This window comes from Paenibacillus terrigena DSM 21567, from assembly GCF_000374845.1.
Classification (GTDB): domain Bacteria; phylum Bacillota; class Bacilli; order Paenibacillales; family Paenibacillaceae; genus Paenibacillus_K; species Paenibacillus_K terrigena.
On the sequence record NZ_KB895413.1, the window covers coordinates 576716 to 634386 of the forward strand.

Annotated in this window: 65 protein-coding genes, 1 pseudogene and 1 riboswitch (2 of these 67 running past the window's edge); of the genes and pseudogenes, 50 read left to right on the forward strand and 16 right to left on the reverse strand. The window is 40.6% G+C overall.

Annotation, left to right across the window (positions count from 1 at the left end; translation table 11 throughout):
- Positions 1-983, reverse strand: partial view of an MDR family MFS transporter gene (locus C558_RS0106875; RefSeq protein ID WP_018755514.1) — the 5' portion only. The gene continues 289 nt to the left of window position 1, outside the view; the window shows 983 of its 1272 coding nt (coding positions 1-983); its start codon is at positions 981-983; the stop codon falls past the left edge of the window.
- A gap of 99 nt (positions 984-1082) precedes the next feature.
- Here C558_RS0106875 and C558_RS0106880 point away from each other — a divergent pair, with 99 nt between their 5' ends.
- The gene (locus tag C558_RS0106880; protein ID WP_083927106.1) at positions 1083-2945 is read left to right on the forward strand and encodes an ABC transporter substrate-binding protein; all 1863 of its coding nucleotides are present in this window, start codon (positions 1083-1085) and stop codon (positions 2943-2945) included.
- Between the two features lie 293 nt (positions 2946-3238).
- Positions 3239-3460: a hypothetical protein gene (locus C558_RS0106885; RefSeq protein WP_018755516.1), complete on the forward strand. Its 222-nt coding sequence runs from the start codon at positions 3239-3241 to the stop codon at positions 3458-3460.
- A gap of 136 nt (positions 3461-3596) precedes the next feature.
- Here the strand turns inward: C558_RS0106885 and C558_RS34210 are convergent, their stop codons facing one another.
- A complete protein-coding gene (locus C558_RS34210) occupies positions 3597-3773 on the reverse strand; it encodes a hypothetical protein (protein WP_018755517.1) in 177 nt (58 codons plus the stop codon).
- A 401-nt stretch (positions 3774-4174) separates the two neighbouring features.
- Between C558_RS34210 and C558_RS0106895 the strand changes: the two genes are divergently transcribed.
- The 12 genes from C558_RS0106895 to C558_RS33040 all read left to right on the forward strand — a co-directional run bounded on the left by C558_RS0106895 (position 4175) and on the right by C558_RS33040 (position 18562).
- Entirely contained in the window at positions 4175-5152 is a 978-nt protein-coding gene (locus tag C558_RS0106895; RefSeq protein ID WP_018755518.1) for a phosphotransferase enzyme family protein, read from the forward strand.
- A 159-nt stretch (positions 5153-5311) separates the two neighbouring features.
- A complete protein-coding gene (locus C558_RS0106900) occupies positions 5312-6061 on the forward strand; it encodes an AraC family transcriptional regulator (protein ID WP_018755519.1) in 750 nt (249 codons plus the stop codon).
- A 36-nt stretch (positions 6062-6097) separates the two neighbouring features.
- Positions 6098-7072, forward strand: coding sequence for a phosphotransferase enzyme family protein (locus C558_RS0106905; protein WP_018755520.1), 975 nt, complete (start codon positions 6098-6100; stop codon positions 7070-7072).
- Positions 7073-7380: 308 nt separating this feature from the next.
- On the forward strand, positions 7381-8253 hold the full coding sequence (locus C558_RS0106910; protein WP_018755521.1) for an S-layer homology domain-containing protein: 873 nt from the start codon (positions 7381-7383) through the stop codon (positions 8251-8253).
- A 271-nt stretch (positions 8254-8524) separates the two neighbouring features.
- Positions 8525-10021, forward strand: a complete 1497-nt coding sequence (locus C558_RS30565) for a serine hydrolase domain-containing protein (RefSeq protein WP_018755522.1) — start codon at positions 8525-8527, stop codon at positions 10019-10021.
- A gap of 108 nt (positions 10022-10129) precedes the next feature.
- The gene (locus C558_RS0106920; RefSeq protein WP_018755523.1) at positions 10130-11047 is read left to right on the forward strand and encodes an AraC family transcriptional regulator; all 918 of its coding nucleotides are present in this window, start codon (positions 10130-10132) and stop codon (positions 11045-11047) included.
- 270 nt (positions 11048-11317) lie between these two features.
- Positions 11318-12202, forward strand: coding sequence for an AraC family transcriptional regulator (locus tag C558_RS0106925; RefSeq protein ID WP_018755524.1), 885 nt, complete (start codon positions 11318-11320; stop codon positions 12200-12202).
- 482 nt (positions 12203-12684) lie between these two features.
- Positions 12685-13626 carry an ABC transporter permease gene (locus C558_RS0106930; RefSeq protein WP_018755525.1) on the forward strand — a complete coding sequence of 314 codons (942 nt, stop codon included), beginning with the start codon at positions 12685-12687 and terminating at the stop codon, positions 13624-13626.
- A 4-nt stretch (positions 13627-13630) separates the two neighbouring features.
- Positions 13631-14524, forward strand: coding sequence for a carbohydrate ABC transporter permease (locus C558_RS0106935; RefSeq protein WP_018755526.1), 894 nt, complete (start codon positions 13631-13633; stop codon positions 14522-14524).
- 33 nt (positions 14525-14557) lie between these two features.
- A complete protein-coding gene (locus tag C558_RS0106940; protein WP_018755527.1) occupies positions 14558-16129 on the forward strand; it encodes an extracellular solute-binding protein in 1572 nt (523 codons plus the stop codon).
- A gap of 288 nt (positions 16130-16417) precedes the next feature.
- Positions 16418-17470 carry a LacI family DNA-binding transcriptional regulator gene (locus tag C558_RS0106945; protein ID WP_018755528.1) on the forward strand — a complete coding sequence of 351 codons (1053 nt, stop codon included), beginning with the start codon at positions 16418-16420 and terminating at the stop codon, positions 17468-17470.
- 487 nt (positions 17471-17957) lie between these two features.
- Positions 17958-18090: riboswitch (cyclic di-AMP (ydaO/yuaA leader) on the forward strand.
- A 4-nt stretch (positions 18091-18094) separates the two neighbouring features.
- Complete coding sequence (locus C558_RS33040; protein WP_083927107.1) at positions 18095-18562, forward strand: C40 family peptidase; 468 nt, start codon at positions 18095-18097, stop codon at positions 18560-18562.
- Positions 18563-18924: 362 nt separating this feature from the next.
- On the opposite strand, the pseudogene C558_RS30570 reads toward C558_RS33040, so the two are convergent.
- Positions 18925-19990: pseudogene (locus tag C558_RS30570) on the reverse strand (M42 family metallopeptidase).
- A gap of 445 nt (positions 19991-20435) precedes the next feature.
- On the opposite strand from C558_RS30570, the gene C558_RS0106955 reads away from it, so the two are divergent.
- The 5 genes from C558_RS0106955 to C558_RS0106975 all read left to right on the forward strand — a co-directional run bounded on the left by C558_RS0106955 (position 20436) and on the right by C558_RS0106975 (position 23681).
- Complete coding sequence (locus C558_RS0106955; protein ID WP_018755529.1) at positions 20436-20918, forward strand: DUF2975 domain-containing protein; 483 nt, start codon at positions 20436-20438, stop codon at positions 20916-20918.
- Between the two features lie 10 nt (positions 20919-20928).
- Positions 20929-21153: a helix-turn-helix domain-containing protein gene (locus tag C558_RS0106960; protein WP_018755530.1), complete on the forward strand. Its 225-nt coding sequence runs from the start codon at positions 20929-20931 to the stop codon at positions 21151-21153.
- 67 nt (positions 21154-21220) lie between these two features.
- Positions 21221-22462, forward strand: coding sequence for a DUF4153 domain-containing protein (locus C558_RS0106965; protein ID WP_018755531.1), 1242 nt, complete (start codon positions 21221-21223; stop codon positions 22460-22462).
- Positions 22463-22969: 507 nt separating this feature from the next.
- The gene (locus tag C558_RS0106970; RefSeq protein WP_018755532.1) at positions 22970-23452 is read left to right on the forward strand and encodes a DUF2975 domain-containing protein; all 483 of its coding nucleotides are present in this window, start codon (positions 22970-22972) and stop codon (positions 23450-23452) included.
- A gap of 10 nt (positions 23453-23462) precedes the next feature.
- Positions 23463-23681 (forward strand): helix-turn-helix domain-containing protein, encoded by a 219-nt coding sequence (locus C558_RS0106975; RefSeq protein ID WP_018755533.1) that lies wholly within the window; start codon positions 23463-23465, stop codon positions 23679-23681.
- A gap of 860 nt (positions 23682-24541) precedes the next feature.
- On the opposite strand, the gene C558_RS0106980 is transcribed toward C558_RS0106975, so the two are convergent.
- Positions 24542-25147 carry a V-type ATP synthase subunit I domain-containing protein gene (locus C558_RS0106980; RefSeq protein WP_018755534.1) on the reverse strand — a complete coding sequence of 202 codons (606 nt, stop codon included), beginning with the start codon at positions 25145-25147 and terminating at the stop codon, positions 24542-24544.
- 227 nt (positions 25148-25374) lie between these two features.
- On the opposite strand from C558_RS0106980, the gene C558_RS0106985 reads away from it, so the two are divergent.
- Entirely contained in the window at positions 25375-26043 is a 669-nt protein-coding gene (locus tag C558_RS0106985) for an RCC1 domain-containing protein (protein WP_018755535.1), read from the forward strand.
- Between the two features lie 304 nt (positions 26044-26347).
- Here the strand turns inward: C558_RS0106985 and C558_RS0106990 are convergent, their stop codons facing one another.
- Positions 26348-26563, reverse strand: coding sequence for a hypothetical protein (locus C558_RS0106990; protein WP_018755536.1), 216 nt, complete (start codon positions 26561-26563; stop codon positions 26348-26350).
- Between the two features lie 278 nt (positions 26564-26841).
- Here C558_RS0106990 and C558_RS0106995 point away from each other — a divergent pair, with 278 nt between their 5' ends.
- From C558_RS0106995 to C558_RS0107030, 8 genes are all read left to right on the forward strand, one after another.
- On the forward strand, positions 26842-27363 hold the full coding sequence (locus tag C558_RS0106995) for a P-loop nucleotide/nucleoside kinase family protein (RefSeq protein WP_018755537.1): 522 nt from the start codon (positions 26842-26844) through the stop codon (positions 27361-27363).
- An 81-nt stretch (positions 27364-27444) separates the two neighbouring features.
- The gene (locus C558_RS34940) at positions 27445-27573 is read left to right on the forward strand and encodes a hypothetical protein (RefSeq protein ID WP_018755538.1); all 129 of its coding nucleotides are present in this window, start codon (positions 27445-27447) and stop codon (positions 27571-27573) included.
- A gap of 230 nt (positions 27574-27803) precedes the next feature.
- Positions 27804-28298, forward strand: a complete 495-nt coding sequence (locus tag C558_RS0107005; protein WP_018755539.1) for a hypothetical protein — start codon at positions 27804-27806, stop codon at positions 28296-28298.
- 29 nt (positions 28299-28327) lie between these two features.
- On the forward strand, positions 28328-28687 hold the full coding sequence (locus C558_RS32425; RefSeq protein ID WP_018755540.1) for an HAD family hydrolase: 360 nt from the start codon (positions 28328-28330) through the stop codon (positions 28685-28687).
- Between the two features lie 105 nt (positions 28688-28792).
- Positions 28793-30436: a S8 family serine peptidase gene (locus tag C558_RS0107015; protein ID WP_018755541.1), complete on the forward strand. Its 1644-nt coding sequence runs from the start codon at positions 28793-28795 to the stop codon at positions 30434-30436.
- A 220-nt stretch (positions 30437-30656) separates the two neighbouring features.
- Complete coding sequence (locus C558_RS0107020; protein ID WP_018755542.1) at positions 30657-31364, forward strand: hypothetical protein; 708 nt, start codon at positions 30657-30659, stop codon at positions 31362-31364.
- An 11-nt stretch (positions 31365-31375) separates the two neighbouring features.
- Complete coding sequence (locus tag C558_RS35090) at positions 31376-32074, forward strand: CD3324 family protein (RefSeq protein WP_018755543.1); 699 nt, start codon at positions 31376-31378, stop codon at positions 32072-32074.
- A gap of 193 nt (positions 32075-32267) precedes the next feature.
- A complete protein-coding gene (locus tag C558_RS0107030; protein WP_018755544.1) occupies positions 32268-33050 on the forward strand; it encodes an alpha/beta hydrolase in 783 nt (260 codons plus the stop codon).
- A 10-nt stretch (positions 33051-33060) separates the two neighbouring features.
- Here the strand turns inward: C558_RS0107030 and C558_RS34435 are convergent, their stop codons facing one another.
- Together C558_RS34435 and C558_RS0107040 are read right to left on the reverse strand one after the other, a co-directional pair.
- Entirely contained in the window at positions 33061-33417 is a 357-nt protein-coding gene (locus C558_RS34435; RefSeq protein ID WP_211220740.1) for a hypothetical protein, read from the reverse strand.
- 20 nt (positions 33418-33437) lie between these two features.
- Positions 33438-33938 carry a L,D-transpeptidase gene (locus C558_RS0107040; protein WP_018755546.1) on the reverse strand — a complete coding sequence of 167 codons (501 nt, stop codon included), beginning with the start codon at positions 33936-33938 and terminating at the stop codon, positions 33438-33440.
- Positions 33939-34573: 635 nt separating this feature from the next.
- On the opposite strand from C558_RS0107040, the gene C558_RS0107050 reads away from it, so the two are divergent.
- The 5 genes from C558_RS0107050 (at position 34574) to C558_RS0107070 (ending at position 37743) form a co-directional block, all read left to right on the forward strand.
- The gene (locus C558_RS0107050; protein ID WP_026263774.1) at positions 34574-35044 is read left to right on the forward strand and encodes a GNAT family N-acetyltransferase; all 471 of its coding nucleotides are present in this window, start codon (positions 34574-34576) and stop codon (positions 35042-35044) included.
- 165 nt (positions 35045-35209) lie between these two features.
- Complete coding sequence (locus tag C558_RS0107055; protein WP_018755549.1) at positions 35210-35692, forward strand: phosphotransferase enzyme family protein; 483 nt, start codon at positions 35210-35212, stop codon at positions 35690-35692.
- Entirely contained in the window at positions 35689-36084 is a 396-nt protein-coding gene (locus C558_RS35180; RefSeq protein WP_018755550.1) for a phosphotransferase, read from the forward strand. Before C558_RS0107055 ends, C558_RS35180 begins: the two co-directional genes overlap by 4 nt.
- Before the next feature lie 78 nt (positions 36085-36162).
- Positions 36163-36792 carry a Type 1 glutamine amidotransferase-like domain-containing protein gene (locus C558_RS0107065; RefSeq protein WP_018755551.1) on the forward strand — a complete coding sequence of 210 codons (630 nt, stop codon included), beginning with the start codon at positions 36163-36165 and terminating at the stop codon, positions 36790-36792.
- Between the two features lie 192 nt (positions 36793-36984).
- A complete protein-coding gene (locus tag C558_RS0107070) occupies positions 36985-37743 on the forward strand; it encodes a helix-turn-helix domain-containing protein (RefSeq protein ID WP_018755552.1) in 759 nt (252 codons plus the stop codon).
- A gap of 290 nt (positions 37744-38033) precedes the next feature.
- On the opposite strand, the gene C558_RS0107075 is transcribed toward C558_RS0107070, so the two are convergent.
- Positions 38034-38216 carry a hypothetical protein gene (locus tag C558_RS0107075; RefSeq protein WP_018755553.1) on the reverse strand — a complete coding sequence of 61 codons (183 nt, stop codon included), beginning with the start codon at positions 38214-38216 and terminating at the stop codon, positions 38034-38036.
- Positions 38217-38335: 119 nt separating this feature from the next.
- Positions 38336-39067 carry a phytanoyl-CoA dioxygenase family protein gene (locus C558_RS0107080; protein WP_018755554.1) on the reverse strand — a complete coding sequence of 244 codons (732 nt, stop codon included), beginning with the start codon at positions 39065-39067 and terminating at the stop codon, positions 38336-38338.
- Between the two features lie 187 nt (positions 39068-39254).
- On the opposite strand from C558_RS0107080, the gene C558_RS0107085 reads away from it, so the two are divergent.
- The 4 genes from C558_RS0107085 to C558_RS34440 all read left to right on the forward strand — a co-directional run bounded on the left by C558_RS0107085 (position 39255) and on the right by C558_RS34440 (position 42529).
- Positions 39255-40082 (forward strand): helix-turn-helix domain-containing protein, encoded by an 828-nt coding sequence (locus tag C558_RS0107085; protein WP_040674580.1) that lies wholly within the window; start codon positions 39255-39257, stop codon positions 40080-40082.
- A 298-nt stretch (positions 40083-40380) separates the two neighbouring features.
- Complete coding sequence (locus C558_RS0107090) at positions 40381-40902, forward strand: GNAT family N-acetyltransferase (RefSeq protein ID WP_018755556.1); 522 nt, start codon at positions 40381-40383, stop codon at positions 40900-40902.
- A 230-nt stretch (positions 40903-41132) separates the two neighbouring features.
- The gene (locus tag C558_RS32430; protein ID WP_245583740.1) at positions 41133-41861 is read left to right on the forward strand and encodes a DUF5071 domain-containing protein; all 729 of its coding nucleotides are present in this window, start codon (positions 41133-41135) and stop codon (positions 41859-41861) included.
- 488 nt (positions 41862-42349) lie between these two features.
- Positions 42350-42529 (forward strand): hypothetical protein, encoded by a 180-nt coding sequence (locus tag C558_RS34440; RefSeq protein WP_156826010.1) that lies wholly within the window; start codon positions 42350-42352, stop codon positions 42527-42529.
- Between the two features lie 33 nt (positions 42530-42562).
- Here C558_RS34440 and C558_RS34445 read toward each other — a convergent pair whose 3' ends face one another.
- Positions 42563-42769, reverse strand: coding sequence for a hypothetical protein (locus tag C558_RS34445; RefSeq protein WP_156826011.1), 207 nt, complete (start codon positions 42767-42769; stop codon positions 42563-42565).
- A gap of 10 nt (positions 42770-42779) precedes the next feature.
- Between C558_RS34445 and C558_RS0107105 the strand changes: the two genes are divergently transcribed.
- The 5 genes from C558_RS0107105 to C558_RS32435 all read left to right on the forward strand — a co-directional run bounded on the left by C558_RS0107105 (position 42780) and on the right by C558_RS32435 (position 46203).
- Positions 42780-43196 (forward strand): hypothetical protein, encoded by a 417-nt coding sequence (locus C558_RS0107105; protein WP_156826012.1) that lies wholly within the window; start codon positions 42780-42782, stop codon positions 43194-43196.
- Positions 43197-43436: 240 nt separating this feature from the next.
- Positions 43437-43973 carry a GNAT family N-acetyltransferase gene (locus C558_RS0107110; RefSeq protein WP_018755560.1) on the forward strand — a complete coding sequence of 179 codons (537 nt, stop codon included), beginning with the start codon at positions 43437-43439 and terminating at the stop codon, positions 43971-43973.
- Positions 43974-44022: 49 nt separating this feature from the next.
- Complete coding sequence (locus C558_RS0107115; protein WP_018755561.1) at positions 44023-44568, forward strand: hypothetical protein; 546 nt, start codon at positions 44023-44025, stop codon at positions 44566-44568.
- Between the two features lie 365 nt (positions 44569-44933).
- Positions 44934-45437, forward strand: a complete 504-nt coding sequence (locus tag C558_RS0107120; RefSeq protein ID WP_018755562.1) for a DinB family protein — start codon at positions 44934-44936, stop codon at positions 45435-45437.
- 25 nt (positions 45438-45462) lie between these two features.
- The gene (locus tag C558_RS32435; protein ID WP_018755563.1) at positions 45463-46203 is read left to right on the forward strand and encodes a class I SAM-dependent methyltransferase; all 741 of its coding nucleotides are present in this window, start codon (positions 45463-45465) and stop codon (positions 46201-46203) included.
- Positions 46204-46330: 127 nt separating this feature from the next.
- On the opposite strand, the gene C558_RS0107130 is transcribed toward C558_RS32435, so the two are convergent.
- The 3 genes from C558_RS0107130 to C558_RS0107140 form a co-directional block, all read right to left on the reverse strand.
- Positions 46331-46846 (reverse strand): SRPBCC domain-containing protein, encoded by a 516-nt coding sequence (locus C558_RS0107130; RefSeq protein WP_018755564.1) that lies wholly within the window; start codon positions 46844-46846, stop codon positions 46331-46333.
- Positions 46847-47058: 212 nt separating this feature from the next.
- A complete protein-coding gene (locus C558_RS0107135; protein WP_018755565.1) occupies positions 47059-47337 on the reverse strand; it encodes a YxcD family protein in 279 nt (92 codons plus the stop codon).
- A 3-nt stretch (positions 47338-47340) separates the two neighbouring features.
- Entirely contained in the window at positions 47341-47769 is a 429-nt protein-coding gene (locus C558_RS0107140; protein ID WP_018755566.1) for a hypothetical protein, read from the reverse strand.
- 134 nt (positions 47770-47903) lie between these two features.
- Here C558_RS0107140 and C558_RS0107145 point away from each other — a divergent pair, with 134 nt between their 5' ends.
- From C558_RS0107145 to C558_RS0107160, 4 genes are all read left to right on the forward strand, one after another.
- On the forward strand, positions 47904-48431 hold the full coding sequence (locus tag C558_RS0107145; RefSeq protein WP_245583741.1) for a DUF309 domain-containing protein: 528 nt from the start codon (positions 47904-47906) through the stop codon (positions 48429-48431).
- Positions 48432-48639: 208 nt separating this feature from the next.
- Complete coding sequence (locus tag C558_RS0107150; protein WP_026263777.1) at positions 48640-48969, forward strand: PadR family transcriptional regulator; 330 nt, start codon at positions 48640-48642, stop codon at positions 48967-48969.
- Positions 48970-48979: 10 nt separating this feature from the next.
- Positions 48980-49522, forward strand: a complete 543-nt coding sequence (locus tag C558_RS0107155; protein ID WP_169445316.1) for a DUF1700 domain-containing protein — start codon at positions 48980-48982, stop codon at positions 49520-49522.
- Complete coding sequence (locus C558_RS0107160) at positions 49519-50430, forward strand: DUF4097 family beta strand repeat-containing protein (protein WP_018755570.1); 912 nt, start codon at positions 49519-49521, stop codon at positions 50428-50430. Before C558_RS0107155 ends, C558_RS0107160 begins: the two co-directional genes overlap by 4 nt.
- Positions 50431-50491: 61 nt before the next feature.
- Here C558_RS0107160 and C558_RS0107165 read toward each other — a convergent pair whose 3' ends face one another.
- The gene (locus C558_RS0107165; RefSeq protein WP_018755571.1) at positions 50492-51046 is read right to left on the reverse strand and encodes a beta-class carbonic anhydrase; all 555 of its coding nucleotides are present in this window, start codon (positions 51044-51046) and stop codon (positions 50492-50494) included.
- Between the two features lie 45 nt (positions 51047-51091).
- On the reverse strand, positions 51092-51415 hold the full coding sequence (locus C558_RS0107170; RefSeq protein ID WP_018755572.1) for an iron-sulfur cluster biosynthesis family protein: 324 nt from the start codon (positions 51413-51415) through the stop codon (positions 51092-51094).
- Between the two features lie 135 nt (positions 51416-51550).
- On the opposite strand from C558_RS0107170, the gene C558_RS0107175 reads away from it, so the two are divergent.
- On the forward strand, positions 51551-53068 hold the full coding sequence (locus C558_RS0107175) for a carboxypeptidase M32 (protein WP_018755573.1): 1518 nt from the start codon (positions 51551-51553) through the stop codon (positions 53066-53068).
- Between the two features lie 117 nt (positions 53069-53185).
- Here the strand turns inward: C558_RS0107175 and C558_RS0107180 are convergent, their stop codons facing one another.
- Positions 53186-53707 carry a PadR family transcriptional regulator gene (locus C558_RS0107180; protein ID WP_018755574.1) on the reverse strand — a complete coding sequence of 174 codons (522 nt, stop codon included), beginning with the start codon at positions 53705-53707 and terminating at the stop codon, positions 53186-53188.
- Positions 53708-53877: 170 nt separating this feature from the next.
- Here C558_RS0107180 and C558_RS0107185 point away from each other — a divergent pair, with 170 nt between their 5' ends.
- From C558_RS0107185 to C558_RS0107195, 3 genes are all read left to right on the forward strand, one after another.
- A complete protein-coding gene (locus C558_RS0107185; protein WP_018755575.1) occupies positions 53878-55446 on the forward strand; it encodes an MFS transporter in 1569 nt (522 codons plus the stop codon).
- A 268-nt stretch (positions 55447-55714) separates the two neighbouring features.
- The gene (locus C558_RS0107190) at positions 55715-57487 is read left to right on the forward strand and encodes a cache domain-containing sensor histidine kinase (RefSeq protein WP_018755576.1); all 1773 of its coding nucleotides are present in this window, start codon (positions 55715-55717) and stop codon (positions 57485-57487) included.
- Positions 57488-57511: 24 nt separating this feature from the next.
- Positions 57512-57671, forward strand: partial view of a response regulator gene (locus tag C558_RS0107195; RefSeq protein WP_018755577.1) — the 5' end (the start) only. The gene runs 1457 nt beyond the window's last position; 160 of the gene's 1617 nt are visible here — the first part of the coding sequence; the start codon lies at positions 57512-57514; the stop codon falls past the right edge of the window.

Sequence of the window (57671 nt, forward strand, 5' to 3'; positions counted from 1 at the left end):
GGCCACAACACGGAGGAGAACCCGTATAAAAGTGATGTCATGGTATAACAGAGACAAGTGATTAACATGATGGTTATGAGCGACACATGCTCCGTTTTTTTGATAAGCCAGACTTGCAGTCCAACAGATAGGCAAGCTTTTACGGTAGCCAGAATAGCGATCACAGACAAGTGATTGGTAAAGATAGCTTGCACATGTATACGAAAAGTTGTTTCTGTCTGTGCATAAAAGAAACTGATTGGTAATGTGCACAACATAAGAAGGATTACATGCTGATGAAGGAATACGAACTGTTTTGTTTGTCTGAATACAGATCGTGACTTATCTATAGAACGATCGGTCTGAGAATCTTGAACAACGACCGTTGCCAAAGGTTCATTCAGGTGATTTAGCGGTGCAGTCTCATGGGTGGTCTTCCAAAATACAAGCACGTAGATGAGGAGCGAACATGCTTGCAAACCGAATACGAGAGCGGGCTCCAAGACAAATACCAGCAAACCGAGTACGGGACCAAGTCCTTGCCCGATATACCCCAAGGTGTTTAATACACCATATACTTCCGCACGCTTCTCATCCGGGACGATATCGGCAATCTGAGCCCGTTCTGCCGGAATGTAGAGGGACTGACCAATTCCATTCAGGATATATAAAAATGCGAATAACCAAACTGAATCTGCAAGCATAAATCCGGTCATCGCTCCTATTTGTAAGAACAAGGCAAATAAGATGATGGGCTTTCTCCCGTAACGATCCGTAATACTGCCGCCTGCGATCGTAACTGCAATCTCTGCTAAAGGTTGCAATCCGACGATAATCAAAGGCAACAGAACGGAACCGTCCAACTTCTCGTATAAGTACAAGAGTAGAAAGGGCGCCAGCATCGAACCAGTTAGACTTGTTAGCAACTCTCCAAACATTCTGACTTGCAGCGTGGTATGATAGTTTTGCACGATATAGTTCCAGGTGTGTTTCAGCTTATTCATGAGTAGTCCCCCTTTTGTTTTTACATTGTAAAGCAGCTGAATAAACGTAAAAAGGGAAGAGATTTCTCATGGTTTTTACAGCTTTTTTAGAAAGGAACCATGATGATGCAATTACTCGAAGATTATTATCGGATACGTACCACCTATCAGCATATTCCTCTTCATCAAGGAATGACGATTTCTATTGATCAATTAACTGAGCTGCTCTGTTGTACCGATCGCAATACCAAGCTGATTATCCGCAAGTTAGTGGACCAGGGGCTGATTAGATGGGTTCCCGGCATAGGAAGAGGGAATCGCTCTCAGCTATTTTTTCTCGTCGAATTGGGAGATATCTATCAAAAGATTGCAAAAGAGCTTGTCTACCAAGGTAAAATTAAAGATGCATTAGCGCTTCATCATACCTATAAAAAAACGCTTCCTCTTGCCCATGAACAGTTCCAAAATTGGTTTGACACACAGTTTGGCTATCAGCAAGATTTGTGCAACAATAAACCGCATGATACGTTACGTTTACGTTATGACGATGTTTTTAATATTGTGGACCCCATACACATGTATCTGCGTTCAGATTGCCATGTTGTTATGCAAATTACGGATACATTGCTGCACTATGAACCACGCACGATGAGTACGAGAGCTCATCTGGCTCATCATGTCGAGTCTAGTGAGGATGGACGGATCTGGTCCTTCTATTTATGCAGAGGTGTGCAATTTCATGATGGAAAAGAACTTGATGCACAGGACGTCCTATATACTTTTGAGCGAGTACAGCAAGAAAATTCCCCTTATACATGGATGACAGAGATAATAGAAACAATGGACGTACTGGATGCGTACACCTTACGTATTCAGCTTGCGTACCCCTGCTACTGGTTTGATCGATTTGTTTGTAGTCCACATTTGTCCATTATGCAAGAACATGCTGCTAGACGATCCCAGATGAATGGCAGAAATCATTTAATTGGGACAGGCCCATTCCGTTTAGTCCGAAATGATGAATCGATGGTTGTGCTGGAGGCTTTTTCATCCTATTTTCGTGAGCGAGCATTGCTTGATAGAGTCGAGATTTGGATCGTACCAACTTACGAAGACACGATAGATAGCCAGGAGAGCACCTACGATCTGCAAAGTGTCCCATCCGTAGATCAAGATGCGTTATGTCAGGTAGGAATAGAAGGGGACAGGCGAACTGCACGTATGGAGTGTAATATTACTTTTCTCAGCTTTCAGCAGATGCGTGAAGGTGTTCTATCCTCTCCGTATTTCAGACAAGCTCTTTCTCTGATTCTTGATGCCAAGCATTTGATTTTAGAGGTAGGGGGAGAACGTGCAGAGACCACGGATCGTTTCTTCTCACATGAACTCCTTGGGATGGATGGGAGCGAAGTGGGTCGTGTAATGGGCGGAAATATTGAGGAGATGGCAGAGCTAGCACAATCCGTAAGACATTTGCTTTTACAAAGCAATTATCAAGGCGAAACGCTTCGTCTTTACACGTTTAAGGAAGAAGATCATCGACAGGATGGTGAGTGGATAAAAGCCAGGTGTGCTAAGTATGGTATTAAGCTAGAAGTATTCCACTTTTCCACTGAAGAATTACTAACGCCAGAACGGATTAGGGAAGCAGATCTGATCCATGATAGTGCTACGATCGGGGAAGATGTGGAGCTGTCCGTGTTACACCTTCTTTTGTCAGGGAATAGCTTTCTCCATCAGCATTTTAATGAAGAACAACGTGAATTCATCCAACAGACTGCACAGAAGTTATACGCGACTAAAGATAGAAGAGAACGATATGAAATTTGGGAAGATGCAGAAGGCCATTTATTGACTAAGTACGGGTACCTGCCCTTATATCGTAATTTAATTACGATGCGCTCACAGCCTGCGTTAACAGGTGTAACAATCAATGCGCAAGGGTGGGTAGATTATTATAAGCTTTGGATGAAAAAAATGTAGTTGAATAGCGAAACGGCAATTAGAACGGGAAGTATAGGTTCTGACTGCCGTTTTTCCATCACCTTAATTATAAGACATTTCTTGAGATCGGCTGCCTATTCTTAACTAACTGGCAGGATAGCGCAACAAATGGAATGTTATAACGTCTAAATAATACTCCAAAGTTGGGGATTTAGATTATAAGAGGGACTAATTTGAATAAAGCATTACTGATTGTCGTATAAGCTTTGTTCATAATTTCAGGTTGTTCAAACAATTCAAAATCAGATGATGATAAAAGTTACAATTATACTGTGACGATAGAAGATAATATATTTGGTTTTACTGGAGTAGAAGTACCTAAAGAGCAAATAGGCGAAAAAATTGAAATTGAACCTATAGCATGTAGTGTCTCAGAATATAAAGCTCCACCTGGAGACGTGATTTATAAAATCAAGGGATCTAAAATCAAAGAGACCGTAGCGGTTGTAAGCTATGATGAGAAAGTTTATTACCGATGGGCAAGAATAAGTTAAGCTAACGGGACATGATAGTCCAAGTAAAAAACAGAAGGCTATTGGCATATAAGTGGGGAAGTGTGTATTCTCAGTAGATTGTTATAACCAGGCTGCCGCTAGGTCGGCAGCCTGCAGTTCACTAAACCCCTCGTTCTTAACTTTCGATAATCTTATCTAACGAGGTTTGTGCATCACGGTTTGCCACTTTAGCAATTTCACGATCCGTTTTACTTCCTCCTTGGATGGTATCCGTTGCATTTGCCTGCTGGTTCAATTGCTCTTCAACTTGTCCTATCCCATGCGCCCCTTGATGATTCCGGCTTGTAGTCATAATTATCACCTCCGTTAACATTTTTGAAAATTCCCAAACTTATTTTTTTGTCAGCTTTACTTCGAATTATTTTGTATTCTAGATCTTCCTTGATCGTTCGGGTCGTTTGATCGTGATGGGCTATGCTTTGGTTTGTTTTTTTTGGGGTTGGTTTTAGTGCTCATTTTATAGTTCACCTCCTCTGTAATCCATAAAGAGTATTTCTCCAAACCGTTATCTTTATTAGAATATTAGGTGCTAAACTAACGGGATAGCGTATGCGGGCCATCCGCCGGCACAGCTTACCTTTATATTTCAATTAGTGGAGAAACAATGATTATAAGAGATTTCTACCCAAATAATCTGGGGATATTATGGTACGATAATCGTATTCAGTTGTACCTAGGGGAGAGAAGATAGCCGTGAAGAATGTGCAGGATATTTCAAAAGAAGCACTTAATTGCTATTCGATTCCTTATCATTCCATAGCTCATATTGGACAAAATGCAACTACCGTTTACAAGGTGACTGATAGAAATAATAATTGCTACAGTCTACGAATCCACCTATCCAGAAATGATGCAATGGAGAGTATTTGGTCTGAGAGAGAAGTCATCCATTCCGAAATGATTTGGCTGGAATCATTAACAAGAGATACGGATTTGGTGCTGCCATCACCTATAAAAAATAACAACGGTGACTATGTTTCTGTAATAGCCGGCATAAACTGTACGTTGGTAAAATGGGTAGAGGGAGAGCAAAAACAAATTGTGCCATCCGTTAAGGAGGCAGGGTACGTAGGTGAAATGATTGGGAAATTACATAAACAATCATCATCTTGGATGGTCCCGTCATCATTTACCCGACCCATTTTTGATCATTCGAGAATTGTACAATCAGTAGAAAAACTCAAACATCTTGCTAATAGGGATGAACTCGATATAAATGATGTGGAAATTGTGCAATCAGCTGGAGTACGTGCAATTTCTATGATGAACGGCATTGAAAGAACATCCGGCAATTGGGGAGTCATTCACGCAGATTTGATTCCAAGCAATTTTCTTTTTCATGAACAAGAAGTAAGAGCCATTGATTTTGGCGCTTGCGGGCTTGGCTATTTTTTATTCGATTTAGGTTGGACATTTTCATATATTCACCCTGCCTTCAGAAGTCATTTGCTTGAAGCTTATACCAAACACTTCGAATTGCCTCATAATTATGTTGAACAACTGGAAGGCTTCTTTGTAGTAGCCCAACTCGAAACCATGCATTTTTGGATTGGACTGCCTGAGTCTAAAGAATGGTTACCAGGTCATATTAGTAAATTAGCGAGTCGTGAATTTAAGTCCTATTTGAATAAAGAGGAATTTCTGTTTAGCGGTACTCCTTACTGGGAGTAGTTTGTTTAAGTAACGGGCAGTAGAGCGAGGTGAAAGGAGTCGTATTATCACTTGCTCAAACCTGTGTTTAGATATTGGCAAACATGATATTTCTGTGCAAGAATTGCAAGGCTCCATTTCGCACCATTACTTATAATTATACTTGAAAGTAGGATCTGAATGGATTGGCTAGCCCGCATGAATAACGCAATGGAATATATCGAAACACACCTGTCTGAAGCAATCGATTACGACCAAGTGGCTAGATTAGCCTGCTGCTCAACTTACCATTTTCAGCGGATGTTCTCGTTCATCACAAATGTTACGCTGGCGGAGTATATTCGGCGCAGGCGGCTAACCCTTGCCGCATTTGAGCTGCAAAACACTGGTGTCAAGGTCATCGATATTGCATTGAAGTATGGTTACGAATCACCCGAGGCATTTTCCAGAGCGTTCAAAAAAATGCACGGGGTGGTGCCGATGTCCGCGCGCGACAAAGGCGTTTCACTCAAGGCCTATCCTCGGCTATCCTTTCATATTTCTATTCGAGGAGATGTGGAGATGAATTACAAAATTCAGGAAAAACAAGGTTTTGAAATGTTCGGCGTTTCAACTTTGGTCAATGCCGATGGCGTGAATCCGTATATTGAAATACATCAATTTTGGGAGAGGTGCATTTCCGACGGAACAGTAAAGCGAATTCTTTACGCGATTTTCACAACCGGAATCAATCCCGATGGACAGAATGATATTCATGGATTGTGGAAGCGTATCTGGGGTGAGTGGTTTCCGAGTTCTAATTACGAATTTGCAAATGGCCCTGAGCTTGAAATGACCTATGATCGAGGCAACGGCATGTACGAAATGGAAGTTTGGATCCCTGTCGTTAAAAAAGTGAGTCGTAGGCATAGTACCATATCATTACCTTAGTGTTAGGGGCGATTTCCTTTGGAAGGTGTGAACAGAATGGATAATGTAATCATCGCTCAACATGCGCTGACGCAGTACGATATTAACGTTGTATCCGTATCACCAGTAGCTCAAAGCGGCGCTGCGGTTTTCAAAATTGAAGATAATTGTGGATTGTTATACAGCCTACGTGTTCACAAATCTAAAATCAGTACGCTTGAAAAGATATGGACGCGCTCAGATGCGCTGGATTCTGAGTTGGTATGGCTGGATGCACTTAATCGCGATACTAGTCTCACCCTCCCTGTGCCAAAACGCAATAAGCAAGGGTCATATGTTACACAAGTGGACGATATAAATTGCACGATGCTCAGTTGGGTGGAAGGCGAGCAAAAACAATACTTTACCAGCGAACAAGAATTGAAATCCACCGCTGAAATGACGGCAGCTTTGCACCATCATGCCAGTAAGTGGCAGCCCCCTTCATCTTTTATCCGTCCAACGGTTAATCGTGCACGCATACAGAATGCTCTGGACTTGCTCAAGCAGCCCGTGCGGGAAGGGTTATTAGATGCACACGATGTTCAGATCCTTGAAGCCGCTGGGGAAAAAGCGATGGTCCTGCTCGACACTCTCCCTAAGAATAAGTTGACTTGGGGCGTATTGCACGGTGATATCGTTCCTCCCAATATCGTGTTTGTAGATGGGGTTGCAAATCCCATTGACTTTGGCGCGTGTGGATTTGGTCCTTTTCTCACTGACTTGGCCATCACATTTACCTTTATTCATCCCAATGCCAGACAGCAATACATTGATTGGTATGGAAAGCACTTTCCGCTACCAAATGATTATGTGGCGCAAATAGAAGCATTATTTATTTCGCTAGTGCTAATCGGGATGAGGAACGCTCTTGGTATACCTGAATCGAACAATTGGCTGCCGACGCATGTGAAAAAGTGTGCATCTCGTGAATTTGGCAGGTATGCAAATGGGGAAGGGTTTTTATTTACAGGCACACCATGTTGGGAATGATAAGCAATTATATTTATTAGGAAAAAGATCATTTGATTTTGCTAACTGAAAACAATAGTTGAAATAACGTGAGTTCAAGAGAGGGCCATCCCCACAAAGGATGGCCTTAAAACTTGCCATTACAGCCAGCGCGGAGAACCGTATCAGTACGGGTCATTGAACTAACTGGGAACGATAGTTCAACGATGATCAACTAAGACAAAGCATATGCTCCCTGTTCGCGTTAACTTATTATTTATTCATATTTGTAACATTTTCCAGAGCATAAACGTCTAGGGGAGAATAAATGATATACGGAGGGAAACAAGATGAGAAATGTAATGATAAAACCACTGATGCTGCTTATGTTAATCGCCATCTTCAGCATGGGCATTAGCGGTTCCGCTTTTGCTCATAAAGGGAACAATGAGAGTAAACAAGACAGGAAGGACAGCTTGAACGCGGCAACAGCAGTGACCATGATCGTAAAAGGCTTGGATTTAAACATCGACAATATTAAATTTATCAAGCAACCGGAGGCGAGCGACTATTTTACGAAGGTTAAAAACGACTCCTCATACGCGGAATACTTCATCATCGCTCAAATAAACGGGCTAGCAATTCCGAAAGACATTAATCCTTCCGCTAAAGTCACCCGGGAGCAATTCGCCAAATGGCTTTTTGGGGCATTAAGCCATAAGGGAGATTATGCATGGATCGAAATTTTCCAAAGCGTTTCGGATGCCGACCAAGTGACAAACGGGTACATGGACAGTATTCAGAAGTTGCTCATTGCCAAGATCGTATCCCTAGACAGCAAGCAACGCTTCTATCCTAAGAGCTATATCACTCGCGCAGAAGCTGCCGATATGATCAGTAAAACGTTAAAATTCATTCAAAACACAAAATCGGAAACACCTGATCCTTCTTTTGGCCAAGTAAAAATCACTTCGGACAAAGAAACAGATTCTGTCACCCGAGTTACGTTATCCACTCTGGCTCCTCATTCTGGATATGGACTCGAGATTACGGGCATCCAATTCTCGAAAGGCATAGCTACGATTCAATATAGAATCGTGCAGCCTGATCCTGACAAAATGTACACCCAAGTCATTACGGAGTTGAAAGCCGTGACTTATATCCCTTCGGACCTCAAAGCTGTACTAGGGGCAGTACAACCCACACTCACATTCCAAGGCTAGTCTTTGTCGGTTAAGGTGGTTCGCAATCAAAACACGATAGTTGAATAAAACATAATGAGCAGGCTGTGGCAGCCTGCTCATTTTATTAAGTGAACGGGAAGTAAAACACATACTTACAGAACTTTAAAATCTGCACTTCAAACGTAGGTAAAGTACTTTTTAAAATGTATTATCTATATATTTCTTTAACAACCTTGATTATGATTACATTCGAAGTCCAAGTATTTACTTGGTAGGAAGCGCTATCAATTAATCCGAATTGAGGAGAAAAATGAAAACATCTATCCATACTGAAGTAAGTGAAAAGTTAAATACTTACATGAATACATTAGAGGATCAAGGATATTTCAATGGAGCGGTACTGGTTGCTCAGGAAAACCAGATATTATTGAGTAAAGGTTTCGGTATGGCCAATTTTGAGCATGATATACGAAATACTTCAACAACGAAGTTTCGTCTCGGTGCAATAACCAAGAGTTTTACAGCAATAGCTATCATCCAGTTACAGGATCAAGGATTACTTAGCGTCAATGATCCAATCGATTTGTACATACCGAACTATCCAAATGGAAATGTCATAACCATAGATCATTTACTTACCAACGCATCAGGGATTCAAGATTATCCAAATTTTCCTTTTTATTGGGAAAAGACAATGAGACTTTATTCGACTATAGAGCAAACAATTGAATCGTTTAAAGATAAACCGCTGCAATTTGCGCCAGGGGAAGGCTACAATTACACAAGCTCGCCCTTCATTTTGTTAAGTTACATCATCGAGAAGATCTCAGGGATGTCGTATCAAAAATATATAACAGATAATATCATAATCCCTTTGAATATAAGAAATACGGGGGTTGAAGATGGCAGAACACTTCTGAAACATTGCGCTTCGGGTTACTCAATATGTAAGGGAATTATCCCAACCGAGTATGTAGAAATGTCATTGCATGCAGGGGCCGGAGGGATGTATTCCACAGTCGAGGATCTTTATCTCTGGGACCAGGCTTTATCTAGGAACGGAATTCTCAGTCAGCAGCAATGGGAGCAATTATTCGGGAGTAATACCTCGCCATTTGGCAGCTACGGTTGGGTAGTCACAGAACAATTCATCAACAACAAGCCAAGAAAACGGGCATGGCACAGTGGGACCATGAATGGTTTTTATGGGGAATTTAATCGCTATTTAGACGAGGATATCACTATTATTGTATTGAGCAATGTGAACCTTACACCTGTTGATGTCATCTGCGAGTGTTTAGCGAAAATAGTGATGGGTGAAGAAGTCCTTCCACCAAATCCCGTATCTCGGATAAGTATAGCCTCCGATGAATTAAGAAAATTTGCTGGAATTTATAACATTGGTGAAGAGGAGACAACTATTAAAAACTTCGCAAGGGCGACTGAGTTAAGGGAAGCCTTGGATAAACTATCAAGTATCGATAAGCCTAAATTCGCCGTCGGATTGTTTTATGAAATATTTGACCAGCACGGCATCGACCCTTCAAAAACCGTTGTAGTAACCTATGAAGATGATACCATTTACTTGTTCATGCAAAAAAATAAAGGTGCATGGTTTAAGTACGAAATCGTTCCGATCTCAAAACAAGATAACTTCCTAGTATGTACTACGTTGCACGTAAAAGAACAGATAGAATTCCGAATCGAACCAAACGGACGACTAAGGTTAATTCATATAGATCCGCATGGTCATCGTACTGATGCGATTAACATATTTCCGATGGGGCAGGATAATTCAAATAATTAAAGAATTATTACAAAGTAGAACTTTTCAATCATCTGATATTTTGCTGCATGAAAAGTCAGGCGACTTGATCTACCCCATGATATGCTCCTTTTGAAAGGAGGGATCGCCGTGGATTGGCTTCAACGTATGAACCATGCTATTGAATATATTGAGGACAACTTAGAAAATAATATTGATTATGAACAGATTGCTAGAATTGCTTTATGTTCTGTTTATCAATTTCAACGTATGTTTTCATTTGTACTTGAAATACCTTTATCAGAATATATCAGGCGCAGAAGGCTTACGCTTGCCGCCTTTGATTTACAAAACAAAAAGAATAAAGTGATTGATATAGCCTTGAAATATGGATATGAAACGCCAGAATCATTTTCACGAGCATTTCAAAATATGCATGGTATGACTCCTACATCAGCGCGCAATGCCGGAAGTCAGCTAAAAGCCTATCCTCGCATCTCCTTTCAAATTATATTAAAAGGAGTTGTAGGGATGAATTATCGAATTGAGAAACGGGATGCTTTTCAAGTTTTTGGACTAGAGGATATATACAATATAGACGATATTGCGAACCAACAAGGCGTATCGATCCCGGAGGTATGGCAAAACATATGTAAGAATGGCGAGTTTGATAGATTACGCCAGTCGGTTATTGGGGATTGGTGGTGCGAAGGCAATTTCAGCAAGGAACTTGGAGCAGTTTTTGCATACGATTCTTACAAATTCACAAGTAATACCACTTTCCCTTATCTTATCGGGTGTTATAAATCGGAGAATAGTAAGGTCGATGGATATACCGTTGTTAATGTTCCAGCATCGACTTGGGCGGTATTTTCAACATTAGATGATGGGAATGGCAGCGGCAACTATGATTTGCGCTCATTAAAAAATCGGATATTTTCTGAATGGCTACAAACATCAAAGTTTAATGTTTTAGATGGCGGCAATTTCGAAATGTATTGTACAAACGAAGACGGTTTTGAGTATTGTGAGTTATGGTATCGTATTGAGGAAAAGCAAATGGGATAAGCACAAAGCTCGCTCTGCTAATGAAGCACGATAGTTCAATGCTTAAAGGCTGCCATATGGCAGCCTATTCTTATCTAACGGGCAGTTTAGTAAATTAGATAGAAGGTAATATTTAGATTGCATCGAATTATTAAGTGTTTAAAAAATCTTGGAGAGTAACAATAGCTGAAGATGCACTTTGCTTAATTATCACCCTGCAAAAATTGAACTAGAAAAGTCGGATGTCAAATATGGGACCCTGCTAATCTATAGCAGAAAGGAGGCCATTGAATGAATATGCTGGAAAATTTGAACGGAGCATTAGAATACATTGAACAAAATCTTGAGAATGGAATAGATGAACATGAGGTGGCTAAACGCGCATATTGTTCTGTATATCATTTCAAGAGGATGTTTTCATATTTGGCGGGTATTCCTCTCCAAGAATACATTCGTCGTAGACGCCTTACACTTGCAGCTTTTGATTTGCGAAATAGTAGGCTCAGGGTGATCGACATCGCAGTAAAATACGGATACAGTTCACCCGATGCGTTTACACGTGCATTTCTAAGCTTACATGGAACAACCCCAACCGAAGCAAGAACTAACAACCGTTCACTAAAAGCATATCCTCCAATGACCTTTCGATTATCTATAGGAGGTAGTGAGCCAATGAAGTATAGGATTGAGTATAAGGATTCGTTTCAACTGGTTGGGATCACGAATCGTGTTACAGCAGTAGATGTTGGGGAGCATCCAGGTGTAGAACAGGTTTGGAAATCAACAGACAATGAAACGTATGCCGAACTAAAATCCCTTAACAATCAAGAGCCTTACGGAATTCTTCATGTGAGTTTTGGAGAAGGTGTACGTGAGAAGCGAGATTATGATTATTACTTGGCCGTAGCAACTACGAACCCTTGCCCCGAAACCTTCTCACAATTCATTGTGCCAGCTAAGACATGGGTCGTATTTGAAATGAAAGTTCCTTGGGAAAAAGAAAAATGGCATCGCATCTATGGGGAATGGTTTCCTTCCTCAGGATATGAGCAAGTTGAAGGACCTATGATACAGGTTGGTCCTGAAATCCAAATTGGCGTTGAAAAACAGGTGTTTACTGAAGAATTGGATGTCGAATTATGGATTCCCGTTACTAAGGTTCAGCAGAATAGATAATTGTACAGACTGCCGATATTGAACGGCAGTCTTGCTGTGTTTTTAGAAAAATTCATTGAAGTAACAGGCAGTTTAATGAAAAGATATTGAGTTAATTTAAAAGCTATTAAGCTAGCAGGACACTATACCGCGCAATAACCATTTAGTCGTTTTGACCATGCTGTTCAACGTTGGATTTATCCCGACTTGTCTGGTAGTCAAAAAATATTTGCTGAATACGATCTGGTCCTTTAGCGCTATCGACTCGTTTATCTTGGTCATTACAAATTTGGATCCAAAAACCCGTTGACAAATGGTATTTTGTCCAATTATGATTGCTGTGTCAAGGGGTAATTTTGGCAAAAAAATGAATTCTGACTGATACGCCAAATGAAACCAAGATGTGTTTTTCAAGTAAGGATGAAAAGGAGAGGATCGAACATAAAGTAACTGACAGAGATGGGCATATAGCGATAATAAGTGTAAAACAATGAGGTGAGCGTTTGTCGACGACTACGGAAAAGATAACTAAAATGTCGTTTATTTCAAAATTTAAACATGACTGGAAATGTAACCGCTTTCTCATGCTGATGTCGCTTCCAGGGTTAATCATGATCGCCTTGTTTGCTTATTACCCCATGGTCGGTATTGTAACTGCCTTTCAAAATTTCAGTTTGTTTTTAGGAATTAGTGGCTCGGAATGGATCGGCTTTGATAACTTTATTCGATTTTTTAAAGATCCTAACTTTTTTAGAATTATTAAAAACACGTTTGTTCTTGGTTCTGTTAACTTGCTGTGGGCTTTTCCCGCCCCCATTATTCTGGCGTTGTTGATTAACGAAGTGATACATCCCAAAATGAAGAGGTTTATTCAAACTGCTACGTATTTACCTTACTTTATTTCGGTTGTTGTCATTGTGGGCATTATGAAATCCATTTTTAGTGGTAATGGTATTGTAAATGAATTGTTAGCAAATTTCGGTGTTAACCCGATCCAATTTTTTAACGAATCCGGTTACTTTAGAAGCTTGTATGTTGGCTCAGGTATTTGGCAGGAAATTGGTTATTCCAGCATACTCTACTTGGCGGCCATTACAGGAATTGACGCAGAAATGTATGAAGCGGCTAAGATGGATGGCTGTTCTAAGTTTAAACAGATTTTTCACATCACCCTGCCCAGCCTCCGCCCAACCATCATTACTTTGCTAATTTTATCCATTGGCGGTATTATCAGCGTTGGATTCGATAAAATTCTGTTAATGTATAGCCCTGCCACATATGATGTTGCCGATGTTATCTCTACGTATGTTTACCGTAAAGGTATAATCGACCAAGATTATGGATTTTCAAGTGCGATTGGGTTGTTTAACAGTTTGGTTGCCATTGTTTTTGTATTCGGAGCAAACTATTTCTCCAGAAAACTTCTAAAGGAAAGTTTATGGTGATGTCATGAAAAAAAATCCTTACAAAATCAAAGAACCAATGGGAGATCGGGTCTTTCTTTCCGTTGTGTACGTCATTTTGGCTATTGTTGTACTAGCTATGCTCTATCCCTTTGTATACGTTGTGTCTGTATCTATTAGCGATCCCGCAGAAGTCATTGCGGGGAAAGTTGCCTTTTTTCCAAAAGGTTTTGACCTAGGTGCATTCAAGACCATGATAAACCATCCTATTTTTTTTACGGCATATAAAAACACAATTGTGTATACTGCGCTTGGAACGTTTTTCACCTTATTTTTCACAGCTATAACAGCATATCCACTTTCCAAAGAAAAGTTTCAAATGCGTTCATTTCTCTCCAAGGTGTACCTGATAACCATGTTTTTTGGTGGCGGTATGATTCCAACCTATTTGGCTTATAAGTCCCTGCATATATTAGACACCATTTGGGTTATGGTTCTTCCGGGAGCGTTGTCCGCATGGAACATTATTCTCATGAGATCCTTCTTTAGGAATATACCGGAAAGCCTAAGTGAATCTGCTTACATTGATGGGGCGACTGATCCTCAAATATTAGTAAAAATCATTTTGCCACTCTCCAAGCCAATCCTGGCAACCATCGGCTTATTTACAGCTGTTGGCATTTGGAATGGATATTTCAATGCGTTGCTTTACTTAAATGACACCGAAAAGTATCCTTTGCAGATGATTTTAAGAAGTATTCTGGTAGCTGCAACCTTCAATCCAAGCGAAAAAGACGCTTATGCTCAATTAAATCACTCGGCAACGGAATCTTTAAAAATGGCATCCATTGTCATCACTACCCTTCCTATTATGTGTATTTATCCTTTTATACAAAAGTACTTTGTCAAGGGTCTTATGGTTGGCTCAATAAAAGGATAATTGATGAAATTTACCAATAAGGAGAGATTTATCATGAAAAGATTTTTGGTCTTATTTGTAGCTATCATGATGTTAGTTGCAGGGTGCAGCAAGCCAAGTGAATCTACCAAAAACACAGAGCCGCCACAGACATCAGACCCCAATGCCGCCGAACAAAAAATTAGCGAAAAACCAATTGAAGTTACTTGGTTTTTAATGGCCAATACCCCATACACTGGTGACGAAGAAATTTTTAAGACAATTCAAAAGTACACAAATATTAAAATCAAACCCATTAGCGTAGCCCGTGCAGACTATACACAAAAATTGAATACCATGTTAGCATCTGGATCACTACCGGATTTGATTACGTTATCAAGAGATAATGCAGACCGTTATGGTCCACAAGGAGCATTCTTAGATTTAACGCCTTATATGGAATCAGGTAAGCTTGATAATTACAAAGCAATGTTGGATAAATATCCACCTGCCATGGATCTGACTCGTTCGCCTAACGGCAAATTTTATGGCGCCCCAAGAATGTATGATGTGCCATATCGTGCCGATGAAGTTATGTTGGGAAGAACTGATATTTTCGCAAAAAACAATCTATCCACGAAGTTCGAAACGTTTGACGATTTATACAATACCTTAGTTCAACTGAAGAAACTTTACCCAGATTCTTACCCCTATTTTGTAAGATGGGGGACGTCTCACCTAATTGGCAACCAAGCTTACTATAGAGGAACGAGTAACACTTTCTATCTAGACGATGCTCAGCAAAAATATTTATTCGGTCCAGAAAGCCAAGCCTACAAGGAAACGTTGGTATACTTGAATAAATTGTATTCCGAAGGCTTATTAAATCCAAACTTTGCTACGATTACAGATGAAGAATGGAATGAACTCTTAGCTACTGGCAAAGGTCTTGTGACCTTTGACTACCCACAAGTTGGCGACGAGATTGTTCAACAAATGGGAAGCAAAATTCCACAGGGCTTTGAATTTACGGCTATGCTTCAACCTGCGTACAACAATAAAAGAGTTGGTACCGGTGTTTTAAGCGGCTATTTCCAAAGCTACAAAGTAATTTCAACCCAATCTAAATACAAAGATGAATTGGTTAATTTTCTGAATTGGTTGTACAGCCCGCAAGGTATCGATGCCATGCAATTTGGTATCGAAGGCGAATCTTATCAAAAGAATTCCGATGGTACTGTGAAATTTTTAAAGGATTTTCAAACTCCTGCTACACCAAATGGTGCCATCAAGAATACGGGGCTAAACGACCAAAGTCTTTTCGCTGTTGTAAATCAATCTGCTATTAATACGTTTGAGTTAAATGGTGCTGCCATGAAAAAATCGGTAGCATTTTTGGAAGAAAACCACGCCTTTGGCAAGGCAGTCTTTGATGCAAAATTTAGCGATACGAATGCGAAAAAAGAATATACCGACCTCAAAACGGCTATTGATACCTATGTAGAGGAAGCTTCGGTAAACGTGATTATCGGTAAACAAAGCATTGATAAATGGGATTCGGAAGTTATTCCACAGGTTAAAAAACTTGGATCTGACCGAGCTCTGGAACTAATCAATAAAGCCTATGACGAGACTTTTAAGAAATAATGGATAAAACTTGAGTTGAACGAAGGAGCGTGATGTTATCACGCTCCTTAATTTGAATAGGGAGAAATTATGTATAGTAAACGGACTATTCAGGACTATCCGGAACCACCTCATATTAAACCTGGAGATTCCTACGTTATCCGAATTAGTTGGCATCCTATCACGGGATTTTGATACAGAGGTGGTTTCCATCCAAGAATCCATGGATGAAGCTGCCATTCGCCTGCAAGGGTATGGAACTGCGTCCATAGAGGAGCAATGATTATGAATAATTAAGGAGGTGTCGAATTGCCGACATTAAAGGATATCGCCGAGCGGGTCGGGGTATCGATTTCCACTGTATCGCGTGCGATCAGCAATGATGTGACTCGCCCAGTAAGCAAAGAGACGAAGCGCAAGGTGTTAGAAGTAGCGAGTGAGATTCGCTACGATATAAAGGAAGAGCAGACACCGCAGGCGAAGAACTTACAACATCATCCGTCAGAGAAATCGATAGGATGCATTATGCCGCAGTCATTCTTTGATTTTCATCCGTATTTTACGTCCGTTATGTCCGGCTTCCGCAAGAAGATGCACGAGCTCGGGCACACTCCTGCGTTCTTCATGTCGATGGAGGAGGTCGGGAGCCCCGAATACCTGCGCTCTTTGATCCGGGAAACGGGAGTGAAAGGCATACTTGCAATCGCCTGGTACAATAAGGAGCAGTTCGAGGTCTTGCAGGAAGAAGGCGTGCGTGTGGTCGGCGTCAGCCTGAACTACGACAGCTTGTCCGTACCCGTTGTCGACTGCGACCGCATATCGGCCGCCCGTGCTGCCGTCAGGCATCTGATTGCGCAGGGACATACGAAAATCGGATACATTGGGGGACCAACGTTCTCTAAAGAATTGGAAGGGGATGAGCGATTTTTAGGCTACAAGTATGGCATGCTCGAAGCGGGATTCGGGTTGAATCGGAGCTGGATAATAAATACCAATTGGAAAGTTGATATGAGCTACAGTTTAATGTCGGACATGCTCGTACGGTTGAAGGAGGATGAGAGGCCGACGGCAATGTTTTGCGCAAGCGACGTACTGGCGATTCCAGCACTTCGCGCCACCTCAGAGAAAGGCTATCGCATTCCTCAGGACATCGCGTTCGTCGGCATGGATGATATCGAATTCGCGCAGTATACGTCGCCTCCCCTCACGAGCGTACAAGTGCCGAAAACGCAAATCGGCGAAGTAGCTGCCAAAACGCTGGTTGATTACCTTGAAGGTCACTATTCGCTGCCGCTCAAAGTGCTACTGCCGTTCGAGCTCGTGCTGCGGGAATCGTCGTCCTTCATAAAGATGGAATGCTGAACGACATTCTTATCAATGTGATAGAAACGGCTTATAGTATGAAAAAACTTACCTCTAAACGCAGTTCAACCCAGTTGGGTGGACTGCTTTAGAGTTTTTTTGTGTAAACAGGGTATATTCCAAAATACTGCTCCAGCCAAGTGGACGTATAAAGAAGAGGTGGTATGACATGCAGGCATTTGTTAGTAATGTGGATATATTTTGCAAGCTATCTTGAGGATAATAGTCTCAGGTTAATTATTACATTTTTGTATCTTTTATTGGTGTATATCGGTATGCGTCTAGACAGGAAAGATAAAGAGGATAGACCCCACGAGTAGGAGTTGATTTGCTTTTGAGAGGCTATTTTCTTGATGAAAAGCTCATGAATAGTGCATTGTATAATATGGTAGTGCAGAAAATATATAGATAAAAATTAAAAATATTGAATTTGTGAAAAGGTTGACATCGATTACTCGGTATATTAAAGTATAAATAGTTACAAAATATTAACCAATTGCCGAATTTCGTTTTTGAAAACGGGGGAACCATCCCGGGTGAATTATTCTTGTAAGCAAGAGAATATAGGGAACCTTTAACCGAACCCTCAGCTAACTCCGTAGGCATCGAAGGGAGAACAAGGCTCTGAAGAAACTCATCTTATCTTTATTAGGAGCTGCAGTCGTATTCACTGCCGCTGCACCAAGTACATTTGCAAGTGAGGTTAAGCTAGAAAGTGAAGTGAACCACGTACTGGGGACACCATATTTATGGGGCGGTACCACTGTTGCAGGGTTTGATTGTACCGGATTTATCTTGTATGTATTAAAAAAGTTTGATGTGACTGACCTACCGCGCACATCCCAGTCACAGGCTAAAGTAGGGACACCGATAGCTAAAAAGAACCTACGAACGGGAGATTTAGTGTTTTTTAATACCTTAGGTACGGGTATCTCCCATGCAGGAATTTACATAGGTGACAATCAATTCGCTCACTCCTCTAGCAGTAAGGGAGTAAAAATAAGCAAGTTGACGGAAACGTACTACCAAGATCGTTATGTTACAGCTCGGCGTGTAGTAGATGAAAAGAGTTATCATGAAATGGTGAATTAGTGTATGCATGAAAAAGGATAAGCCCGATCTATACCCCATAGAGTAGACACCTAAAAAAGGTCTACTCTATGGGGTACTTTTCTATATACTTAAGGAAATAAAAATTCGGCAGTAGCGGCTTTGGATGAAATCGAGAGGGAATGGAGTAATAAATATGCCTATGCGGTTCACTCCTGGAGAGCAAACTGGATCGAATATAGACACAAGGGAACGATTGATCTGCCCCCGCCTACTGACAAATACACCAGAAATAAAAGTGGTCAGCCAAGAAACTGGCTGACCTCATAATATGAATGAGTACGATAGTTCAATTCTTCGATCGCACGTGGCACTAAATAGGCAAAACGGCGCGTAGTCGCTCCTTACCCTTGGCCGAATGTAAGTTCCTTCACTTTGTTTTTATCCAATCGTTTGATTACTTCGGTGATCAGCTTCACGGCATTTTCGAAATCCTCGCGGTGGAGAATCGCCGCATGTGTGTGAATATCGCGTTGCAATCGAAATCGCAAGCGACGGTACGCCGCCGGCTGTCACGTGAATGGCGCCCGCGTCGGTGCCGCCTCCTGCGACATAGTCGAATTGATAAGGAATGCCGAGCTCATCCGCTGTGTCGGTAACGAAGTTGCGCAGACGGCGATGCGAGATCATCGATCCGTCAAAAATGAGAATTTGCGGACCTTTGCCCATTTTGGCCAAGGCGTCCTTCTCGCTCACACCGGGCGTATCGCCGGCGATCCCTACGTCAACCGAGAAACCGATATCGGGTTGAATGACATTTGCGGCCGTTTTCGCTCCTCGTAAGCCGACTTCCTCTTGAACGGTGCCGACGCCGTAAACGGTATTCGGATGCTTGACGTCATTCAATTGCTTCAGCACATCGATCGCTATGGCACAGCCGATGCGGTTATCCCATGCTTTGGCCATCAGCATTTTTTCATTCTTCATCACGGTAAATTCGCAAACCGGTACGACGGAGTCGCCCGGGCGAACGCCGAACTCCGTAGCTTGCTCTTTGCTTTCCGCGCCGATATCGATGAACATCTCTTTTTTGTCAACTGGATTATTGCGGGCTTCCGGCGATAAAATATGCGGCGGTTTCGAGCCGATCACACCGGGAATGTTCCCCTTGCGAGTCATGACGGTCACCCGCTGTGCTTGCATCACTTGCTCCCACCAGCCGCCGAGCGCTTGAAAGTATAGGAAGCCTTTGTCGTCGATCCGCGTCACCATGAAACCGATTTCATCCAAATGTCCGGCTACCATAATTTTAGGGCCGTCCGAGGCCGTGCCCGTTTTTTTGGCGATTAAGCTGCCGAGATGATCAACCGTAACTTCGTCAGCGTAAGGGGCAATGTGCTCCCGCATAACGTCGCGCACTTCGTCTTCGTGACCGGGTACGCCGTTGGCGTCGGTTAGGGCTTTTAACATTTGCAAGGTAGAGTCCAAGGATATTCCTCCTCCATTATGATTGACTATCAATCTATTATATATGACTAAACAGATCAAGTCATTAACTGGAAAGTGATCGCCTTATTCGCTGCACACAGGCCCAATTTTGCTGTCTTGCCTCGGTACGGTTTCGAAGAGTTCGCCTTTATGGGGTACAGAAAAAGCAGATGACTACGTGAGATTGAAAATGGGGAGGAGTATGGGGACTGACCAATACAATATAATTCTTCAAAATTTTATATAAGAATTGAGATGGAAAGGGAGCATTCTTTTAAGCCTTGGTGGAGGAATGCTTTTTTTTTGATTAGAAAAGAGCATTCCCTTATAACAACAATAATATGTCATATTTCATTAAAGATTTATTGTAAAACGATAAATTGTGTGTTAAAGTCTAATTAATTTTAATAATAAGTGAGGGACTTTTATGGAACGAGGAACAACACTCTTTTTAAAGATAGCTGTTATTCTTATTGGAATACCAGTTCTAGCTTTGTGCATATTTTTGGTGCCAGAGATAGCGAATTTTGCGGCAGAATTGTATCCAGATCATTCTTATTTGAAATATCTCGTATTCATCGATTTGTATGCAACGGCGATACCTTTTTACTTTGCTCTGTATCAAGCATTTTTACTATTAGGCTATATTGACAAGAACAAAGCTTTCTCGGAATTATCCGTACGAGTTCTAAAGAATATCAAATACTGTGCAATCTCAATCAGTATCTTGTATGTGTTAGGCATGCCACTCTTCTATCTTATCGTGGAGAAAGACGATGCCCCAGGTATCATAGTTATCGGAATGGTCATGATTTTTTCCTCCATTGTGATTGCCGTTTTTGCTGCTGTTCTCCAAAAGCTTTTAAAAGAGGCTATTGATATAAAATCAGAAAATGATTTGACGGTCTGAGGTGAGGAATATGGCGATTATAATCAATATTGATGTGATGTTGGCTAAAAGAAGAATGAGCGTAACAGAACTTTCGGAGAGGGTTGGAATAACAATGGCTAACCTCTCTATATTGAAAAATGGAAAAGCAAAAGCAATTAGGCTTTCCACTTTAGAGGCAATTTGCAAAGCATTAGAGTGCCAACCTGGAGACATTTTAGAATACAAAAGTGACGAAGACAGTCAAGGATCATAACGTTTGGATAAGAAACATCGCGAAGGAAAGCAGGAACGAATTTTACATTTATTAGGGGAGGTATATCATGGACAACCTGATTATTAAAAATATTGCTAACCCCCATGAGCTGGAGAGAATATTTAGAAAAGAACCCGAAGTTTTTAAAAATTCATTCTCACATGCCTGGGAACAAAACCCTGATTCGCAGGTTCTTGCCGTTTGGAATGAAAGATTGCATTTCAAGGAGACCGCAAATACAGAAAAAGCTTCTTTGCTTCAAAAGAATTTCTTATCCATGGGCATTTTAGCAATTCTTGCTGGGATAAGTACCAGGATCATTTTTCATTTTGTCGAACAGCAAGCGATAGCCCCTATCAACCTTATTTTTGGTATACTTCCTTTTATTGCAGCCTATTTTGTATATAATCGTACCCCCAAAAAAAATGTTCTTTACACCCTTGCATCGTTATTCCTAATCTCCGGATTTTACATTAATATGCTGCCACTAGAGCATAAAGACAGTATTATCTTGGCTTATCTACACCTTCCCATTTTCTTATGGGTAGTATTAGGGCTTGCATTTACAGGAAATGAATATCGAAATGGCAGCACTAGATTAGCCTATCTTAAATTTAATGGGGAATGTGGCATATTCTACGCCAGCATGGCAATCAGCGGAATGCTGCTAACAGCATTAACCATGCAGTTATTTAGATTTGTCGGCATGGATATATCTCAATTTTATTTTAAAAATGTCGTTTTATTTGGTGCTGCTGCTCTCGCTATTGTTACTGCATACCTGGTATCAAGGAACCTTAAACTTTCAAAAAATATTGCACCCTATATAGCCAAAATTTTTAGTCCTCTTGTACTAATCACATTGTTGGTCTATCTTGTAACGGTGATTTGGGTCGGAAAAAATCCATTCTTGGATCGCAATTTCCTCATATCCTTTAACGGAATACTCATTAGTGTATTGGCCGTCACCATATTCTCCATTACCGAAAGCGGCATAGACGAGAAAAGAAGCATTTCTGATTATATAAATTTTACCCTTATTTTTCTTGCTCTTATCGTTGACAGTGTAGCTTTATCAGCAATAGTGTTCAGGCTTTCTTCATATGGGATTACGCCCAACAGACTTGTGGTTTTAGGTGTAAACATACTTATCTGGGCCAATCTAATTTGGATTATGCTCTCCTATATGCGTTTTCTACGAAACAAAACCGGGCCTTCAACCATCCAAGATGCCGTTACTAAGTATTTGCCGGTCTATGGACTTTGGGCAGCTTTTGTTACATTTACTTTTCCTTTAATTTTCGATTAGAAAAGCTGATGCATGGATGGTTAACGGAGACGATAGTGCAATTACGGCTGCTACGAGGAATATGTCGTGCAAGAGGCTAATTGGTTTACAAGGTCGACAAATGCGAGGTTGTTATGATACTTATAGCGATTGCTTATGGGTCACTTCGGAAGTTGTTCCCTAGTTCATTGTTAAGCTAAAGGGGAAGGATAGCTCAATAAAGACATTTGAAGGCAGTAGGCTACTTGTGATTTGCTGCCTTTTCTCAACTATCATGAAAGAACGGGTCAACTTTCATGCTCTGTGGTGCATTGTAGAGGATGCATGAGGGATGGGCAGTTTTGTTGAACAAGTAAATTTAACATTTTAATGTAAGAGCATTTCTTTGTAATGAGAAATGCTTTTTATTTTTTTGCTTAAAATAAAAAGGATATTCCATAAATAATATAATAAAAAACGATACAAATTTATTGTAAAACAATAAATTATATGTTAAATTCATTTTATTAAATTAGCGAGGTGCTCTTTATGAAACGGGGAACAACACTCTTTTTGAAGATGGCTGATATTCTTATTGGAATCCCAGTTCTTGCATTGTGCATATTTTTGGTGCCTAAGATCGGGAATTTTGCTGGAGAATTGTATCCAGATATTGCTTATATGAAATCTCTCGTTTTAATCGATATGTACGCGGCAGCGATACCTTTTTACTTTGCTCTGTATCAAGCTTTTAAACTTTTAAGCTATATTGATAAGAACCAAGCGTTCTCGGAATTATCCGTAAAGGCTTTAAAGAATATAAAATACTGTGCCATCACAATCAGTACCTTGTACCTGCTAGGTATGCCACTCTACTATCTCATGGCAAAGAGAGTTGACCCTCCAAGTTTCATACCAATCGGATTGACCATTATTTTCGCCTCTATGGTGATCGCCGTTTTTGCTGCTGTTCTCCAAAAACTTTTACAAGAAGCTATTAATATAAAATCAGAAAATGATTTAACGATCTGAGGTGAATATCATGGCGATTATCATCAATGTTGATGTGATGTTAGCAAGAAGGAAAATGAGCGTAACAGAACTTTCGGAGAGGGTTGGAATTACTATGGCGAATCTTTCCATTCTGAAAAACGGGAAAGCAAAAGCGGTTCGTTTTTCAACATTAGAAGCGATATGTAGGACTTTGGATTGTCAGCCGGGTGATATTTTGGAGTACAAAAGCGACGAAGACACTCAATAAAAACAGACAACAAATTTATTAGCTTTGTTCATAATTTCAGGTTGTTCAAACAATCCAAAATCAGATTATGATAAAAGTTGCATTTATACTGTTACGATAGAAGATAATATATATGGTTTTACTGGAGTACAAGTACCTAAGCAGAAGGCTATTGGCATATAAGTGGGGAAGTGTGTATTCTCAGCAGATTGTTATAACCAGGCTGCCGCTAGGTCGGCAGCCTGCAGTTCACTAAACCCCTCGTTCTTAACTATCGATAATCTTATCTAACGAGGTTTGTGCATCTCGGTTTGCCACTTTAGCAATTTCACGATCCGTTTTACTTCCTCCTTGGATGGTATCCGTTGCATTTGCCTGCTAGTTCAATTGCTCTTCAACTTGTCCTATCCCATGCGCCCCTTGATGATTCCGGCTTGTAGGCATAATTATCACCTCCGTTAACATTTTTGAAAATTCCCAAACTTATTTTTTTGCAGCTTTACTTCGAATTATTTTGTATTCTAGATCTTCCTTGATCGTTCGGGTCGTTTGATCGTGATGGGCTATGCTTTGGTTTGTTTTTTTTGGGGTTGGTTTTAGTGCTCATTTTATAGTTCGCCTCCTCTGTAATCCATAAAGAGTAACTTTCCAAACCGTTATCTTTATTAGAATATTAGGTGCTAAACTAACGTGTAATTTACGCTTTAAAGTTTGATCGAATTGATGAAGGGGGAGGTAATTTCTTTATATGAACTAGTATCCTCGCACGCAATAGCTTTTAATTTGGCTTCTTAAGAATACTTGGTCATAATAAAAAAACAGCACCTCTAATTGTTATGTGTATCTAACAATTGGAGGTACAGTTCACCCATCGCTCTTTTTTATATTTGTTTCAATTGTTTGAGTATGGTTATCCAGATTCTCAAACCTGTCACCCATAGCGTCAAAGCAGACCCAAAACCGATAAAAGTAGACGTCGCAATCAGAGATACATTGCCAAGAGTGGCGTTCATTGGTAAAAAGAAAGTGATGATGCCTAGAATACAGAGCACTACACCTGTACCATAATAAAAATTTTCTCGAAACAATTGAGCTAAAGGAAAAAAATGAATACCAACAATGATAGCCATGATAGGGAAAAAGACTTCAAAATGATTGGTTATGTTACAAATTATACTTGCAATAAAGATCGCAAGACCTTCTAGACCAAAGATCAAACCAAATTTTCGATTTATTTTTTTCCAATGTTCCCTCTCGTTCGGTGTAACAGCATTGTTCATGTTACGAGCTTTACCAAATAGCGAAATGGCTCCGATCAGTAAGGTTAATGTCACAATACCCGAAAGAACAAGTAACCATGGAGCTCCAAGTTCATGTGAACCAATAATACCAATGGAAGCCCAAAGCATTCCAAAAAAAGTCATGAACATTACGCCATTTGCAGCTCCAAAGACAGCAGCCTTCGGTAATTTTACTAAATCACTCATATTAAGCAGACTCCTATAATCCAAATTTTTTATGTACTCTTATAAAATCATAATTTACCTTTTTTGACTATATTTTCTAACTTAGGTTATGACCTAGAAGTGGAGGGGTTATTATGAATAAAAGTAATTCACTTATTATAGTATGGAACGTACAACTCTCGCAGTGCAGTTGACCACGATGAAACGTATATATAAAAAAATAGGTCATGTTTTCAAGGAGGTAAAACATGGATTACACTTCACCGAAAGAAGCGATGTTAAAGGTGAAACGGTGGCCTAAAGATACCATAACGGCGGGTCGTCGTCATACCGTTGGGCTTAAATCGGACGGAACGGTGACGGCTGTGGGTGATAATAAATATGGCCAATGTGATGTAAGCGGCTGGCGCGATATTGTGGCGGTCGCGGCTGGTAATGTTCATATGGCGACGAACACGGGGAATGCTCATACAATTGGTCTTAAATCTGACAGTACTGTGACGGCTGTGGGTTGGAATAAGTATGACCAATGCGATGTAAACGACTGGCGCGATATTGTAGCGGTTGCGGCGGGTTGGCGTCGTACCATTGGGCTTAAATCGGATGGCACGGTGGTAGCAGTGGGCCGAAATAATGAAGGTGAATGCAATGTAAGCAGCTGGCATGATATTGTGGAAGTCGCGGCGGGTTATCTTCACACAATCGGTCTTAAATCAGACGGTACGGTAACGGCTGTGGGTTTGAATAAACATGGCCAATGCGATGTAAGCAGCTGGCGCAGTATTATGGCGATAGCGGTGGGTAGTAATCATACCATCAGCCTTAAATCGGACGGTACGGTGGTTGCTGTGGGTGATAATGAATATGGCCAATGCGATGTAAGCGGCTGGCGCGGCATCCGATTACCCGGAAATTAGTATTCAATATTAATGAAAAAATACACAACAACTTAGGAGATGAGAGCTCAATAAACAACACCACGAAGCTGCCGCAGATCGTTCGATAGCTTCGTTGCGTTAACGAGGAACGATCGTTCAATTAAGACATGAAGGCAGCCGGCCAGAATACGGTTGCTTTCTGCGTTATGTTTCCGGAAGCTCTAGTTGTCCTAACGATGCGGTGGTAGAAATGATTCATCAAGAATCCAATACTCAATTAGCGAATCAAGGTTAAATTGATAGTTTAATATTTATACATTGCCGAACTGTGACAAAAACATACCTATTCAACAATCGCTTCTAGAGCTTCTGTGGCAATGGTCTTGGATGCCTCGTTACCTTGCTCTGAACTCTCCGCAATGGTGTGAAGCGCTATCTTGGCGATCTCCATCTGTGCGGTCAAACGGTCAACCATTTTGGCAAGATCGATGGTAAAGTCGTCTGTTAACTCGCCATTGCCTATTAAGACGACCGCAGTAAATTCGAATCTATTCTTCATTTTTATTTATCTCCTTCAGCTTGATTTCATTGCCGACGTAATCGGCCCCAATAGACGTAGGCTGGAATCCGATGCAATTCCCGTTGGGCCCATATTAAAATCATATGCTACCAAACGCTACTTTGTAAATGATTTCCTTTTCCCCATCCTCACGGACGCGGAATCTTACGTTATCCTAACGGGGGGACTATAGCTTAAAAAATAACGAAAACTTGGCTGCCGGCTTAGATCGGAGCTGCGTTTCGCTAACGGACAGTTTTGTGAAGGAGACGAGTTTAATGCTATATATATTTAGCGGGTTGCCAGGCACCGGGAAGTCCACGTTATCGTCAGCTTTGGCTAGAGAGTTACAGGCCGCGTATCTCCGGGTTGATGTCGTCGAGCAGGCTATGCGGGATGCTGGAACGTGGGTCGATGGACCTGCGGGTTACATCGTGTGTTATGCGATTGCATCGCAGAACCTCCAGTTGGGCCTCGATGTGATAGCAGATACAGTCAATCCCATCCAAGTAACGCGCCAAGCTTGGCGCAACGTAGCGGAATCTATTGAAACTCCGTTTGTGGAAATCGAAGTGGTCTGCTCTGACGATCGTGAACACAGGCATCGCATCGAAACACGTGTAGCCGATATTCCCGGCCTTGATCTACCCACGTGGGAGAAGGTCATGAACCGACAGTACGATGCTTGGGACCGAGATCACATCGTCATCGACACAGCTCATCAAACTGTGGCCGATAGCTTGACGACGTTATGTGAACAGTTGGGTCGGGAGCGTAGAAAATTTAGTTGTTTATACTAACGGAGAACGCTAGTTTAATAGATTAAAAACTTTCATAAGAAGTAAAACTAGATTTAATAGCTCATATGGGAGGTATTATTTATGATTTTAAGTGAGTTATGGCAACTGTATGAAGCTAATAAACGTATCCAAGGCTTTAGTCCGAGTACATTGAATATAAAAAGCGAGAATAAAAAAAGACATTCTAGCTCTGCTAATGGGGATACATAAATTCAATAAGAATTCTGGAGGCAGCCGGCATTTTGTGTTGGATGCCTTTCTTAGTTAATGGTCAGAGTACGTTAACAAAAAAATAAAACCGGACCATTCGTTCTATGTCCTTACAACCAATGTGGGAGATCAATTTCTGTTTGCCATTTACTCGGATGTTAACGCAACTATATTTTCAATTATCCATCTGTAACCATGATCATACCGACGAATTGTGGGGTGTCAGATACATGAAAAAAGTGTTACCGATTGTTTTGTTTATATGTATGATCGTTAGTGTTAGTGTACTCAGCCCTAACAAGGTTTTCGCATGTAGTTGCGGCGAACCCAGCGTCCAAGAAAGATACAAGCAATCTAGCGTCGTGTTGACTGGAACTTTAGTCAGTAAAGATAAAGAAGGCGGAAATATTTTTAGTGTAGATAAGGTCTGGAAGGGAAACCTTGAAGATGGTTATGTGCACAGTGGCTTCTATGGGGTGTGTGGGACTGAATTTGATGTCGGAAAAAAATATTTAATTTTTACATATAATCATAAAGGCAAAGAATTAACCAGTCTTTGCAGTGGTAATAAACTGATTACTGAGGCAAGCAAAGATATTGAAGCCCTAAACCAATTAACCAATCCCGAATGGGGAAATAAATATTTTCTGATATTTTCATTTTTAATCGTAGCAGCAATCTTAATAATAATATGGAGGGTTAAATTGAGGTTCAAAAATAATTAAGATACATCTTTTATATCGGAGGGATACCGTTGGAATCAAGAAAGTATAGTTTGCTCTTATTTGATTTAGACGATACTCTACTTCATTCTTCTTGGTTTGAAAATGGTATTATTCAGACTCTAGGATTGCATCCTCTCTCAGTTACACTGGAAAAGAATAAATTCATTGAGCATATGTTACATGTCCCACAGTCTTTATTGGACATGTTTAAAGAAGGAGAATTAACAACAAGAGAATTTACAAGGGCAAGATGGAGGTCTGCTTTTTCACATTTTGATGTTTCTCCCAAAACGGAATTAATAGATGAGATGTTAATAAGTTTATTCACTGAACTACGAAAGCGATATAAGCTTGGGATCGTTACAAATGGGATATACGATCCTAAATAGAAACAAGGAGCAGGATGCCGCGGCAGCTGCTCCTTATTGTATTATGCTATTGGGCAGATATGTTGATAAGCGAAGGATATGGTATCTTGAGAAGGGAATGATTGTATGGCGTGGGCTTCAATTAGAACGTTTCTGAATATCCCGGAAAACCTTACTGGAAAGAATGTTAATATTGCGGTTATAGATAGTAGGTTTGCAAATCATCCAGATATATCGTCAAATCAGCAACGTGATACATACATTGTAAAAATTTCAGACCCTCTTACACAGCCTGTTTTAATGCTATCAAATGAAGGACCTTGGAATAAAGGATTGCACGGGCTTTCGGGCTCTGCCGCCGCAGCCGGATCCGGGCAACTTTCCAATGGTTATTATTCGGGTGCAGCACCAGCGGCTAATCTCTACTTGCTGGAGACAGGTCCATTCTATACTCCTGATGAAGTTGAAGAAAAGGTTGGCATGGCTCTGGAATGGCTAAGAGAAAATTGGCGTACATATAAAATCCGTGGTGTTGTATTGACAGTCGCAGCAACACGAGATACAGGATTACTACCTTGGCAAGCAGACCCTGTTCGTATTTTATGCGAGGAATTAGTTGACGATGGGCTATTGGTTGTTTCATCATCCGGAAATACGAAAGAGTTAACCTGTAATGGTCCGTCAGCATCTCCCTCTGTACTGTCTGTTGGTGGTGTCATTGTTCCAATTGATGCAGATTTTCATCATGCACAAGCTTATCATGGGTGCAGAGGAAATACTTTTGAGAATAAATGGGTGCCAGAGATCCTTGCTCCTGCGGAAAACGTTGTTTTGCCAACGCCTTTTCAGTCAGAAGAAGAACGGCTGAATCATTTCACAGCTCCTTACGATGGCTTACCTGCTGATTATGCGAGAACGGAAGGAACATCTTTCTCAGGCCCGATCATACTGGGTGCCGCTGCATGTATCTGGGAGGCTAAGCCGTCATGGTCCGCGTTTCAAGTAAAACTAGCCCTCCTTAGGTGCAGTAGAATTTCTCCACATGTATGGAACGAGCTGCGGTCCGGGCTAGTAGATGTTTCTGCTGCAGTGAGCTTTTCGTTCGAAAATGAATTACTGCCCGCTACCACGCCATATTTACTATGGAAGAGCTGGAAAAGAAGAGAGGATACAGAACGGTTATCCGCAGTAATGAGTCAGGATGATGAGGAAGCTCTTACAGCGTTATTATCTTATTTTTCCGAGACTCTTCCGTTGGAAATGTCTCATCATGCTCACACATTACTACAACACTCTTCATATAAAATTCGTGCTGCGTCAATTATTCTTTTGTCTTACAACCCTGAGTTTGTAACAAATGATGACTTACGACAATTATTTAAAGATAACAACAGATATGTGCGAATGGGAGCTCTACATGCATTCAGCAGGTGTCCGGACTTGTGGGAAGAATTGATTGAGGATCTTGCTTGTCTTTTTTCTGATGTTGATTTAAATATCCAATATTTTTCAATGAATCTTGCAGCGAGAGTGAAAAATCCTTTCTTTGTAAAACCTCTCATTTCAGGGTTGAAGAATGATGCGTTAAATCAAAGAGTCTCTATCTTTGGTCAACGATGCAATACGCTTGAACAGATTACCGGTATGAATTTCGACTCGGAGCCTGAGTGGCGAGAAGGTCAGTGCTGGTATTCGGAAAGAAGTACCGAGACAAGACTCGGTATTGCTCAAAAGTGGATAGAGTGGCAAAAAAGCAATTTAATAAGCTAACTGGTAGGATAGTTTAATTTTGGATTAGAATGGGCCAAGTTCGGTGGAACAGCTCCAAGCGGGCTTTTGTTTTTTGCTTCAAGCCCCTGTGCCGTCATATATGTAAAGTTAAGTAAAGGTATTCATTGCCTATAACCCAGCAATTTCCCAATGTTATGATATTTTCATATCAGATGCGCAGCTGATGTTATTACAATGTGAAAATGGAAGGGACGATCAAATGATGGGTAAAGATAATATCATTAAAGCGATGCTCTCTGAAAAGGTAAGTATGACACCTAATGGATTTGTTGCAGATCATTTAAGCCTACAACAGTTTGCAGATAGCTACGAATTGTTTTTTGACAAGATTCTTGAGATCAGTTCATCAGATATAGCGGGAGTTGAAGGCTATGGTGAATTTAATGATGATTGTAAAACAGAATATAGGACCTGCAGGGAATTTTTGATCGATACATTTGCAGATGATCATGAGGGGTATTGGTTTAATTGGAGGGAAATGTTCGAAACAACGGTGTTAGAACGTGATTTCTTTGAGAAATACTTTAAGGAAATGGAGGGTAGAACGCGTTATTGTGAAGGAAATCGTTATTTGGTTTATAATAATACGTTTTTCGAGAATATGATTACCGATGGGAAGACGATTGTCGGTTTCCCTGACTGGAGTAGATCCGGCATTTGCGATTTCCTATTGGATTTTGCCATTATGGACTTAAATAAGCCTTACTTGAACATACCAGAACTGTTAGCTGAGTATTGTAAGAAAAGGGATATCGTCATACCGGATTTTAAAGAAAGATACTTATGTATGGCTTATTATAAAGGGATCGATACCTTGCGTTGGCATGCATCGATTGATGACACGGAATCCTGCATGTCCATCATGAAATCGATCAGTGAATTGAAAGATCGACTATACGCCTTATAGATGGTGATGATATGAAATATGAAAATGCTGGCGATGTGATACCAGAGGAGCTATTGAAAGAAATCCAGAAATACGCGGCAGGCAAACTTCTTTATATTCCTACTGGTGAAGAAAAAAAGGCTTGGGGTGAGACGTCCGGTTACCGAGATCAACTCCAGAAACGCAACCTCATGATTCGCAATAAGTATGCTCATGGCGTTACGGTTTCGGAACTTGCGGACGAATACTTTTTATCCTTGGATTCCGTAAAAAAAATCATCTATTCGAAGAAGAACAATAGACATTTATCATATGCCCCGACTTTGGAGTCAGCTGTACAGTATGCGAATGACGGGATGTTGGAAGAATGGATTCAATGCTATCTGCTGCTAACCCGAAAAGTTATTCCCATTCTACATGATTTCGTGAAGGAAGATCATCTATATATCGGAGTCGTAAAGTTTCCACTGCGTCTCATTCAGCGTGATGAAATAGAGACCGAGGAAAACCATGAAGCTGAAGATGATGACCATGCAGCCGCTCCGCCACCGCTTCTTGTTCAGTACGAAGAAGGCAAATTTCATTGCATCGTTCAGAAGAAGTTATTAAACGTATTAAAACAACGTAAAGTAAATGCTTACCCGACCATAATCGTTATGAAAGGAAATGACGATTATAGAAGGTTTATGAAATACTACGGAACCATATTCTTTTTTGTTAATAATGTATGATTTTGATAATAGAGATAGTAATTCCACTATAAAGTCACGACGGCAGCCGGTCGGCACGATCGGTTGCTTTTGTTGAACGAACGGGCAGTTATCTTCAACAACCTTGAGTACTTGTAGGTTCCTATCCTACTGGATGTGAATTGGAATATTATAGTATAATTATTAAAGCATTTATCAAAAGGGGGAGTTGGTTGTGCGAGTTGTCAAATTTGATTATCCTGTGAATGAAATACCCTATAAAGAAATAGGGGAACGTAAATTAAAATTCTATATATTAGAGCCTGAATCCCGCAAAAAGGACAGAACAGCTATTTTATTCTTCGTTGGTGGTAGTTTTGGAAAGGGGCCACGAACGCCAGCAGATTTTCAACATCAAGCAAAGTATTTCTCTTCAAAGGGTATAGTTTCAATCTGTGTTGACTATAGGACAGGTCATGATGAAGGTTTTTCTCCAGTTCAAGCAATTTGTGACGTTAAATCCGCTGTTCGGTGGTTGAGGGGGAATTCCGATGACTTGGGAGTAGACCCCAATAAAATCGTTGTGTGTGGTTCATCTGCGGGTGGATACATTGCTGTGTCCTCAATTATGTTTGAGAATGTAAACGATGACAGTGATAATCAAAGTACAAACTATATTCCAAATGCGTTAGTCGTTTTCGGTGCTGGAATGGATGGTGTTGATATCATGAGGAGACGTTACCCGGAACTGCTTGAAAAGGCAATGGACCTGTCACCTCTTCACAATATTAAAAAGTGCTTACCTACAACCTTATGGCTATGCGGAACAGCCGATGAACTATATGAGCAAAATAAAAACTTCGTTAATCTCATGATAAATGAAGGTAATGACATGACGTTTGTTACATATGAAGGCATGGAGCATGGTATCCCCAACTATGGAAGCCACCCAAATAAGTCATATTATGATACCACTCTTAAAATTGATGATTTTTTGAAAACGATAGGATTTGTTTAGTCCATATTACTTAACTTACAGAACACGAGAGATAGGGGGCTTGCTTGGAGGCAGCTCCTTCTTGCTTTGTTGAAGTTAACGTAATAATGATCTCTGGACCGAAGATATTGTTGCTACATTCATCCTCCATCTCATCCCTCAGCAGAAGGAAATAGTCCTCGATCTGATCAAAGAGTTCCGCCGAAAGTACTTCGTACATGCTTCTGGAAATGAAAATTGACCCCTCGAAAGGGGTCTTGTTACAGATGAGAGATTCGGTTAGACCATTTTCAACCATCTCGAAATCAAGGTAGGATTCAAGTGGGTGAAGAGCAATAAGTGAAGGATGGCATAAAAAATGATGACCCCCGTCGATTTCAGAGGTCATCTCTTTATTTATGCAGTGTATTATTTCTGAATGAGAACCAGCGTATTGACTTTGATCTTATCGTACAGCCAACGGATATCTTTGTTATGCATCCGGATACAGCCTGCGGATACATATTTGCCAATGGAGGATTCATTGTTGTTGCCATGGATGCCATACGCATACGACGTGTGCCCGTTTTTCTTCACTTCCAAGCCTAGCCAGCGGTCTCCGAGGGGATTCTTCGGATCACCGCCTTTGATTTTATCTTTGTAGTAAGGCCTGTTTTTGATTTTCTCTTGAATTGGGAAGAGTCCTTCAGGCGTGTACGATGACTTCTTGCCTGTTGCTACAGAGAAGGATTTGATGGCTTTCCCCTTTTCGAAGTACGTCAACTTGTTCGTCGACTTATCAATGACTATGAATTGGGTGTATTCCGCATACTTGCTGTTCAGCTTGGCGGCTTCCGCATGACTAGACGCAGGAAAAAAGATGATCCACAGCAAGGTAAAAAGAATACCGGTAACGAACAACTTCTTCAACCAAGTTCACCTCTCCGAATGGTGTTATGCACCATTCATTCTATGAGGTCAACGATCAATTATTGTATGTCCCCGTAAATAATAACGAATGCGTCGAGCGAACATTATAATTAAATCATTGGCTCTTAATTGCTGGGTCATAGATTTAACAATAAGAACAAATAAAAGGTGACCCTAGAAAACATCAAAGGTCACCTTTTGTGAAATTTTAAACTTTATAACTCAGCTTAAAAGCCTTATCCACCAAAGGTCTTGTAACAAAATTATAAACAACAACAGAAATTATTAAACCTATACCAAGACTCCTAATATTGGTGCAAATAAGATAAAAAATTAGAAGCATTACTACTAAATCAACTATATAATATCCAATTTTTTTCTTTTCAATTGTCATTCTGTTCACCTTATCTTAAGTTTTTTATAATCAGCATTGCTGGCTTAAAGTCCTGTTTAATAATTGACTAACAATCTTTATTTATGAATAAGGAAATAAATAAAAAAATTCCCTAACCAAAGATTAACCACTCTCTTTATCGATCAGATAGCCGTTATTGGTGGGTGGATTACATACGATAGTGAAATTCGTATCCAGAAGGTATTAAATAACCAATTTGGATTAAATATGGGGTGATTCGATGTATACTTTGCGTGAACTGAAAACCTGTGATCTATCCAGTATCTGTTCCTTTCCTCAAACCGAGGAGGAAATGATATTTTCGTTCCCAAGAGCGGTGTTTCCATTAACACCGGATCAGATTATCGAAACAATCGGAAGCAGATTAAAGCCAACCGTCGTATTACATAATGATAATGTCGTTGGTTTTGCATGTCTCTATGACATTCAAGAGAATACATGCTCCCTGGGTAATGTAATTGTATCGTCGGAATATCGGGGAATAGGAGTCTCTGAATTTCTTCTTCAAGCATTATCAACAATTGCAAAGGAAGCGTTTAAAGTAGATACTTTACAGTTGATATGTCAAAATACTAACACACGTGGTCTAATTTTCTATAAAAAACAAGGTTTTAACCCAGTTGAACTATTCTGGGATCGGAGACAATCAGACGAATATGTAGTAGGAATTCGTATGCAAAAGTCATTGTGATTATGAACTATCTGGTATATTTGGTTCAGCTTTAGTAGGCTCTCGTCATGTTATGATGATTCAACTCGCGGCAGAGAAGTTCAACAATATCCCTGATGAGGTGGAGAAAATATCACTAAAACTGGTATAATTTAGTTGACGTGGATGTATAAAGGAGTAGGTTTTATGATATCGGATACTATAAAGAACCAAGTTTTTGCCCAACTCGGTTGTCAGTCATCAGATGCTAAACTCCTTGGAGGATACAACAGTAATGTTTTCGAGGTTAATATAGGTGTAGATATTGTAGTCAAAATTCTGGACAGATCTGTTACTGCCGTTACGAGTCTTTTATCTGAAATTGAATGGTTAGAGTATATACATGCACATGGACTTAATGTGGTAAAGCCATTACGCCTATACGCAGATAAATACATTCATCACATATCAGACGATTTTTATTTTGTCATATTTGAAAAGGTTAACGGTGTGCACGTTGGTCCTCAAGACAACAAAGTTTGGAATAAAAAGCTATTTGAAAAATGGGGAGAGACCATGGGAAGGGTTCACTCACTTGCAAAAAGTTATAGAGCAAAAAACGAGCGTCCTCATTGGTTTCAAAACAATCTGTTTTATGAAGCAGCGCAACCCAAGATAATTTTGGATTGATCCATGGTGATCTCCATCATCACAATTTTATTCTTAGTGGCAACGAGTTAACACTTATTGATTTTGGTGATAGTGAGTACCATTGGTTCGCTTATGATATAGCCGTTGCGATCTACCATGTTGCACAAGCCGAACAGATGCGACCAGATAGGCAGGAGTTCATCAAATCCTTTTTCAACTCTTTTATGAGCGGATATTCTCGCGGCAATTCAGTCACTGAGTTCATTTCACAAATTGATTATTTTATTGACTATAGGCATCTATTCTCATATACGTATCACTCACTTTACTCGGATAAGAGCCAATTGACAGAGCAACAGCTAAAGTATCTTGATGAAATGCGATTATCCCTAATCAAGGAGTCATCATTTTTAGGGTTTTCGTTGTTATGATAATGAGCTGACGCTCAACGAGGGAATACGAGATTAAAACGACAACATTTCATACATAATGACTCAAGGAGGATTAAAATGAAATTTTTTTTATCATCATCATTTAATTTTGGAACTGAAGAATTAAGATTGAAAGAAATGACAGAAAGTGGAAATAATCATGTTGCTTTTATACACAATGCACTAGACTTTGCTACTGATTTGGAAAGAAGGAATAAAAGTGATGCAATGAACATTTCTGATCTTGAGAGATTGGGTTTTAATGTAGATATTTTAGACTTAAAACAGTATTTTAATAACTCAAAAGAACTGGAAGAAAAACTCGAACATTACGATGTTATATGGGTTAGAGGCGGCAATACATTCGTTCTGGCACAAGCCATGAAATTGAGTGGTTTTGATGAGATTATTAAGAAATATCATAGAGACAGTAAAAATATTGTCTATGGGGGATACAGTGCAGGTATATGTATCCTAGGACCAACACTAAGGGGAATTCACCTAGTAGATGACCCCAATCAGAAGCCGTACGGAGAACAACATCAAACCATTTGGGAAGGATTAAATATTTTGAATTATGCTATTGCCCCACATTATAAGTCGGACCATAAAGAATCTGAAGATATGGATAAAGCAGTTGAATATATGATCGATCATAAAATCCTTTTTAAAGCTTTGAGGGATGGAGAAGTCATTATTATCGAATGAGTGTAGGGAACAGGAAGACGGGACACGATAGTTAATTATCAAAACAAGGAGCAAATCGCCGCGGATATGTTATTTGATTCTACCGTTGATACAGAAATTCAACCACTGGTTTAGTTGTAAAATACACCTCAATACCATAGAAATTCAGTTACGATATAATCAACGTATACATTGATGGAGGTGTTCTAAGCCATGCTAGAAGATGCTAATAATCTTGGTGAAAGAATCAGTCAGCTTCGTCGCAGCAAAAGTATCACACAAGAACAATTAGGGCTGATACTTAATATTTCTGCCCAAGCGGTTTCCAAATGGGAAAAAAGTGACTCCTTGCCCGACATTTCTCTTATAACGAAGTTGGCAGACGTTTTTGATTGCACAACAGACTATTTGCTCGGAAGACCTAGCAATTTGCAAGCCATGTTGCCTCAGATAAGAGTGGAACTTCGGAAGATGACCCAAGAACAGAAAATAAATTTTATGGGCGAGCTGATTGATGCAGCATCTCACAATGAAATGACGCCTGCATCACACCCCGCACTAACTCAAATCCAACTAGGTCCAACTGGATTGGGTCTGTGGGCAAAAGATAGATTAGTTTGTATTGCTACTTCACTTTTTTTAAACGAAGCTACTGAATCAATGCATGAATCAGTAGAATTTCCAATGAATATTTTACCTGCGAGTATAATTACAGTTCTATATGAGCTGTTGCTTAATAATGAAAACTTACAGCCAGACTTCACTCCAATTGAAGATTCGATACTTCGCTCACGACTACCCACGGACATGAATTTTGACAAAGTAATCATAGATTGTATTGAACTCGGTTTTGTGGATAGAGTCCGAGGTGGGTATAGACTTAATGTTAAAGGTGATATTGCAACACGCTTGTTTTCAATCGTACATCGGGTTGTAAGTAAGCCTGATTCGTTTTCTTTTAGTTTTTCGTAAAATTAGTGTTCATCGGTGTCGCTTTACCTTATACATGATAATTAAATACTTAATTAGCATTGGGCTGTCGGCATGGTTCGGCAGCCTATTGCTTTAACGGACAGAATTCTTCGAGATCAAAATTTTTTTCTAAATACATGTCAAAAAGATTCTCCATATGAAGTGTTAGGATCATTGCAAGCTGAAGGCATTCAATGAGAAGCATCATGTATATCAGATGATATTGGAAAGCACCATCTCTGCCGTCTCGCGGTGAGGATGGTGCTTTTCGCACTCGAACGCGTACGCAATCAATGATTAATGTCGCACTTGTTCATGATGAAAGAAATCTGATTCTCGAGTCGGTTGATCATTTCCTGCGATTCGGCATCTTCTGTACCCCGTCCACGAAGATCTGCGAGCTCTTGCTTGAGCTGATGCAGGTCATCGCCTGCGTTCGCGCAGTTGTAATGGCTCTCTAGATTATCGAGCATGTCGGATCCTCCATTCGGTAGTGGGTTTACTTCCCTATTATGGAGATTTTCGCTGAACTTATTCAGGGACGTATAGATGTATTTGGACGACTGCATAGGGAAAGGGTGAGAAAGATGTTTTATTCGTTTACAAACTTGCTACCAGCAATGTTCTTACCGCGTGCAAGCCAGATCTTGAAGTTTGGATTTTTGTCGGGAATGACTTTCGCTTCCGTAGAAAAATATCTCATTGTATAACCGCACCGACGATACGGACTTGTATTTGCTGCGGCGCCATGTATAATACGCGAGTCGTGTAGCGAACATTCGCCCGGTTCAAGCTCGAAGTATACTGATTTGGAATCGTCGATATTTTTAATCTGGGTACTAAAAATATTACTATCCTCGCTCACCTTTTCGTATTCTGAAAAACCGCCTTTGTGAGTCCCAGGGATGACTCGCATACATCCGTTTTCTTTATTGCTTCGGTCAATCGCAAGCCAAACGGTAACGATGTTATCGAATCTGTCCAATCTGCCGTTCCAATAAGCTGAATCCTCATGCCAAGGTGTTTGCTTGCCTACAAAAGGCTCCTTAGCAATGAAGTGGCTTGACCACAATCCAATATTCGGACCGATTAACGGCTCTACTAAGTCCAGCACGTCATCATGAAGCAGAAACTTCAGAAGTCTCTCGTCACGAAAATGCGGCGTATCGAGCTCACTGTTCAGTTTCTTGCCTACCGCTGCCCATTGTTCCTCGAAAATGTTCGATAATTCTTGCATTTGTTCAGGTTTAAATAATTGTTTCTTGTACAGCAGATAACCATCTTCCTCGTAATATTTCACTTCTTCTTGTGTAAGCTTTACCATGGGTATCATATCCTTTCTGACATTGTCAGTGATGTTTATCATAGGCCTATCATAACGATTCAACTGTCATTAGGACTACACTTAGCATCGGTAAAAGTATGCATATCTTCAGATGTTCTGATAAAGTAAGAATCAAATCAGGAAAGGAGCAGTCATCTTGAATTCGAATCTTACCCCGGAACGATTGATGAATGAGAACTATTTGACGGTCTCATCCCCGTTTCGAATATTTCAGCATACAATTACCCGAGATATCGATACACATTGGCATGAGTTTTTCGAAATTGCTTTCGTCGTTTCCGGTACAGGCATGCATTTATTAAATGGTGAGAAGATGCCTTTACAGCGAGGCATGATGTTCCTTCTCACACCTGCTGATTTTCACAAAATAATCCCGGATTTCGGTGAAACGATCTGTTTATATGATCTTATTTTTGAAGAGCGATTTATTCGTTACGAGGTGCTGGAAATGATCTTTCGTGCGGAAACGCAGTATATGCATATTTTTCCTGATGAGATTTCAAGTCAAATTGAGAGGGAGTGCAATAGAATTTGGGAGGAATCGGCTCAGACGGACTTCGGATCAGAATTAGTCATTCAAGGTGCATTAGAGCGAATGATCATTGACCTTAGCCGCGCGTGCAGCACACGCTCCAATACAGGCGACATATTACGCAACGACTCCATGCCAATGCATCCTTCAATTCGAAGGGCGCTTGTTTATATGCACCACCACTTCAGAGAACAGCTAACTTTGCGTGAAGTAGCGGCTCATTCAGGCCTTTCCGTCAACTATTTTAGTGAATGCTTCCATCAGCAAACCGGCATTTCATACCAGATTTATCTACAGAAGCTAAGACTCCAATTTGCCTGCTCACTTCTTCGTTCTACCCACCTAACAGTAACCGAGATTTGCCATGCATCTGGCTTTAACACAGTGCCTCACTTTGAAAGGGCATTCAAGCAACGATACAGTTGTACACCAAGTGCATATCGAAAGGATTTTGTGCACTAAGGTCAATAGCAGGTTAGCAAATAGCTTGTTAATTTTTAAAACATAATGGACATAATCGAAGGTGCTATACTGAAAAATGAGTAGCAAATAACCCTTCCTGCGGTTGTTGGGAGGAATTCCTGAGAAGTTGAGAATTTCTATGCGTGAGCATGGCGTTCTCATAATACGAATGGGCAGGATAGCTAAATAATTTCACGAATACTCTACTATGGGATTATTTACGAAGTTCGTGATTTAGACGTTAGACGCAATTAATGAATTACAAATTCGCAAAACCATAAACCAAAGGAGTTCTACTATGTCCATAGTTATTCGAACCGAAAGAAAAGAAGATTACAGTCAAGTTTGGGATGTTAATTTTCAGGCATTTGGTAATCGTGAAGATGAAGCAAAATTAGTTGATCGAATTAGATTATCAGAATATTTTATTCCAAACCTATCGATAGTCGCTGAAATTAACAATGAAATTATAGGTCATATTTTGCTGAGTAAGGCTGAAGTATTTGATACTGATATGGTTCATGAAGTCATTGTGTTAGCCCCCATTGCTGTTAAACCTGGTCATCAAAATCAAGGGATTGGAAAGCAATTAATATTGGAAGCATTTAACCGATGTAAGGATATGGGGTATTTTATTGTAATGCTGATAGGGCATCCAACTTATTATCCTAAATTCGAATTTAAACAGGCAAGACAGTTTGGACTTGAATTAACGCAATTCGAGGTATCGGATGATGTATTTATGGTTTGTGAACTTAAAAGTAATGAGTTAAGCAAAATTAAAGGTGAGCTTAAATATCCAAAAGCATTTTTGGGGTAACTTTAAGAGGGCATTAACTTCATCTAACACTGCTTTCACGCTGCGGAGCCTTACGGCTCCTTGGTCCGCCCGAGGAATATCGAGGAAGCGGATCCAGGCGGACGATCCTGCGAGGCAAAGTGGCGGAGCCACCCGGCGACTCCGTCGCCTTAAGCCTCTCGGGTTCGTGAATAAAGAAACGTTATGCGAAATATGACAAATAGAAAGAAGCGATTATCTTGAATGAAATAATGCAATTAATAGAAAAGCTCTCTTGGGATGCTCCGGATGAAGAAAAATCAAATGCTAAGATACAACTAAAAAAGATTAATGATAAAGATCTTCATTTTTTAGTACAGCCTTTAACTCAAGGACATTGGGATGGAGCTGCAGAAGTAATCGTTAGCTTAGGCTATCCAAGGGTACAGACTATACTTCCAGGATTACTTGAATGGATACAAGATTTGAACTGGCCAGGTGCCATGGTAATTGCAGACTTTTTAAAAACAATTGGCAGTCCACTAATTCCTTTTATAAGAGATGTTTTGCAACAACATTCAGACGATGATATTTGGATAGGATGGATATTTTCTCAAATAATTAATGAATGGTCTACAGAATATATAACTCAATTAAAAGAAGAATTAATTCTGATTTCACAAAGAAGAGATAATGATATCGAAGCATCGAGATTATTATTGAATCACAGGATACTATCAAAACAAGAAATATTAGCGAAATTAGAAGAGAAGAAAAACAATACGGAACTAGAACTTCACGTACTTATTGAACAGTATCCAAATGTAGATTGCGAAAATCTTAATCGTGAATTTTGTGATCTTATTTTCAAACCAAATTTATCTAAAGATTTTTATGAGCGCAATGCAGAACAATTTTCTTTTTGCAATAAGACATCCTATCTGAGAGTGTATTTGGATGATATTGATAGTTTTGTCGAGGAAGTGTCATACTTCGCATAACACCATATCTACACTGCGTCGCTATTCTCCTTGGTCTGCCGAGGATTTTTCGAGGAAGAGGAATCAGCAGACAACCCTGCAAGGCAAAGTGGCGAAGCCGCCCAGTCGCTGTCGCTCCTTTAAGCCTTTCGGGTCGTAGATACAAGAACGTTATACGCATTACCTAGAAACCAATATTAGTAACTCGAAGGAGGAAGTAGCCATTAACAAACTGACCGTTGAGAATTTGAATAGCCAGTATGTAAAAGAAAAACATCCTACCATAATAATTGATGGTGTACCTTTGAATATGCTCCTCCATGAGTTATATCCTGATGAATTACTGTTAGGATTAGTTCCGACATTAATTGAATGGATAGATCTGGAAGAAGAAGTTGATCTCGTTCAACATTGTTTTTACTCAAACCAACTAATGAAGATAAATACCTATTCTGATGTGTCCAGATGACTGTGATTTGTCTTGTACGATAATTGTAGTTGATGTTGAAATGACAAGTGATCTTGTAAAATGGAGACGGATTGGAATTAATAATAGTAATTCCAATGATGTGATAGAAAGGAAAGAATTTAATGAAATAATGGTTTCTTGGTTAGATAATGTTCCTGATATGTGTTTTAGTAAAGATGATTATAAGTCTCTCGAAATTATTTACGGTAAAAAGGAATAATAAAGTGATAACTAATTGGTTGATTCGAAGGAGCTAGGTACCGCGTAACAGCGTATCTACGCTGCGGCTTCGCCCTTGGTTCGCAAGAAGCGGTAAGCTAGGAAGCAGAATCGGCGAACAACCCTGTGAGGCTAAGTCCGTCAGACCCGGCGCGATGCGCCTTAAGCCACTCGGGTTCGTAGATATAATAACGTTATACGCAATTGATGGAGAAATATTTGAGAGGAATGAATGCCCCATTTTGAATGTTATGTATTACTTATCAATGCCTCTTACTATAGTTCTTTACGTTTTTGTGATTACTTTTTTTATTACTTCAATATTTAAGATTGAGAACTTGAAGTGGAGAAGAGAAGTATCAGTTAGAACACAGTCGATTACTATTCTTCTAGGTAGATTTTTTTGTGTTATTGTAGTGCTATTTCTAGTATGGACTTCAATTCCTTTTTTGAAAGATAGTTTTCGGTTGGTTACAGGTCAGTATATTGTTGTTGAAGGATATGTCCAAGATTTAAACCATAAATCAAAAGATCTAAATGAATATGTAGTATTGAGTGGAGTAAAGATTTCTTTTTTATTTGATTCTCAACTAGAAATCGGTAAAAAGTATAGAATAAAATATCTACCTAATACGCAGACCGGTATTAACAGTATTGAAATAAAATAATTGTGAGGGCATTCGAAATGCCATCAACTTCGTCTAACACCGTATTTACGCCGCGTAGCTAACGCTCCTTGGTCTGCCAGAGGATAATTCGGAGGAGAGGAATCAAACAGACAACCCTGCACTACCTAACCGTGTCGTGGTCGGTCGCTATCACTCCCTTAAGGCAGTGAGGGTTCGTAGATACAAGAAGGTTATGTGAAACCGACGAAAACAGGTAAAACCTCGAAAGGATGATTACTTATGCCGTATATATTTGGAAACAGAAGGGTTCTTAGAGAATACCGAGATTCAGATTTAGATCATATAAGACAATGGGTTAATGATCCAGAAATAACCAACACTTTATCAGATAATTTCTTATATCCTCATTCCAAGTATGAGACAGAGTTCTTCTTTAGAACGATGGTTGAAGGAAAGTCAAGTAGCAAGAGTTTTATCATAGCAGTCAAAGACTCTTTGGAATACATCGGTCAAATTGATTTATATAAGATTGACTGGAAGAATCGATTTGCTCTTTTGGCTGTTGTCATAGGAAGAAAAGAATATTTAGGCAAAGGCTATGGCAGTGAAGCAATTCGAGTACTACAGAAGTTTGCCTTCGAGGAACTAAATTTAAATAGAATAGAGCTTGAAGTATACGAGTACAACGAAAGAGCCTATAAATGTTATCTAAAATGTGGCTTTAAAGAAGAAGGAAGATATAGAAAGAAGATATACAAGAAAGGTAAATACTGGGACAGCATATGTATGAGTATTCTAAGAAGCGAATATGAGTAGTTAGAAGTAGATTCGATTATTACGGAGAATTAATACTAGGAGGGGCTATATGGCAAATAAAAGAAAGCAATATATAATTATTTTGTTATTAATTATATTGTTTGGCCTATCAGCTTGCACGAGTACTAGATTTGATATATACGAAGGAAAGTCTTTAAATATAGCAGTTATTGGAGAGTCTCCGCAAGTAGTAGAAGAGCAAGTTAACTTCAAAGAAATTTCTTTTGATGATTTGGATAAAGGAGCCTTAGAAGCGTATGATGCTGTTTTTGTTATGAGAGAAAATCTTTACCAAGCAGCAGAAAGACAATATGCAGACATCTATTCAAATTCACGAATACCAATCTTTTTTATTTCAACTACAAGTCATATACCTTTTACTGAAAAGGATATTGAATATGGAGAGATTTGGGATTGGTCTCCAGGTGTTAGCTATGCTGTCGGTGTCTATAAATCAAACGAAGACGATACATTAAAGGGCTGGGGATTAAGTTTGTATAATGATGAAAAAACCGACGAAAACATAGAAGAGGTTTACTCAAGAATCTTTATGAAAATAGAAGAACAAAGTCCGTCGGACAACGCAAAGACCTAATAATTTTCAAACAGGAGAAAATGAAATGTCACCTTTAATTAAAGGAATTATTCTCGGGTTTTCCATTTGCAGGAATGGAGATAGGACCTGTATCCAAATCATCAGTAAATATAGTCTTAGGTGTATTCTTAGGCTCAGCATTATGGTGGTTATTATTAAGTACGATTGTCGGATTGTTTAGACAAATGATTAGTAATCGAACTATGAAGTTAATTATTATGATATCAAGTCTCATTTTATTGGGATTCGGAGTATATAGTATCTATAAAGCTTATATAGGACTATCCTGAGAGTGAATCTCTCGGGTACAGATACAAGAACGTTATAGGAAATATCCGCAAATAATTAAAGAAAGGGAGTTTTTCATGGAACTGCAAGAAATCATTCAAAAATTAAAAGAAACAAGAGACGAATTACTAGGAATTCTGAATGGATTGAGTGGAGATCAATTAAACAAACGGAAAGGTTCAAACAGTTGGAGTATTAGTCAGATATGTCATCACTTGATTAAGACAGAAGAATTATATGTCGTAGCAATAAAGAAAGGATTAAAGAGCAAGGAAGATTCATTCATAGAGAATAAACCATTAGAATTTCTACTTGATAGAAGTATAAAGTTAGAAGCTCCTGAGATTGCTAAACCAACTGATGAAATTTTAGAATATCAAGAAATCATTGAAAAATTAAACAATTCAAGAGTGAAGTTATATGACATATTAAACACAGTAGAAGACCCATCACTGCTGAGTAGAAGGCATTTTATACACCCAGTCTTTAAAGAGATGTTATTGATTGAATGGGTTAGATCAGTGTACTTGCATGAACAAAGACATATTAAACAAATTAATGAAATTATAAGATGGATTTAAGTAAGTATTCAAAGGAGCCTAATCAATGAATCAAATGACACGTGATAAAGCCTTACAATATGCCAAGTATCGCTTGCCTTATTCGACTGAGGCCTGTAAGTTTGTCATTGATACAGCGAAAGTAAGTCAAGGTGTTGTTGCAGATGTTGGTGCAGGAACTGGACTTCTGACACAGCATTTTGTTGGCAATGTAGGGAAGGTATTTGCAATAGAGCCTGAATTTGAAATGCGTAAAATTTCACATGAGTTAATTGGGGAAAGACAGGATATTGAATACATAGATGGAGTGGCTGAGAAAACAAAGCTTCTGGACCAGTCAATAGACTTAATTGTAGCGGCAAATGCATATCATAGATTTCAACCGGAGGACACAATTAAAGAATTTAAAAGAATACTTAAACCACATGGAATGTTAGCTATTTTCTCATATCATGATGACTATAATTTCATTCGAGATACAATGCGTGTATGTAACATTGAACAATACAATAAACGAATAACTGCTACGAGGTATAAGGAGCCTGTTGAATATTTTTATGGCGCTTCAACGCCAAGTAGATTTTTATTTGAACAAAAACATAACGAGACATGGGATGAATATTGGGGAGCAGTTGTCTCCGGTATGGAATCGCCAAATGTAAGCGAAGATTGGTTTGTAACATTTCAAGAAGCACATAAACAACGATTTAATGATATTGCAATAAATGGTCAAATCACAGTCATGTACAATACAGAAGTGTGGTTAGGTCAACCCAAATATTTATAAGAATGTTCTGGAAAAATAATGGGCGGCAACGAGTGAGTGGTAAAGGATTAATCTCGGATCTCAATCATAACGCCAAAATCAAAACAGCCGCCGGCTCTCAAAGCCAGGCGGCCGTTCCTATTTTTCCTTACTTTACTTCGTTCAGACGCTCTTCCAGACGATCCCAAGTTTCGGTGATGCCCTGCAGCATGCCCATGTCCATAACGGTCTTGAGGGCCTCTGCGGACACATATTCACCACGGTTGACCAGCTTCGTTTTGCCGTCCAGATCGATGAATTCCAACGTGACCTCGGTCGATGGCATGTTCTCGTTCGTATTACATTCGGCATCCGAGAAGTAATCTGTGTAGTTGATCGTCTTCGGCTCGACAATGTCTTTGTAAACGGCTTTGCCCCAAGATTCCATGCCGTAAAATTGACCTAGATTCTGATCGACACACTTCATGCAGTAGTGCCAAACGCCGCCCGGTCGGAAATCGACGTTGCAAACCGGAATCTCCCAGCCTCTTGGTCCCCACCAACGCTTAAGATGCTCAGGGTCTTTAAACATCTCGTACACGAGATCGCGCGGCGCGTCGAAAACGCGCTCCAGCACCAGCACCCGTTCGTTTTCTACACTCGAAACCATTGAATTGTTTGACATTGTAAATCCTCCTCAATATTTGAATGAACTTATGATTTCTCCTTGTTGTGCAACTAATGCAAGAGTTGCACATCGTCTTGTTGAATTGAATATACATCATAGAGAATATTCCTGTCAAGGAATATTTAAACGATATATGAGGGCACAGGATGCAAAAGAAGATGATTCGCAGCATGACAAAAAAAAGGCAGCCATTTCGGCTGCCTTCTTCTCTAATCATGTATATCGGCCCACATCTCGTCTTCGACATCCAAATGGATCTGATCACGATAGACGCGGCGATTGTATTCGGAAAACATATAACGTTCGATGGCCTCAAGCATATTGGCTTCGACGAGATATTGCAGACGGCCCTGAATGGTCACTTCTGCGGTAAACCCGTTCTCTTCATCCCAGCACAATTCAACGAGTACATCTGTAGGTCGAACTTGTTTGCGTTCCGCCATGTGAGTACAAATGGCATTAACGATTTCATCCATCGATAAGCGCATAACTTAGTACCTTCTATGGCGATCGCCATCTGCTACTTTACGACGGTTCTTGAAGTAAGTGAACAGAGAGCGTACAATTGCAAAAATAATGAAGATTGCTGCGACGTTAATAAGTAGGCCGAACATATTTGCCATAAATCCGGAACCTAACATACTTCCGAATAACATACCAGCAAGTCCACCCATCATCAATCCGCCTAAGAAGCTACCGCCACTGAAAAATCCTCTTTTACCCGTAGTAGCAGTCGTTCCGGATTTAGATCTCGAACCGCTGTCCGATTTGTTCACATTGTTCTGCGATCTTGACGGCGTGTTGTTGTACGATTTTGTACCCGATTTGAACCCGCCACGTGGCTTGGCATCGATAACACTTGGTGTAACGACGACCATCATGAGTAAGAAAGCCATCATGACTAATACCAATTTACGCATGCTTTCTGATTCCCCTTTGTAGGTTGTGTATGATATTCTTCACATTACATACGGACGTAAACGAACATGGTTTCAATTATTTCAATAAATCGATTAAAATAATCTTATTAATTGACGAGAGTGGGGAGTCGATCGTGAAGTACCCGGAAGCATATATTGACTATTTAGTGGAATTCCACGGGACACGAGATTATTTTGAGTGCCATGAGATTATGGAGGAGCATTGGAAAGAGGACGCGCAGGATCCGTTAACAGTGACATGGTTAGGTCTGATTCAAGTCGCGGTATCAAGCTACCATCACCGACGGGGGAATCGAGCAGGCGCAGTGAAAATGCTCCATACGGCAATTAAGCATAGTGATCCACAGCCGTTAAGTCAATTAGGAATCGATGCTACAGCGTGGATTCAAGCATTGCAAATACGTTACGAAGCACTTGTGCAGCAGCAGGAAGCACTCTTTACTGATCTAAATATACCCCTTGTAGATGTTCGATTAATTGCGCGTTGTGAGCAGCGATGCATAGAAGCAGGATTGACATGGTGTGCACCAAGTGATACTTCGAATGTGGAGCTTATTCATCGGCATAAGCTTCGCGATCGATCTGAAGTCATTGCAGAGCGTAAGAGGCAGCTCGCAGCCAGACATGCGAACAATGCGTAACTTAGGATAATCATTTCCAATCCATATATATATTCCCTCCATGAAGCTTGCTAGATAAATGCAAAACGAGAGCTTTTTATAAGCTCTTTTTTTTTAATTCAGTACCTTGCATTATTCAGTAGTGTGCTATATACTCTTCTTAGGTAGTGAATGATATTCAGTACTGATTAATGGATTCCTAATACAATAAATGAAGCGGGTGAACCGAGTGAACGTCCAAGTACAGTTCAAAAAAGGCGTATTGGAGTTATGTGTCCTTTACTTGATTCATAAACAAGATAAGTACGGCTACGAATTGGCGCAGCAAGTATCGGAGCATATTGAGGTGGCTGAGGGCGCGCTCTATCCTTTATTAAGGCGACTCGTCAATGATGGGTATTGTTCGACCTATCTTCAAGAATCAACGGAAGGACCGCCGCGTAAGTATTACCAGATTACGCCGATGGGTGAGATTTATTTGAAAGAAATGATTACGGAATGGCGAAGATTTGTTGGAAGTGTAACGAAGTTAATTGGGAAGGATGAGACCCTTGAATAAAGCAGAGTTTATGACATTACTTGAGAGACATATCGTCTTAATGCCGGTACATGAACGCAATGAGCTGTTACAGGAGTATGCGGCCCATTTCGAATTTGGGCGTCAGAACGGGAAGTCGGAGGAAGCCATTGCTCAGGAGTTAGGGCATCCTGTCGAGCTTGCCTACGAAATATTGGGTGATCGCTATGTGGATCCTCAATTATATTCTCCGCCGCCAGGTCCATCATCGACAGGGGGCAGGATGGGCAAGGCGATCGGATTATTCTTTCTGAATATTCTACTCGTGATTCCGATGGGAGCTGCGCTCTATTCTCTGGGTGTTGCGATCACGGGAATTCTCGTAGCTTGTCTGTCTGCGCCGCTGATCGTCGTTGCGGATTTCGTCATTCATGGGCAGTTTGTGATGTATAAAATTTTCTTGGCACTCATTATGGTTGGTATTGGCTTATTTATGGTGTTTGGCGTGAAGAACATGTGGAAAGGCATTATTCATGGAACTCTGCGCTATATCCAGTGGAATATGAATACTGTTACGGGGAGTGAGAGACGATGATTCGCAAATTTACTTATTTCATAGCGACATGCTGCATTGTCATAGGTGTCATAGGATTGTTAGTTTATGGGGTCAAAGACCCTACTGTGAAGGATGTGGCTTACACGAAAAAATGGGATTTCAAGGCGGCGGAATTCAAGAACTTCATACTTAATAGTGATTATGATATCGATGTTGAATTTAGGGAGAGCCCTGATCAGTCAGGCTACGTAGAACTCTCTGGCAAGCTTCCCCCGGAGAATATTGCGTCCCTTGAAAAAGTTGAAATCCAAAGTGCAAGCTTGAATCTGGATCTTGAGCGGGATTCACGATTTCAATTTCAAGTCTTTGATTTTTCATTCTCATCAGATCAGAAACTTGTGATTTCTCTTCCACAAGGTGAAGTCCTAGATCAAATGGAGCTTAATAGCACGTCGAGTAATATCGATGTGGAACGTGCACGAGCAAAGTCGGTAAAGATGAAGACAACATCAGGCGATTTGTATGTCAAGCAACTGGATGCAGAACAGGTGAAGCTCGAAGCGGCATCGGGCAACATCAAGGGGCAAGAATTACAAGGTCAGGTCGAATTAACGACGAAATCGGGAGAAGTTCGTCTGGATCAGCTCTCTGGAGATATCGTGGCAGTTGTTACTTCGGGCAATATTGACGTAAAAGACCATGTGGGGACGGCGAATCTTCGTACAACATCGGGGAATATCGAATTAACGCAATTGCAGATTACACCGGAAGTGAGTCTCGAATCGACGTCGGGGAATGTAGATTTGACCATTCCGCAAGCATTCGATGGGGTCTATGATGTGAAGACGAATTCGGGAGAAATCGAAATACCGGATACGACGTTTACGACGAAAGATATGGTGAAAGCACGCACTTCATCTGGTAATATTACAATTGATAAGAAGTAAGAAAAGCACGCCATCACGGTCGTATTCGTGAGGCGTGCTTCTTTGTTATCACCCAATAGGATTAATTCACTTCAGCCATTTCCAACTTGCCAGTCTCCGAATCCATAATCAGACCATGAACTTGGACGCTGCTTGGCATAAGTGGATGGTTGCGAATAATCGCGACGCTGCTCACGACGCCTTCTTCAACACTTTCGAATCCACGCAAGAAGCGGTTCATCTTGATGCCGGAATTTTCAAGTGTTGAGATAACGGTCTCTGAGATTCCACGCTCTATAGCCTGTGCCACAATATTCTCGGAGTTTAATTTCGTCATCCCGCATCCGCGATGGCCTACGACTAAGACTTCTTCAGCTCCTAGTTCGTAGATAGCCACCAGAATACTCCGCATGACCGATCCGAAAGGCTGGGTGATGATCGCTCCGGCATTTTTAATGATTTTAGCATCGCCGTTCTTCAGATTCATGGCTTTTGGCAGCAGCTCGACAAGACGAGCATCCATACAGGTCAAGATGACGAGCTTTTTCTCCGGGAACTTGTCCGTTTTATAGGTCTCATAACCTTTCGTCTCAACGAAGGCTTGGTTGAATTCTAGAATCGTCTCAAGATTTGACACAGGGATTCCTCCTCATTATATCTGGAAATTGTATAATTCAATTGGCTAAGCTCTACGATCCACTAGCTTAACATTGGAGCTGTAAATCTGGCTATCACTGGATAATTTGAAGCTGGTCGACCCGCTAAGATCGATCTTCATACGCTCTTCAAAAAAAATGATCCGCGCTTTATCCGTGGCCATAGGTGGCCCGTTCGAGTCCACAAGGATATCGGTCTCTTCGATGGCCGAGACCAAATGCAGCGCAGGTAGTCCGTTGCAGCCGCAACCTTCGGTGTCGTAGACGAGCTTGAGATAGCAGGTTGTAGAACCCGTGCCGATTCGCTCACTAATCGCTTCGAGTGCTTCGTCTGTCAGATGAATGTACATGCAGGTTCTCCTCTCCCTTGTGTGACATATGTCATCTTTTTCTCTTAACAGTTGATTATACGCTTTGCAAAAAGTATCATCAAGAGGGGAGTGAAAACCAACGAATTAGAATATATTGCGAGGGGCGGTAATCGAATGAATCCAGAGATTGAACAACAAGTGAAAGATTTTCGCGAATTGGTTCAAAAAATTAAGAGTTATGAGGAAGCACTAGGTGTGATGTATTGGGATTTGCGTACAGGTGCGCCTAAAAAAGGAATGGAAGCCCGTTCTGAGGTCATCGGCGTTCTATCGACCGAAATGTTCAAATTATCCACATCCGATGAGATGGGTGAATATGTTGCGTCATTGTCAGAGCCAGAGGCATATGCCCAGCTGGATGAGATGAATCAGAAGATCGTCCAGGAATGCAAGAAAGAGTATGAGAAGAGCAAGAAGATCCCAGCGAAAATGTATCAGGAATACGTAGTGTTAACAACACAAGCGGAGAATGTCTGGGAAGAAGCAAGGGAAGCCGATGATTTCGAAATGTTCAAGCCTTATTTAGAAAAGGTTGTAGCCTATAACCAGCAATTCATCGATCTATGGGGTGCGAAAGAAACACGTTATGATACATTACTGGATATGTATGAGCCTGGATTAACTGTTGCGAAGTTGGATGAAGTATTCGGTGAAGTGCGTGCGCGAACTGTTCCGCTTGTTGCTGCTATTGCGGCATCGCAGGACAAACCGGATATGTCGTGCCTGGAACAGAAATTCGATATTGATAAACAGCGAGAAATCAGTCTATTCTTGCTAGAGCAAATGGGATATGATTTTGATGCGGGTCGTCTCGATGTGAGTGTACATCCATTCGCGACAGGCTTGAATCCGGGAGATGTACGTATTACTACACGTTATGACGAGAAGGATCTACCGAATTCCTTGTTCAGTTCATTACATGAAGGCGGACATGCACTCTACGAGCAGAACATTTCGAAGGATCTGATCGGAACACCGCTGTGTACCGGAACTTCGATGGGGATTCATGAATCACAATCCCGGTTCTGGGAAAATATGATTGGACGCAGCCGGTTGTTCTGGAATCGATATTATAAGGATGTTCAACGTATATTCCCAGGTCAGCTCGATGTATCTGCAGATGCGTTCTATCGCGCAATGAACCGTTCGGAGGCTTCGTTCATTCGTACGGAATCCGATGAGTTGACTTATAACCTACATATCATTATTCGTTATGAAATTGAGAAAATGTTGTTCAATGAAGGATTAAGTGTTGCGGACTTGCCGGCGGTATGGAATGCGAAGTATGAGGAATACCTTGGTATCACACCTCCATCGGACAGTTTGGGCGTTCTTCAAGATGTTCACTGGGGAGGCGGAGGTTTCGGTTATTTCCCATCGTACTCTCTCGGTAACATGTATGCTGCACAGATGATGCATACGATGCGTCAAGAGATGCCAGAGCTGGATAGCTATATTGAACAAGGCCGATTGGCACCGATCAAAGAATGGCTCACGGATAAGGTTTATCAATATGGTAAGAGCCAGACGCCGGGCGAGATCATTCAGCGCATTACAGGCGAGGAATTGAATCCTACCTATTTGATCGAATACTTAGAGAATAAATTTAAAGAAGTGTACAACCTGCAATAAAAGCCTTAAGAACCAGAAAAGCTCATCTTCCTGTTAGGGAAGATGAGCTTTTTCGTGCTGCCTTGCTAACTAGAACGTTGATGGATTTCGAATTCGTTTTCCGAATTGGAGGATAGCCTACGATCTCGCACGAAGCTCTTCAATTGTCTGTTTCATCCACTCAATATCGCAGCGAAACAGTGCAATTCGGTGTCTAATCGTTAGATTAACGCCATGTAGATGCTCTACATGGGGGGGAACATCTTCATAGGATGCGAGCAATTCCTCCGTTTTCGCTAACCGCTCGTTCAAGTATCCGATGACTTCGTCCTTCGGTAATTGATCCATGAAGCAGATGCCAATATCGCCATGCGGCAAGTAATCATTCACTTGGACCAGGGACATGCGCAGCAATTTATAGAATTTCTCCTCACCCGCTGGAGTAATGGAGTAGACTTGTTTGGCAGGCCGATTCCCGCCTTGCTCCGTTGTCGCTTCAATTAGACCCGATTCATTTAGCTTCTTCAATAACGAATAGGCAGTTGCCTTCTTCATATCCGATACGCGCCCCAGATTGCGCTCAATAAAATCATTAATTTGGTATCCATGCTGACTTTGGGATTTTAACAGCCCTAGAATGAGTAGTGTACGCTCGTCCATTTGTGCCCCTCCTAGAAGTAATTATTCTACAGGTGATTAGTCACACTTGACTATATACGTGTAAGTGGTAAACTTACGATATAAGTAGTTTAGTCACATGTGACTATATACTGACATTATACATGGGAAGCGCTTGACGCTCAACAAGTACGTTGAATGGAGTGAGAGGGATGAAACGGAATTTAACATGGAGCTTAATTATTTTTGCTGTTGGCGTATTTATGGGCGCATTGGATAACGGCATTATTACAGCAGCGCTCACAACGTTGAATCGATCTTTTGGAGTATCTCCAACATGGGGAGCTTGGACGATTACAGTATATACCTTGGGTCTGGCGATTAGTGTACCGATTATTGGCAAACTTTCTGATCGATACGGGCGCAAGAAACTGTTCATATTCGAGGTCTCATTATTTGGTCTAGGATCATTACTCGTCGCATTAAGTCCGAATTTCACCTGGTTCCTTGTGTGTCGATTCATCCAAGCCATGGGTGGCGGCGGAATATTTATTATTGCAAGTTCCTTTGTCTTAAATACATTTCCACGTGAGAAACAGGGGCGGATGCTCGGGATTCTCGGTGGGATGAACGGAATTGCATCGGTCCTTGGCCCGAATATCGGATCATTCATATTAAATATGACAGGGAGTTGGCATTGGTTGTTCCTGATCAATGTTCCGATTGCGATAGCTCTCGCGATTCTGGGGATGAAATTCATTCATGAAGAGCAGAAATTGATCAAAGCACGGCTTGATTATGCTGGCGTTGCGATTCTAAGCTTGGCTGTACTCTCTATGATGTACGGATTAACGAAGCTTGATGGTGTTAACCTCGTCGACAGTCTGACTTCGGGACCGTTTCTTGGATTTATTGCGATAGGACTCGTCCTGCTCGTGATCCTCGTGGTAACGGAACGCCGCGTTCAGAAATCATCAAAGGATCCGATCTTGCCGATTTTTCTATTTAAGAATGGGGTGTTTTGTTGGACCTTGTTCTATGCGATGCTCTCGGGGACGATTATTGCTTCCATTATCTTCGTTCCAGGCTTCATTGAACAATATTTAGGTGTAAGTTCGGCGGTCTCGGGTTATTGGTTCACGCCGCTCGCTCTAGCAGCTGGGGCTGGCGCCGCGTTTGGAGGCAGACTGGTGGACCGTAAAGGTTCTGTCTTCACGATGCTGACAGCAAGTGCGATTGCTGCGTTAGGCTTCTTGTTATTCGCAGTATGGGTGGAGCAAATCTGGCAGATGGTCATCGCGAGCTGTCTTGTAGGGATTGGGTTTGGTTCGATGCTGGGTGCGCCAGTGAATATTCTCGCTACAGAGAATGCAGGCGATAACAAGGGGGTTGCACTAGCGACAACGTCTTTGTCTCGTCAGATTGGATTGACGCTCGCACCAACATTGTTCGCGGGATTCCTTGCACGTTCGTTCATGCATATGGGGGATGCGATTAAGTCGCATTTGAGTGAAGCGCATATTCAAGCTGGTGCAGGTGCATTGCCGAACATACCGACACAAACGGATTTCAGCACGATACAAGCGGGAATTGCTCAAATTCCGGATCCAACGACGAAGAAAGCTTTGATGGATGCGCTTCACGAGGTCGTAGGGATAGGCTATCATGGCTTGTTTTACGCCGCTATGACGATCTGTATCGTATTGTTCGCAACAACGCTCGTCATTGGTGTTGTTCGCAAGAACAAGCAAGGGAGAAATCCACTGCAACAGAACTTATAAGATATTTCAAGTAGTGATTGAAAGCACTCTCCGGGGTGCTTTTTATGTTTGATAAATTATCCTAGGCATATGGTAGGATATTTGAGTGAATAAAGAAAATATATCATGTAACCACAAGAAATATCATTACAATGATCTCTTTGAATCTTTAAACTGTTATTAAGCAAAGTAGATCGCCTCACTTTTGCTCTATTGAAGGTGATCTTTTTTTGGCATATTATTGTTAGCAAGTAACCGATAATAATTGGCATAAGTATGGAGGGTTTCCATGTTCAAACAAAAAGATAGAGAGATTACGATGCATTTTATTAGAACTTTTGTATTGATTATCATTATTCCATTCATCATATTTATTAATATATTCTATAAATACTATTCAACCTCATTAATTCACAAGTCCATTGATCAAATGGTTCAGCAGTTGGATGCAGCATCTAACAATATGAACTCTGAGCTGAAACGAGCCTCCCTTACCATCTCTACAATCGCGAATGTAAATGACCACACGATTCTGGATGCAGTCTCAGCGTGGAGCAGAAGCTCAAGTTCAGTAGAGAAAATTCAACTTACGCGTGAGATCGATGCCTACTTAAATATTATCTCGAATTATAGCAATGAGATTGTAAGCGTTATCTTTACGTTGAAGGATGGAGGTTACTATTATTTTAAGAATCCTCCTACGATTTCCGATTCTTCCATTCGCAATCTGCCATGGTATCAAGAGACGCTGAGGAACAGTAATGGAACAGCAGTCATTGTTGATAGCCTGAACGGGATTACTTCAGATAAACAGGATATGTTTACCTTATTGCTTCATCCGGATCAATCGCTCGAAACAGAGGTTGAGATGGTTTATTTGATTACCCACGCCTCTCTGCCAGACTACATTCATAAGAATCCAGATATTGAACAATTCATGATTGATCGGAACGGTAATCGAATTGTGAATCAGAACAATCATGATAAAGTAGATCCAGAAATCTTAATGGAACTATCCAAGATGCTGAAGAAGCCAACTCATAATCGTGATGAGGATTACACCTTTATTAATATTAATGGAGCGAATAAGCTTATAAAGCTGTATTCATTTGAGAAGTCAGGTTGGAGTATCGTCAATATTTTAGATGAGAACATAGTTACGAGGGATGCAAATCAATTTTTAAAAATTTCCATCATTTTCATATTTGGTAGTTTTGCTTTATTTCTATTGTTTTTATTAAGTTTTTTTAAAGATATACTTCGGCCATTGCAGAATCTCATTCGAGCGATGAGAAGGGTGGAGACAGGCGATTTTTTTACGGAAGTAAAGGCAGACGGAAGAGGTGAGATTAAGCGGCTAGGATATTCCTTCAATCGCATGGTTTCTCAGATCAGAGATCTTATGCAAGAACGGGATTTGAAGGAACGAGCGCGCAGCCAGGCTGAAATCGAAGCTTTGCAATCACAGATTAATCCACACTTCTTATCGAATACATTGAATTCCGTTCGGCTTATGGCGATGATCGCAAAAACAGACAATATTCGTAAAATTATTGAGAGCCTATCTGCCCTTCTGACGCATGTATTTCGTGCACCAAACTCGCTAGCCCCGATTGGTCAGGAGATCAAAGTACTAGAGTCCTACGTGCATATTATGCAGGTTCGTTATGGAGGCAAGCTGAATATCCAATTTGATATTGATGATACGCTTTTGAATTACAGCATGCCCAAAATGCTGCTTCAGCCGATTCTAGAAAATGCCATTTTTCATGGACTTGATCAGCAACAGATGAACGAGTTGATTGAAGTGAAGGCGGTTCGGCATGAGCTTGGCGTATGCTTTACGATCACGGATTATGGTAAAGGAATGACAGACGAACAAATTAGGGGATTGCTGCAGCAGGGTGAGAAATACCAGCGTGGCAATTTTAGCGGGATAGGTGTACATAATGTGTTACAACGAATTGAGCTTAATTATGGTCATCCGTACGGTGTGGAGATTGATAGCCAGTTAGGTAGAGGGACCATCATTACGATTTTGCTCCCACTGATATTAACATAATACTTCATAGAGAGGATGAGCCATATGATGAACGTGATGATCGTTGAAGATGAGACGATTATGAGATTAGCTTTAACGACGTTGATTGATTGGGAATCGAACGGATTTCGGATTGTGTATGAAGCGAGTAATGGTTATCAAGCACTTGAGTATATAAAAGAAAACCGAGAAATTGACATTATGA

Coding starts and splice junctions, on each gene's coding strand:
- C558_RS0106880 (WP_083927106.1), top strand. CDS start 1,083: ATGATGATGCAATTACTCGAAGATTATTATCGGATACGTACCACCTAT.
- C558_RS34210 (WP_018755517.1), bottom strand. CDS start 3,773: ATGACTACAAGCCGGAATCATCAAGGGGCGCATGGGATAGGACAAGTT.
- C558_RS0106900 (WP_018755519.1), top strand. CDS start 5,312: ATGGATTGGCTAGCCCGCATGAATAACGCAATGGAATATATCGAAACA.
- C558_RS0106905 (WP_018755520.1), top strand. CDS start 6,098: ATGGATAATGTAATCATCGCTCAACATGCGCTGACGCAGTACGATATT.
- C558_RS0106910 (WP_018755521.1), top strand. CDS start 7,381: ATGAGAAATGTAATGATAAAACCACTGATGCTGCTTATGTTAATCGCC.
- C558_RS30565 (WP_018755522.1), top strand. CDS start 8,525: ATGAAAACATCTATCCATACTGAAGTAAGTGAAAAGTTAAATACTTAC.
- C558_RS0106925 (WP_018755524.1), top strand. CDS start 11,318: ATGAATATGCTGGAAAATTTGAACGGAGCATTAGAATACATTGAACAA.
- C558_RS0106935 (WP_018755526.1), top strand. CDS start 13,631: ATGAAAAAAAATCCTTACAAAATCAAAGAACCAATGGGAGATCGGGTC.
- C558_RS0106940 (WP_018755527.1), top strand. CDS start 14,558: ATGAAAAGATTTTTGGTCTTATTTGTAGCTATCATGATGTTAGTTGCA.
- C558_RS0106955 (WP_018755529.1), top strand. CDS start 20,436: ATGGAACGAGGAACAACACTCTTTTTAAAGATAGCTGTTATTCTTATT.
- C558_RS0106960 (WP_018755530.1), top strand. CDS start 20,929: ATGGCGATTATAATCAATATTGATGTGATGTTGGCTAAAAGAAGAATG.
- C558_RS0106965 (WP_018755531.1), top strand. CDS start 21,221: ATGGACAACCTGATTATTAAAAATATTGCTAACCCCCATGAGCTGGAG.
- C558_RS0106970 (WP_018755532.1), top strand. CDS start 22,970: ATGAAACGGGGAACAACACTCTTTTTGAAGATGGCTGATATTCTTATT.
- C558_RS0106975 (WP_018755533.1), top strand. CDS start 23,463: ATGGCGATTATCATCAATGTTGATGTGATGTTAGCAAGAAGGAAAATG.
- C558_RS0106980 (WP_018755534.1), bottom strand. CDS start 25,147: ATGAGTGATTTAGTAAAATTACCGAAGGCTGCTGTCTTTGGAGCTGCA.
- C558_RS0106985 (WP_018755535.1), top strand. CDS start 25,375: ATGGATTACACTTCACCGAAAGAAGCGATGTTAAAGGTGAAACGGTGG.
- C558_RS0106990 (WP_018755536.1), bottom strand. CDS start 26,563: ATGAAGAATAGATTCGAATTTACTGCGGTCGTCTTAATAGGCAATGGC.
- C558_RS0106995 (WP_018755537.1), top strand. CDS start 26,842: ATGCTATATATATTTAGCGGGTTGCCAGGCACCGGGAAGTCCACGTTA.
- C558_RS34940 (WP_018755538.1), top strand. CDS start 27,445: ATGATTTTAAGTGAGTTATGGCAACTGTATGAAGCTAATAAACGTATC.
- C558_RS0107005 (WP_018755539.1), top strand. CDS start 27,804: ATGAAAAAAGTGTTACCGATTGTTTTGTTTATATGTATGATCGTTAGT.
- C558_RS0107015 (WP_018755541.1), top strand. CDS start 28,793: ATGGCGTGGGCTTCAATTAGAACGTTTCTGAATATCCCGGAAAACCTT.
- C558_RS0107020 (WP_018755542.1), top strand. CDS start 30,657: ATGATGGGTAAAGATAATATCATTAAAGCGATGCTCTCTGAAAAGGTA.
- C558_RS35090 (WP_018755543.1), top strand. CDS start 31,376: ATGAAATATGAAAATGCTGGCGATGTGATACCAGAGGAGCTATTGAAA.
- C558_RS34435 (WP_211220740.1), bottom strand. CDS start 33,417: ATGACCTCTGAAATCGACGGGGGTCATCATTTTTTATGCCATCCTTCA.
- C558_RS0107050 (WP_026263774.1), top strand. CDS start 34,574: ATGTATACTTTGCGTGAACTGAAAACCTGTGATCTATCCAGTATCTGT.
- C558_RS0107055 (WP_018755549.1), top strand. CDS start 35,210: ATGATATCGGATACTATAAAGAACCAAGTTTTTGCCCAACTCGGTTGT.
- C558_RS0107065 (WP_018755551.1), top strand. CDS start 36,163: ATGAAATTTTTTTTATCATCATCATTTAATTTTGGAACTGAAGAATTA.
- C558_RS0107070 (WP_018755552.1), top strand. CDS start 36,985: ATGCTAGAAGATGCTAATAATCTTGGTGAAAGAATCAGTCAGCTTCGT.
- C558_RS0107075 (WP_018755553.1), bottom strand. CDS start 38,216: ATGCTCGATAATCTAGAGAGCCATTACAACTGCGCGAACGCAGGCGAT.
- C558_RS0107080 (WP_018755554.1), bottom strand. CDS start 39,067: ATGGTAAAGCTTACACAAGAAGAAGTGAAATATTACGAGGAAGATGGT.
- C558_RS0107085 (WP_040674580.1), top strand. CDS start 39,255: ATGAATGAGAACTATTTGACGGTCTCATCCCCGTTTCGAATATTTCAG.
- C558_RS0107090 (WP_018755556.1), top strand. CDS start 40,381: ATGTCCATAGTTATTCGAACCGAAAGAAAAGAAGATTACAGTCAAGTT.
- C558_RS32430 (WP_245583740.1), top strand. CDS start 41,133: ATGCAATTAATAGAAAAGCTCTCTTGGGATGCTCCGGATGAAGAAAAA.
- C558_RS34440 (WP_156826010.1), top strand. CDS start 42,350: ATGACAAGTGATCTTGTAAAATGGAGACGGATTGGAATTAATAATAGT.
- C558_RS34445 (WP_156826011.1), bottom strand. CDS start 42,769: ATGGGGCATTCATTCCTCTCAAATATTTCTCCATCAATTGCGTATAAC.
- C558_RS0107105 (WP_156826012.1), top strand. CDS start 42,780: ATGTATTACTTATCAATGCCTCTTACTATAGTTCTTTACGTTTTTGTG.
- C558_RS0107110 (WP_018755560.1), top strand. CDS start 43,437: ATGCCGTATATATTTGGAAACAGAAGGGTTCTTAGAGAATACCGAGAT.
- C558_RS0107115 (WP_018755561.1), top strand. CDS start 44,023: ATGGCAAATAAAAGAAAGCAATATATAATTATTTTGTTATTAATTATA.
- C558_RS0107120 (WP_018755562.1), top strand. CDS start 44,934: ATGGAACTGCAAGAAATCATTCAAAAATTAAAAGAAACAAGAGACGAA.
- C558_RS32435 (WP_018755563.1), top strand. CDS start 45,463: ATGAATCAAATGACACGTGATAAAGCCTTACAATATGCCAAGTATCGC.
- C558_RS0107130 (WP_018755564.1), bottom strand. CDS start 46,846: ATGTCAAACAATTCAATGGTTTCGAGTGTAGAAAACGAACGGGTGCTG.
- C558_RS0107135 (WP_018755565.1), bottom strand. CDS start 47,337: ATGCGCTTATCGATGGATGAAATCGTTAATGCCATTTGTACTCACATG.
- C558_RS0107140 (WP_018755566.1), bottom strand. CDS start 47,769: ATGCGTAAATTGGTATTAGTCATGATGGCTTTCTTACTCATGATGGTC.
- C558_RS0107155 (WP_169445316.1), top strand. CDS start 48,980: ATGACATTACTTGAGAGACATATCGTCTTAATGCCGGTACATGAACGC.
- C558_RS0107160 (WP_018755570.1), top strand. CDS start 49,519: ATGATTCGCAAATTTACTTATTTCATAGCGACATGCTGCATTGTCATA.
- C558_RS0107170 (WP_018755572.1), bottom strand. CDS start 51,415: ATGTACATTCATCTGACAGACGAAGCACTCGAAGCGATTAGTGAGCGA.
- C558_RS0107175 (WP_018755573.1), top strand. CDS start 51,551: ATGAATCCAGAGATTGAACAACAAGTGAAAGATTTTCGCGAATTGGTT.
- C558_RS0107180 (WP_018755574.1), bottom strand. CDS start 53,707: ATGGACGAGCGTACACTACTCATTCTAGGGCTGTTAAAATCCCAAAGT.
- C558_RS0107185 (WP_018755575.1), top strand. CDS start 53,878: ATGAAACGGAATTTAACATGGAGCTTAATTATTTTTGCTGTTGGCGTA.
- C558_RS0107190 (WP_018755576.1), top strand. CDS start 55,715: ATGTTCAAACAAAAAGATAGAGAGATTACGATGCATTTTATTAGAACT.